General features: G+C 70.4%; 35 protein-coding genes. 14 read left to right on the forward strand and 21 right to left on the reverse strand.

What is annotated here, in order from left to right; genetic code table 11:
* Positions 1-130: 130 nt before the first annotated feature.
* Positions 131-3,058 (reverse strand): UPF0182 family protein, encoded by a 2,928-nt coding sequence (locus ACWFRB_RS19260; protein WP_452642852.1) that lies wholly within the window; start codon positions 3,056-3,058, stop codon positions 131-133.
* 82 nt (positions 3,059-3,140) lie between these two features.
* Here ACWFRB_RS19260 and ACWFRB_RS19265 point away from each other — a divergent pair, with 82 nt between their 5' ends.
* The gene (locus ACWFRB_RS19265) at positions 3,141-3,758 is read left to right on the forward strand and encodes a PPA1309 family protein (RefSeq protein WP_452642854.1); all 618 of its coding nucleotides are present in this window, start codon (positions 3,141-3,143) and stop codon (positions 3,756-3,758) included.
* Between the two features lie 21 nt (positions 3,759-3,779).
* On the opposite strand, the gene ACWFRB_RS19270 is transcribed toward ACWFRB_RS19265, so the two are convergent.
* The gene (locus tag ACWFRB_RS19270; RefSeq protein ID WP_452642856.1) at positions 3,780-4,802 is read right to left on the reverse strand and encodes a YlbL family protein; all 1,023 of its coding nucleotides are present in this window, start codon (positions 4,800-4,802) and stop codon (positions 3,780-3,782) included.
* A gap of 90 nt (positions 4,803-4,892) precedes the next feature.
* Here ACWFRB_RS19270 and ACWFRB_RS19275 point away from each other — a divergent pair, with 90 nt between their 5' ends.
* From ACWFRB_RS19275 to ACWFRB_RS19290, 4 genes are all read left to right on the forward strand, one after another.
* Positions 4,893-6,266: a zinc-dependent metalloprotease gene (locus ACWFRB_RS19275; protein ID WP_452642858.1), complete on the forward strand. Its 1,374-nt coding sequence runs from the start codon at positions 4,893-4,895 to the stop codon at positions 6,264-6,266.
* A gap of 99 nt (positions 6,267-6,365) precedes the next feature.
* Complete coding sequence (locus tag ACWFRB_RS19280; protein WP_452642860.1) at positions 6,366-7,256, forward strand: hypothetical protein; 891 nt, start codon at positions 6,366-6,368, stop codon at positions 7,254-7,256.
* The gene (locus ACWFRB_RS19285; RefSeq protein WP_452642903.1) at positions 7,253-8,593 is read left to right on the forward strand and encodes an ABC1 kinase family protein; all 1,341 of its coding nucleotides are present in this window, start codon (positions 7,253-7,255) and stop codon (positions 8,591-8,593) included. Before ACWFRB_RS19280 ends, ACWFRB_RS19285 begins: the two co-directional genes overlap by 4 nt.
* A gap of 43 nt (positions 8,594-8,636) precedes the next feature.
* On the forward strand, positions 8,637-9,551 hold the full coding sequence (locus ACWFRB_RS19290; RefSeq protein WP_452642862.1) for an exodeoxyribonuclease III: 915 nt from the start codon (positions 8,637-8,639) through the stop codon (positions 9,549-9,551).
* Positions 9,552-9,572: 21 nt separating this feature from the next.
* Here ACWFRB_RS19290 and ACWFRB_RS19295 read toward each other — a convergent pair whose 3' ends face one another.
* Positions 9,573-9,851, reverse strand: a complete 279-nt coding sequence (locus tag ACWFRB_RS19295; RefSeq protein ID WP_452642905.1) for a WhiB family transcriptional regulator — start codon at positions 9,849-9,851, stop codon at positions 9,573-9,575.
* Positions 9,852-10,340: 489 nt separating this feature from the next.
* The gene (locus ACWFRB_RS19300) at positions 10,341-12,479 is read right to left on the reverse strand and encodes an ATP-dependent DNA helicase UvrD2 (protein ID WP_452642864.1); all 2,139 of its coding nucleotides are present in this window, start codon (positions 12,477-12,479) and stop codon (positions 10,341-10,343) included.
* An 87-nt stretch (positions 12,480-12,566) separates the two neighbouring features.
* On the opposite strand from ACWFRB_RS19300, the gene ACWFRB_RS19305 reads away from it, so the two are divergent.
* Positions 12,567-12,824, forward strand: coding sequence for a mycoredoxin (locus ACWFRB_RS19305; RefSeq protein WP_077041062.1), 258 nt, complete (start codon positions 12,567-12,569; stop codon positions 12,822-12,824).
* Here the strand turns inward: ACWFRB_RS19305 and nudC are convergent, their stop codons facing one another.
* Positions 12,825-13,709 carry an NAD(+) diphosphatase gene (gene nudC, locus ACWFRB_RS19310; RefSeq protein ID WP_452642907.1) on the reverse strand — a complete coding sequence of 295 codons (885 nt, stop codon included), beginning with the start codon at positions 13,707-13,709 and terminating at the stop codon, positions 12,825-12,827. It lies immediately after the preceding gene.
* A gap of 38 nt (positions 13,710-13,747) precedes the next feature.
* Positions 13,748-14,815 (reverse strand): potassium channel family protein, encoded by a 1,068-nt coding sequence (locus ACWFRB_RS19315; RefSeq protein WP_452642866.1) that lies wholly within the window; start codon positions 14,813-14,815, stop codon positions 13,748-13,750.
* Between the two features lie 119 nt (positions 14,816-14,934).
* Between ACWFRB_RS19315 and ACWFRB_RS19320 the strand changes: the two genes are divergently transcribed.
* Positions 14,935-15,315, forward strand: a complete 381-nt coding sequence (locus ACWFRB_RS19320) for a DoxX family protein (protein WP_452642868.1) — start codon at positions 14,935-14,937, stop codon at positions 15,313-15,315.
* A 5-nt stretch (positions 15,316-15,320) separates the two neighbouring features.
* Here the strand turns inward: ACWFRB_RS19320 and ACWFRB_RS19325 are convergent, their stop codons facing one another.
* A complete protein-coding gene (locus tag ACWFRB_RS19325; protein WP_452642909.1) occupies positions 15,321-18,701 on the reverse strand; it encodes an ATP-dependent helicase in 3,381 nt (1,126 codons plus the stop codon).
* On the reverse strand, positions 18,701-22,003 hold the full coding sequence (locus tag ACWFRB_RS19330; protein WP_452642870.1) for an ATP-dependent helicase: 3,303 nt from the start codon (positions 22,001-22,003) through the stop codon (positions 18,701-18,703). Before ACWFRB_RS19330 ends, ACWFRB_RS19325 begins: the two co-directional genes overlap by 1 nt.
* Positions 22,004-22,083: 80 nt before the next feature.
* Between ACWFRB_RS19330 and ACWFRB_RS19335 the strand changes: the two genes are divergently transcribed.
* The 3 genes from ACWFRB_RS19335 to ACWFRB_RS19345 are packed head-to-tail and all read left to right on the forward strand — an operon-like array spanning position 22,084 to position 23,592.
* Entirely contained in the window at positions 22,084-22,869 is a 786-nt protein-coding gene (locus ACWFRB_RS19335) for an alpha/beta fold hydrolase (RefSeq protein WP_452642872.1), read from the forward strand.
* Positions 22,870-23,166, forward strand: coding sequence for an MGMT family protein (locus ACWFRB_RS19340; protein ID WP_452642874.1), 297 nt, complete (start codon positions 22,870-22,872; stop codon positions 23,164-23,166). It begins immediately after the preceding gene.
* 12 nt (positions 23,167-23,178) lie between these two features.
* A complete protein-coding gene (locus tag ACWFRB_RS19345; protein WP_452642876.1) occupies positions 23,179-23,592 on the forward strand; it encodes an ACT domain-containing protein in 414 nt (137 codons plus the stop codon).
* Between the two features lie 3 nt (positions 23,593-23,595).
* Here ACWFRB_RS19345 and ACWFRB_RS19350 read toward each other — a convergent pair whose 3' ends face one another.
* Genes ACWFRB_RS19350 through ACWFRB_RS19360 form a run of 3 tightly spaced genes read right to left on the reverse strand, consistent with a single transcriptional unit; the run spans position 23,596 to position 26,719 of the window.
* Positions 23,596-24,837, reverse strand: a complete 1,242-nt coding sequence (locus ACWFRB_RS19350) for a kynureninase (protein ID WP_452642878.1) — start codon at positions 24,835-24,837, stop codon at positions 23,596-23,598.
* Entirely contained in the window at positions 24,834-25,844 is a 1,011-nt protein-coding gene (locus ACWFRB_RS19355) for an amidohydrolase family protein (protein WP_452642880.1), read from the reverse strand. The genes ACWFRB_RS19350 and ACWFRB_RS19355 overlap by 4 nt, the downstream gene beginning before the upstream one ends.
* 11 nt (positions 25,845-25,855) lie before the next feature.
* Positions 25,856-26,719, reverse strand: coding sequence for a tryptophan 2,3-dioxygenase (locus ACWFRB_RS19360; RefSeq protein ID WP_452642882.1), 864 nt, complete (start codon positions 26,717-26,719; stop codon positions 25,856-25,858).
* Positions 26,720-26,793: 74 nt separating this feature from the next.
* Here ACWFRB_RS19360 and ACWFRB_RS19365 point away from each other — a divergent pair, with 74 nt between their 5' ends.
* Together ACWFRB_RS19365 and ACWFRB_RS19370 are read left to right on the forward strand one after the other, a co-directional pair.
* Positions 26,794-27,138, forward strand: a complete 345-nt coding sequence (locus ACWFRB_RS19365) for a zinc ribbon domain-containing protein YjdM (protein WP_452642884.1) — start codon at positions 26,794-26,796, stop codon at positions 27,136-27,138.
* A gap of 182 nt (positions 27,139-27,320) precedes the next feature.
* Complete coding sequence (locus ACWFRB_RS19370) at positions 27,321-29,090, forward strand: NTP transferase domain-containing protein (RefSeq protein ID WP_452642885.1); 1,770 nt, start codon at positions 27,321-27,323, stop codon at positions 29,088-29,090.
* Here the strand turns inward: ACWFRB_RS19370 and ACWFRB_RS19375 are convergent.
* The 8 genes from ACWFRB_RS19375 to ACWFRB_RS19410 all read right to left on the reverse strand — a co-directional run bounded on the left by ACWFRB_RS19375 (position 29,032) and on the right by ACWFRB_RS19410 (position 40,434).
* A complete protein-coding gene (locus ACWFRB_RS19375) occupies positions 29,032-29,775 on the reverse strand; it encodes a sirohydrochlorin chelatase (RefSeq protein WP_452642887.1) in 744 nt (247 codons plus the stop codon). The two genes, ACWFRB_RS19370 and ACWFRB_RS19375, sit on opposite strands and share 59 nt — an antisense overlap.
* Positions 29,775-30,935, reverse strand: coding sequence for a uroporphyrinogen-III synthase (locus ACWFRB_RS19380; RefSeq protein WP_452642889.1), 1,161 nt, complete (start codon positions 30,933-30,935; stop codon positions 29,775-29,777). Before ACWFRB_RS19380 ends, ACWFRB_RS19375 begins: the two co-directional genes overlap by 1 nt.
* On the reverse strand, positions 30,932-31,351 hold the full coding sequence (nirD, locus tag ACWFRB_RS19385) for a nitrite reductase small subunit NirD (protein WP_027500139.1): 420 nt from the start codon (positions 31,349-31,351) through the stop codon (positions 30,932-30,934). Before nirD ends, ACWFRB_RS19380 begins: the two co-directional genes overlap by 4 nt.
* 108 nt (positions 31,352-31,459) lie before the next feature.
* Positions 31,460-33,970 (reverse strand): nitrite reductase large subunit NirB, encoded by a 2,511-nt coding sequence (gene nirB / locus ACWFRB_RS19390; protein ID WP_452642891.1) that lies wholly within the window; start codon positions 33,968-33,970, stop codon positions 31,460-31,462.
* Positions 33,967-35,487, reverse strand: a complete 1,521-nt coding sequence (locus ACWFRB_RS19395) for an FAD-dependent oxidoreductase (protein ID WP_452642893.1) — start codon at positions 35,485-35,487, stop codon at positions 33,967-33,969. The genes nirB and ACWFRB_RS19395 overlap by 4 nt, the downstream gene beginning before the upstream one ends.
* A complete protein-coding gene (locus ACWFRB_RS19400; protein WP_452642895.1) occupies positions 35,484-37,622 on the reverse strand; it encodes a molybdopterin oxidoreductase family protein in 2,139 nt (712 codons plus the stop codon). Before ACWFRB_RS19400 ends, ACWFRB_RS19395 begins: the two co-directional genes overlap by 4 nt.
* Positions 37,619-38,998, reverse strand: coding sequence for an MFS transporter (locus tag ACWFRB_RS19405; RefSeq protein WP_452642911.1), 1,380 nt, complete (start codon positions 38,996-38,998; stop codon positions 37,619-37,621). Before ACWFRB_RS19405 ends, ACWFRB_RS19400 begins: the two co-directional genes overlap by 4 nt.
* Positions 38,999-39,261: 263 nt before the next feature.
* Positions 39,262-40,434, reverse strand: coding sequence for an MFS transporter (locus ACWFRB_RS19410; RefSeq protein ID WP_452642913.1), 1,173 nt, complete (start codon positions 40,432-40,434; stop codon positions 39,262-39,264).
* A gap of 173 nt (positions 40,435-40,607) precedes the next feature.
* Between ACWFRB_RS19410 and ACWFRB_RS19415 the strand changes: the two genes are divergently transcribed.
* Positions 40,608-41,285, forward strand: a complete 678-nt coding sequence (locus ACWFRB_RS19415) for a FadR/GntR family transcriptional regulator (protein WP_452642897.1) — start codon at positions 40,608-40,610, stop codon at positions 41,283-41,285.
* Between the two features lie 4 nt (positions 41,286-41,289).
* On the opposite strand, the gene ACWFRB_RS19420 is transcribed toward ACWFRB_RS19415, so the two are convergent.
* Positions 41,290-42,138, reverse strand: a complete 849-nt coding sequence (locus ACWFRB_RS19420) for a TIGR02569 family protein (protein WP_452642899.1) — start codon at positions 42,136-42,138, stop codon at positions 41,290-41,292.
* Positions 42,139-42,195: 57 nt separating this feature from the next.
* On the reverse strand, positions 42,196-43,380 hold the full coding sequence (gene moeZ / locus ACWFRB_RS19425; RefSeq protein WP_452642915.1) for an adenylyltransferase/sulfurtransferase MoeZ: 1,185 nt from the start codon (positions 43,378-43,380) through the stop codon (positions 42,196-42,198).
* Between the two features lie 125 nt (positions 43,381-43,505).
* Here moeZ and ACWFRB_RS19430 point away from each other — a divergent pair, with 125 nt between their 5' ends.
* A complete protein-coding gene (locus tag ACWFRB_RS19430) occupies positions 43,506-43,952 on the forward strand; it encodes an acyl-CoA thioesterase (protein ID WP_452642901.1) in 447 nt (148 codons plus the stop codon).
* Positions 43,953-44,043: the final 91 nt, after the last annotated feature.

The raw sequence follows: 44,043 nt of genomic DNA on the forward strand, positions 1-44,043 counted from the left end.
CAAAGCTCAAGGGCCTGAGCCCGGTGCAATACCGGACCCAGGCCCTTGCCGCTTAGGCTCCTACTTGGCCAGTCCAACTTTCGGGGACCAATTCAGTCGGATGGCAGGGCCCCTTTGCTGTGGATTGCTGTTACTTGGGTAGCCCCTGGTAGGCGTCGACCGCCTTCTGCAGCCGGTCGAGCGCCGCACCGTAGGCCGCGAAGTCGCCGCTCTGCTGCGCGGTCTTGACCGCCCCGAGCGCGGCGTCGACCTCGGTCAGCGCGGCGTCGACGTTACCGCTCGGCGCCGGCGGCGGGACCACGGTCGGCCCGCCGGGCGGCGGCGTCTGCTGCTGCTCCCCATTCTGCGGCGGCTGCGCTCCCCCTGGTGCAGTGGCCACGGCGGCCGCCCCGGAACCGAACACCTGGTCCAGCGCCTCCGCCAGCGTCGGCGCGTAGCCGACACGGATGCCCTTCGTGTCGGTGAAGCTCACCAGCACCGCGGTCAGCTGCGGGAAGGCATTCGCCGAATTCCGTTGGGTGTACAACGGTTCGACGTACAGGATGCCGCCCTCGGCGATCGGCAGCGTCAGCAGATTTCCGTATTGGATCTTGTTCGACTGCTTGATCAGAGACAGCGCGCTGGCCACCGTCTGATTCGACGTCATCGCGGTCTGCGCCTGCTGCGGGCCCTGCGTCTGCGTCTCCGTCGGCAACTGCAGCACGGTGAACTTGCCGTAGTCCTTCGGATCCGACGCGACCGAGATGTAGGCAGCCAGCAGCTCCCTGTTGTAGCCCTCCATCGGGCTGGTCAGCTTGAACTCCGGCTTCGCAGTCTCCTGGTCGCCGAGCAACACGTAATACGGCGGCTGATTCTTGTCCGTCTCCACCGTGGGGTCGCTGGGCACCGACCAGAAGTTGTTGTTCGTGAAGAACTCGTTCGGGTCGTCTACGTGGTACTTCGCGAGCATCTCCCGCTGCACCTTGAACAGGTCCTCGGGGTACCGGAAATGCGCCCGAAGATCGTCGGTGACCGCACTGTTGGGCTGGACGGTGCCCGGGAACACGCCCATCCAGGCCTTGAGAACCGGGTCGTTCTCGTCCACCTGGTACAGGGTCACCGTTCCGTCATAGGCGTCGACGGTGGCCTTGACCGAGTTCCGGATGTACGAGACCTCCTTTTTCGGCAGCAGCCGGCCCGTGGCCTGGTCCACACTGTCCTCGACCAATCCGTCGAGCGACGAGCGCTGCGCGTACGGGTAGTTGTCGAGCGTGGTGTACGCGTCGACGATCCACTGCATCCGGCCCTCGACCACCGCGGGATAGATGGTGCCGTCAGTGGTCAGCCACGGCGCGACCTGGTTCACCCGATCGCGGGGGTCGCGGTTGTAGATGATCTTCGAATCGTCCCCGATCGCACCGGAGAAGAGGATGTTGCGCTCGGTGTACTTGGCCGCGAACGCCAGCCGGTTCACCCAGTTGCCGATCCCGACACCACCGGCGCCGGTGTAGGTGTACTTCGAGTCGTCCGTGTCGTACTCGCGCGGCTCGCCGCCCGCGGCACCGACGATCGCGTAGTCGGCGTCCGACTTGGCGATCACCTCGCCGTAGTAGATCCGCGGGTTGTCCACTCGCAGAGCCGGATCCGACGGCTGTGTCTTGAGGTCGCTGACACTGTAGATCGGGTAGCCGCCGGTGTTGTTCTGGCTGTCCCCCGACACCTTGGTCACCTGATTGGCAGGCGCCGCGACGAATCCGTTGCCGTGCGTGTACACGGTGTGCTTGTTGATCCAGTCGGTCTGGTTGCCGCTCAGGCTCGCGGGCGAGAGCTCGCGCGCCGCAACCACGAAGTCACGCAGCTGACCGTTCATCTCGTACCGGTCGATGTTCAGTGCCTTCGGAAAGGCATAGAAGTTCTTCAACTGCTGCTGCGCGGTGAACGTCGGCGACAGAATGTTCGGGTCCAGCAACCGCGTGTTGGCGATCGTCGTCACGTCCGCGGGCACATCCTGCGGCTGCTTCGTCGCGACACCTGTGTAGTCGACGTACTCGACGGTGTCGTCGGTGATCCCGTACGCCTGCCTCGTCGCCTGGATGTTGCGCTCGATATACGGGCTCTCCTTCTGCGCGGCGTTCGGCTTCACCGAGAACTGCTCGACCACCAGCGGATACACGGCGCCGATCAGGATCGAGGAGAGCACCAGCAGCGCGGCGGCCATCGCGGGGATCCGGATGTCGCGCAGGAAGATCGCGGCGAAGAAGGCGAGCGCGCAGACGACGGCGATCGCCATCAGGATCAGCTTGGCGGGCATCACCGCGTTGGTGTCGGTGAAGCCGGCGCCGGTGAAGGTCGGCTCCTTGCGGCTGCTCGAGAGCAGCGAGTACCTGTCCAGCCAGTAGGCAACGGCCTTGAGCAGCACGAAGGTGCCTGCCAACAACGCGAGCTGGACGGTCGCCGCCTTGGTCAGCGCGCCGTCCCTGCCGCTCAGCCGCAGCCCACCGAAAACGTAGTGCGTCACGAGGTTCGCGAAGAAGGCGATGATGACCGCGACGAACAGCCAGTTCAGCACGAGCCGGTAGAACGGCAGATCAAAGGAGTAGAAGCCGATGTCGAGGCCGAACTGCGGGTCCTTGATACCGAACGATTCACCGTTGAGGAACAGCTGCACCGTCACCCAGTTCGACTGCGCGACCAGTCCGGCGAGCAGACCCATCGCGACCGGGATGCCGATTCCGAACGGCTTCAGCCGGCCCATCACCGTGGTCCGGTACCGGGCGATCGGGTCGTTTGGCCCGGCGACCGGCACGAACACCGGTCGCGAGCGGTACGCCAGCAGCAACGCCAGGAACACCGCCCCTCCGACGAGCAACGCCACCGCCAGGAACAGAATGAGCCGTGTGACGAGCACCGTGGTGAAGACGGTTCGGAATCCGACCTCGCCGAACCACAACCAGTTGGTGTAGGTGTCGATCAGCCGGGGACCGATCAGCAACAGTGCCGCGGCAACGAGCGCCAACACCAGCAGCACTCGACTTCGACGGGACAACGACGGTAAGCCGGTGGGGGGCCGCATGCCCACGTGCCACTCTCCAGTGATTCGGGCGGCGCACAGGCGCCGCGGTGGTTGTGACCACTCTACGTGTGGGTGGGAGGATGGGACCGTGAGCGATAGCAATGGCGTGTACTACGGCCACCCGGCCGACTTCTCCGTCGACGCACTCCCCCGGTGCGTACGTGAGGTCTCGGACTTCGTCGACGCCGGCGGATGGGGTCAACCGCCGGTGATGTTCGCCCTCGTCCCCACCGCGGTCCTAGCCGCCGCCGAGCCCGACCTGATCGATCAGCTCGAGGACGGCGCCGAGCTGACGCCGGTCGAGCAGGAGCCGTTCCCCGAGGACATCGGTGGCGGCACCCCCGCGCTCGACGAGTTCCTGTCCACCACCAGCTGGCCCGCGGAGGTCGTCGGCTGCGCCCTGGTGCAGGAGATCGTGGTGCTGCCGCCGACGGCCGAATCCGATCTCGACAGCGCGGTGGCGCCGGTGGTGACCGACGAGCACGCCGCCGACGAGATCGCCCGCGCCACCGCGAACGCCCACCCCGAACGCCGCGAGGCCCGGCTCATCGCCGCGGTGCTGCGAGACGGGCCGTCCGTCTGCGTACTCCAGCTCAAGCCGGAGGACGACGATCTCGACGCCGAACCCGAGCTGCTCACCTACGAGGACCTCGCGCCGAACCTGGTGAACGCGCTGTACGCGACGTTCGACGCGACCGACGACTGAGCCGCGGGGCCGAAACCGGTCCTAGCAGGCGGGCGCTTCGCCGCCGGAGTTCAGCGATTCGAGCGCGGACACCGCGCCGTCGAGGTTGTCCACCTTCACCAGCCGCAGACCCTCGGGTACCCGCTGCCGGGCCTCGTCGCAGTTCTTCGACGGCACCAGGAAGGTGGTCGCCCCGGCCTCGCGGGCGGCGAGCAGCTTGTACGGGATGCCGCCGATCGGGCCGACCTCTCCGTCGGAGTCGATGGTCCCGGTGCCCGCCACGAACCCGCCGCCGCTCAGTTCACCCGCCGACAGCTTGTCGATCACCGCGAGGGTGAACATCAATCCCGCCGACGGCCCGCCCACCTCGGCCAGGTTGAAGTCGACCGTGAACGGGACCTGGGGCTTCTCCTGCGGGGTGATCCCCAGGTAGCCGCGGTCCGTGGCGCCCGGCCGCTCGCCGAGCGTCACCGGCACCGTCGTCTCCTGGCCGTCACGACGCAGCAGCACGCTGATCTCGGTGCCGGGCTCCAGCTCGGCAACCGCCCGCTGCACCTCACCGACGGTCTGGACCTTCGTGCCGTTGATGGCGAGCAGCTGGTCGCCCGGCCGCAGCGCATCCTTGGCCGGTCCGTCCTCGGCGACATCGACCACCTCGAGCGCGACAGGCAGGTCCAGGTAGTGCAGCGCGGCCAGCTCCGCGGAATCCTCCGACTGCGCGAAGTCCGCCTCGTTCTCCTGCTTTACCTCGTCCTTGCTCTTGTCCGGCGGGTACACCTCGGCGCGCGGCACCAGGCCGTAGCGCCCACTGATCCAGTTCCCGAAGGCCTCGAAGATGTTGAGTCCGTCACGGACCGAGACGGTGGTCATGTTGAGGTTGCCCGACGTCGGATCGGTCTCGATCCCCTCGATCTCGACCACGGGCTTGCCGTCGGCTTCGCCCAAGGTGTTGAAGGTGGGTCCCGGTCCGAGTGCCACGAACGGCACGGTCACCGCGGTCCCGAGAGTGAAGAGCGCCGCCACCGGCACCAGCGCAGCGGCCAGGGTCACCATCCGTCGATTCACCCGGCCCAGCGTAGAGGGCGGCCCGGCATGTTCGCGCTGAGCGTCATCTCCGCCGCCACCAACCCCCACGATGCCTTGTACCGTTGAGCCATGAGCAATCCGCCGTTTGGTTTCTCGAATTCCGACGACGATCCCGACCGTGACAAGAGTCGGGACGGCGAGGGTTCGCCCGGTCCGGGCGGGATCCCGTTCGGCTTCACACCCGAGGGCTTCGACCCCACGCAGCTCGGCCAGATGCTCACGCAGTTCGGGCAGATGCTCAGCGGCATGGGTAGCGCGATGGGCACCGGCGGCAGCGGCCCGGTCAACTACGACCTCGCCAAGAAGCTCGCCCTCCAGCAGCTCGGCACCGTGGCTCCGATCTCGAGCGGCACCGGCACCGCGATCGCCGACGCCGCCCATCTCGCGGAGGTATGGCTGGACGGTGCCACCACCCTGCCCGCCGGGGCGTCCAAGGCGGTCGCCTGGACGGCAGCAGATTGGCTCGAGAACACCCTCGACACCTGGAAGCGCCTGTGCGACCCGGTGGCGGAACAGATCTCGGGCATGTGGGTCACCGGTCTCCCCGAGGAGGCCAAGCAGATGGCGGGCCCGATGATGGGCATGCTCGGACAGATGGGCGGGTTGGCCTTCGGCTCCCAGCTGGGCCAGGCGCTCGGCCAGCTCTCCTCCGAGGTGCTGACCTCCACCGACGTCGGACTCCCGCTCGGCCCCAGTGGGGTCGCGGCACTGCTGCCGACGGCGATCGAGAAGTTCAGCGAGGGGCTCGAGCAGCCCGATCGCGAGATCCTGGTGTTCCTCGCCGCACGCGAGGCCGCTCATCACCGTCTGTACGTCCACGTGCCGTGGCTCCGGCAGCGACTGCTGGCCACCGTCGAGGAGTACGCACGCGGCATCCGGATGGACTTCTCCGCGATCGAGGAGGCCGCCCAGGGCATCGACCCGAGCGCGCTGACCGATCCGTCGAAGATCGAGGAGATCCTGCAGCAGGGCGCCTTCGAACCGCAGACGACGCCCGAACAGAAGCAGGCCCTCGAACGCCTCGAGACCATGCTCGCGCTCATCGAGGGCTGGGTGGAGACCGTGGTGTCCGAGGCGCTCGGCGACCGGCTGCCCGGGGTCGCCGCGCTGTCCGAGACGCTCCGCCGTCGCCGCGCCACCGGCGGACCCGCGGAGCAGACGTTCGCCACGCTCGTCGGCCTGGAACTACGACCGCGCAAGGTCCGCGAGGCGTCACGCCTGTGGGACCTGCTCACCGAGAGCGCCGGGATCGAGGGCCGGGACGGGGTGTGGGCGCACCCCGATCTGCTGCCGGACTCCTCCGATCTGGACAGCCCCGCCGGATTCGTCGACCGCGTGGTCGGCGGCGGCACCAGCGCCTTCGACGACCCGATCGCGCAGCTCGAGGCGACCGAGGCCCGCGAGCGTGAGCAGGGCGGGGACACCGGGCGACCGACGCAGTAGCCGGCGGGACCGAAAACCCAGGCCATCGGCGCCGCGGCCCCTGTGGATAACCGGGTGCGCGGCGCTCGTCCGTTCCGCCGCACCTGCAAGGGTCGGGACATGACCCCGGCCTCGGCACTGAGTGCGGGCCCGCGGCTCGATCCGCGGATCCCGATCCTGGTTCGACCCAGCGGCACCGTCCAACTGGGCTGGGACCCCGAGCGCGCCCTGCTGCTCACGGTGCCGACCGCGGTCGCCCCATCCGCGGTGGCCGCGCTGCTACGACTGCTCGACGGTCAGCACAGTCGCGACGAGATCCTCAGGCGGGCAAGCGAGATCGGGCTGGCGGCCGCCGACATCGAGGCGCTGCTGGCCGAGTTGGCGGGAGCCGCGCTGTTGATGCCCGCGACGCCCGCACCCCGCTGCGTGACGGCCGTGCACGTGCACGGCCGCGGGCCGCTCTCCGACGGCATCGCGGGCTCTCTCGCCGACGGCAGGGTGCGGCTGACCAGATCGGTACCGTTCGGCGGCACCGGGGCGCCGCGGATCGACCGGTCGGCCCTCGTGGTCCTGGCCGACGAGCTGGTTCCCGATCCGGGATTCGTGGCCGAGCTCGTCGAGGCGCGGACGCCACACCTGCAGGTCCGGCTCCGCGACGGGGCAGGCGTCGTCGGACCGCTTGTGCTGCCCGGCCGCACCAGCTGCCTGCGCTGCGCCGACCTCACCAGGACCTCGCGCGACCACGAGTGGCCGCACCTGGCCGCGCAGTTGCTCGGCGCGGTCGGGCACGCGGACCCTGCGACGATCCTGGCCACCACCGCGCTCGCGCTGGCGGAGCTGAACGTGCTGATCGCCGCGCAGCCCGCGCGCTCACCCGCCTGCCTCGACACCACCCTTGAACTGAACCTGACGACGTATCGACTGGTCAGGAGGACGTGGCCGCGACATCCGCGCTGCGGATGCCGCCGCCGCGCCGGACATGTGGGCGAACCGGCGAATCGTCAGCCATGATGGTGGACGTGTCAGACATCCCCCGTAGCAGTTCCGCCCGCACCGCCAAACTGGCGAGCATTCCGCTCGGGATCGCGGGACGCGCTGCGGTCGGGTTCGGCCGCAAGCTGGTCGGCGGCGACCGCGAGGAGATCGACGCCAAGCTGACCCAGCAGGCGGCCGAACAGTTGTTCACCGTGCTCGGCGAGCTCAAGGGCGGCGCGATGAAGCTCGGGCAGGCGCTGAGTGTGATGGAGGCCGCGGTCCCGGAGGAGTTCGCGGAGCCGTACCGGGAGGCGCTGACGAAGTTGCAGGCGGAGGCGCCGCCGTTGCCCGCCAAGAAGGTACATCGGGTGCTCGGCGAGCAGCTCGGCAGCAAGTGGCGTGACCGGTTCGCGTCCTTCGACGACGTTCCGACGGCTTCGGCGAGCATCGGGCAGGTGCACCGCGCCGTATGGTCCGACGGCCGCGACGTCGCGGTGAAGGTGCAGTACCCCGGTGCGGACGAGGCCCTGCGCGCCGACCTGCGCACGCTGTCCCGCTTCGCCGGGATGTTCAGCTCGGTGATCCCGGGTGCGGACGTCAAGCCGGTCCTCGAGGAGCTCACCGCCCGCACCGAGGACGAGCTGGACTACCGCATCGAGGCGAACAACCAACGAGCCTTCGCCGCCGAGTTCGCGGGCGACCCCGAATTCGCGATCCCGAAGGTGGTCGCGAGTTCGCCGAAGGTGGTGATCACCGAATGGATGTCGGCGACACCACTGTCCACGATCATCGCCGGCGGCACCGCCGAGCAGCGCAACAGGGCCGGCGCCCTGCTCGCCGAGTTCCACTTCGCCTCGCCCGCCCGGGTCGGACTGCTGCACAGCGATCCTCACCCCGGCAACTTCATGATGCTCGAGGACGGCAGGCTCGGCGTCATCGACTACGGCGCCTGCGCGCCGATGCCAGGCGGACTGCCCCCTGTGCTGGGCAGGATGGTGCGGCTCGCGCTCGAGGAACGGTTCGACGAACTGACGGAACTGCTGCGCGCCAACGGATTCGTGCTGCCCGGCCGCAAGGTCACCGATCAGGAGATCGCCGACTACCTCCGTCCCTTCACCGACCCCATCCACACCGAGTCCTTCCACTTCACCAGGGCCTGGCTGCAGAAGGCGGCCGGGACCGCGACGGACTTCTCGTCCGCGCAGTTCCGGACCGCACGGGCCCTGAACATGCCTGCCGAGTACGTGATGATCTTCCGGGTGCTGCTCGGCTCGGTCGGCATCTGCGCCCAGCTCGACGCCTACGCGCCGTACATGGAGATCCTCACGAAGTGGCTGCCCGGCTTCACCGAGGACGTGCCGGTGGCCGAGTAGCCACCCGGGTACGGCGTAGTCGCGCTGCCTAGACTGGGGCCTCGTGCGGATCGCGACCTTCAATGTCAACGGTATCCGGGCCGCGCAGCGGCGGGGTTTCGAGCAGTGGCTGCGCGAGCGCGACCCCGATGTGGTGGCCGTGCAGGAGATGCGGTCCCGCGCGGCCACGATCCCGTCCGGGGTGTTCGGCCCCTATCACCTCGCCTACGACGAGGGCGTGCTGGCCGGCCGCAACGGAGTCGCGATCCTGACCCGGCACGCGCCCGCAGCCGTGCGGACGTGGAGCGGTACCGCAGTACTGCGCGCGCCCGGCGAAACCCATACCCACACAGTCGAACTCGACCCGTCCCCGCTGGCGCGTGGGCTACGCGAGTTCGCCGACCAGGGGCGGTACATCGAGGTCGACCTCGCTGACACTCCGATCACCGTCGCCTCGCTTTACCTGCCGAAGGGCGGTCTCCCCGCCCATCTCCAGAAGCCCGGGCGGATGCGGGAGGCCCCGGACGGCGGCGCCCGCTACGAGCGCAAGATGCGCTTCCTCGACGGGTTCGCGCGACAGTTGACGCGCTCGCGGCGCGACGCAAGGGCACGCGGACGCGAACTGCTGCTCATGGGCGATCTCAACATCGCGCACACCCGACACGATGTGCGGAACTGGCGGCGCAGCAACCAGGTCGAGGGCTACCTCCCCGAGGAACGCGAGTGGTTCGGCTCGATCCTGTCCCCCCGCACCCTCGTCGACGTCGTCCGAGACCGGTGCCCGGACACCGACGGGCCCTACTCGTGGTGGTCGTGGCTGGGGCAGTCGTTCGCCGACGACACCGGTTGGCGCATCGACTACCACCTCGCGACCCCCCGGCTCGCCCGGGCGGCCGTCGCGGCGGGTACCGACCGTGAACCCGCCGCGGACCTCCGGATGAGCGATCACGCCCCGGTCGTCGTCGACTACGAACTCTGAGTCCGGCGCCGTGCCGTCCGGTCACGCGCAGACGGCCACCTTCCTCGGGCGACCACGGGGACGCTTGCGCGCGATGACGACACCCTGATCGAGGATCTCGCCACCCCACACGCCCCACGGTTCGGCGCGGTCGAGAGCCGCGCTGAGGCAGCGCGCACGGATCGGGCACTGTGCGCACAGTGTCTTCGCCTGTTCGAGCTCGGCGGGGGTCTCACCGAACCAGAGATCGGGATTGTCGGCTCGGCAAGGCAGTGCGCGTCGCGCGGGTGCGATCACGGTCGGCTCGCTGATGGCGGTCACGGTCCGGAAATCGTCTCGGCATGTCGCGGTAGACACGTCGTTCTCCTTAAAGCTCTGCGATGGATTCAGGTCGTGGTGCGAACCGAAAGCCGGGCTTTGGAGCAACGAGCTCAAAAACAAAGGCCACGGTCCGCTGGTGCGTCCGTGGCCAAGAGGAAGGAGTTCCTACCGAATGGTGATTCGGCTTCTACTCCGGGGCACGGACGAAAGCGCTGCTGCGTGTGCGCGATGGCGGACGACGCGCTTCGGCGCCACCGCCCACGTAGCTGCGAGCAGGTGAACGGCGCCTGCGACACGAGCGGTCGCCGCGTACGCGTTCGCGCTGCGGTTCCAATCGATCATCTGACGTTCACCTCCCTTTTCGTTCGTGCCGTCCCGCCGGTACCGGGGCACCTGCGGGCTTGTCGCGACGGCAAGCCGGAGCTCACTGCGTCGGAGACCAGGGTATGCGGTCACCTCGGAACCACACAACCTATTTTTGACCTGGGGTTATCCCGATTCGTCCGCGCTCACGGGCACTTCACCCCGAACCACCGCGAGCACGTCGGCACCGAAGCGCTCGAGCTTCTTCGCGCCGATGCCAGGGATCGACACCAGTCCGCGGTCGTCCTGCGGCTGCTGTTCCGCGATCGCGGTCAGCGTGTTGTCGCTGAACACCACGTATGCGGGCACCTTGAGCTCCTTCGACTTCGCGGACCGCCACGCCTTGAGCGCGTCGAACAACGCGAGGTCCAGATTCGACGGGCAGGCCTCGCAGCGACCGAGCATCGTCGCGTTGGTCCCGAGGAGTTGCTTGCCACACACCCGGCATCGCGGGCGCTTCTTCTGCGGCGCAGGCGCCGCGATCCGCGACGCGGGCGAGTCCTCGGGGATGAGACCGTGCAGGAACCGAGACCGACGCCTGGACTTTCGGCCGCCCTCGTTGCGGGCCAGCGCCCAGGACAGCTGAAGGTGCTCGCGCGCCCGCGTGACCCCGACATAGAGCAGCCGGCGTTCCTCCTCCACGGCCGCCTCGTCGTCGGGCGACTTGCTGTCACCGAGCGCGTGAGCGATCGGCAGGGTGCCGTCCGCGAGCCCGACCAGGAACACCGCATCCCATTCGAGCCCCTTCGCCGCGTGCAGCGAGGCGAGCGTGACACCCTGCACCGTCGGTGGGTGCCTGGCCTCGGCACGGGCGGCCAGATCCTTGAGCAGTCCGTCGAGGTCGAGTTCCGGCTCGTGCGCCAGCAGGTCCTCGGTGAGCGCGACGAGCGCACCGAGCGAGGCCCAGCGCTCCCGGGCCTGGGCACCGACGGGTTCGGAGTCCGTCAGCCCCAGCGGTACCAGGATCGCGCGGACCAGCGTGATCAGCTCCTTGCCGCGCCCCGCCTCTTGCGGCAGGTCGTCGCGTCCTGCGGCCTGCCGCAGCGCGGACACGGCCTGGCGCACCTCCGGCCTGGTGAAGAAGCCCTCGCCCCCGCGCACCTGGAACGGTATGTCCAGCTCGGTCAGCGCCTGCTCGTGCGCCTCGGACTGCGCGTTGATGCGGTAGAGCACCGCGATCTCCGCGGCCGGGGTGCCACCCGCGATGAGCTTCTGGATCGCCTTCGCGACCCCCGCGGCCTCGGCGGGCTCGTCGTCGAACTCGACGAATTCCGGCGCCGGACCCGGGGGGCGCTGCCCGATCAGCTTGAGCCGGGTGCCCGCGATCCGGCCGCGCGCGGCGCCGATGACCTGATTCGCCAGCGACACGACCTCCGGCGTCGAGCGGTAGTCGCGCTCGAGGCGGACCACCGCGGCGTCGGGGAAGCGCCGGGAGAAGTCCAGCAGGTACCGCGGCGTGGCACCGGTGAACGAGTAGATGGTCTGGTTCGCGTCGCCGACGACGGTGAGATCGTCCCGCTCGCCCAGCCAGGCGTCGAGCACCCGCTGCTGCAGCGGCGTCACGTCCTGGTACTCGTCCACCACGAAGCAGCGGTACCGGTCGCGGAACTCCTCGGCGACCGTGGAGTGCTCCTCCAGCGCAGCGGCGGTGTGCAGGAGCAGATCGTCGAAGTCGAGGAGCATCGCGCCGTCGCGGACCTTGAGCGCCTCGTAGGCGGCGTAGACGTCGGAGACCTTGGTCGCGTCCGCGGGCGGTTCCCGTCGCGACCGCGCGGCCGCAGCCGGATAGTCCTCGGGCGCGATCAGCGACGCCTTCGACCACTCGATCTCGCCTGCCAGGTCGCGGACGGACTCGGTGCTGGTGGACAGGCCGACCCGGTTGGCCGCCTGCGCGACGATCGCGAACTTGCGGTCGAGCAGGTCCCACTGGGTGTCGCCGATGACCTGAGGCCAGAAGTAGCGGAGCTGACGCAGCGCCGCGGCGTGGAAGGTGCGGGCCTGCACCTGGTTGGCGCCGTCACCGATGCCAAGGGTGCGCAGCCGCCCGCGCATCTCCCCCGCGGCCCGCGCCGTGAACGTCACCGCGAGCACCTGTCCTGCGGAGACGTGCCCGCCCGCGACGAGGTGCGCGATCCGGCGGGTGATCGTCCTTGTCTTGCCCGTACCCGCGCCTGCCAGCACGCACACCGGCCCTCGTGGCGCGAGCACCGCGGCCGACTGCTGGGGGTCCAGGCCCGTATCGTCCGCTGACATGGCGTCCATCATGGCAGGGCGCACCGACAGGGCCGCATCGAGTCGCCGGGATCACAACCGGCGTGGAACAGAGCTGCCGGCCGTGGTGTTATATCCGCCGTGACCGCTACAGAGACCGCCACCGACCTGACCATCTACTCCACCACCTGGTGCGGGTACTGCCGACGCCTCAAGAAGCAGCTCGACGAGTCCGGCATCAGCTACGTCGAGATCGACATCGAGGACGATCCGGCATCCGCCGACTTCGTCGGCAGCGTCAACGGCGGCAACCACGTGGTCCCGACCGTGAAGTACGCCGACGGCAGCACGGCGACCAATCCGACGCTGGTCCAGGTCAAGCAGGCGTTGGGCCGCTAGCTAGGCCTTCGCCCACGCCTCGAGCATCCCACGGGCGATCGACACGGACCCCGGCACCAGCAGCCGGGCGTCCGTGTCCGCGCTCCAGTCCCCGACCTCGAGTGCCGCCTTGACCTCGTCCCGGTCGAACCAGTGTGCCTCGACGATCTCGCCGTCGGCGAAGGTGATCGGGGCGTCGGGATCGCCAACTGCGGAGAACGCGATCATCACCGACCTGGGGAACGGCCACGGCTGACTGCCCAGGTACCGGACGTCGCTGACCACCAGCCCGACCTCTTCGGAGATCTCCCTGACCACGCAGGCCTCCAGCGATTCGCCCGCCTCGACGAACCCGGCGAGCACGGAGAAGCGTCGCTCGGGCCAGTTCCCGTTCCGCGCCAGCAGCACGCGGTCGGCGCCGTCGTGGACCAGGCAGATCACCGCGGGATCGGTGCGCGGGAACTCCTCGTGACCGGTGCTGGTGCTGTGCCGCGACCAGCCGGAGATCGTCGGCGTCGTCGCGGCCCCGTCGATGGAGCTGAATCCGGCGCTGTCGTGCCAGTTCAGGATGGCGATGGCCGTCGTGAGCAGACCGGCGCTGGTGTCGGCCAACCGGTCCCCGACGAACCTGAGGTCACCCAGCTCACCGGTCAGCGCGGCCACCCGGATCGCCCACAGGTGTCTGCCGTCGCGGCGGCCGAGAAAGACTGCACCGGAGACCGGTTCGGGCCCGAGTTCGGTCGCGGGGTCGAGTACCAACTCGGAGCCGTCGAGCCGGACCTGACCGCGGTGGTTGACCCGGAGCACCAACGCGTCGGCCCAACCGGCGCGCAAAGCCTCACTGTCCGAGCGCAATTCCTCGGCTCGGTCCAGCGCCGACCGCGACAGCATCGGCACGTCGGTCATTTCGAAGTTGGCCACGACCCCAACCCTAGGTGTCGCGCCTAATTGCTGACGCGGCGGATGTAGAGCAGGCGATCGTTCTCCTCGACGGCGTCGACCTCGGGGCTGCCGACCCGAACCAGGCGGCCCTCGCGCACCACCCCGAGCACGATGTCGGACAGGTGCCGCGGCGAGCCACCGATCTCGTCGCGTTCGACCTCACGCTCGGCGATGGCGAATCCGGCCTCGGGAGTGAGCAGGTCCTCGATCATCTCGACGACCGTCGGGGTGGTCCTGGCGATGCCGAGCAGGCGTCCGGCGGTCTCGGAGGAGACGACCACCGAGTCGGCGCCCGACTGGCGCAGCAGATGCGCGTTGTCGGTCTCGCGGATGGCCGCGACGATCTTGGCCTTCGGACCGACCTCGCGGGCGGTGAGCGTCACCAGCACCGCGGTGTCGTCGCGGTTCGTGGCCACGATGATCGACGCCGCGTTCTGCACTCCCGCCAATCGCAGGACGTCGGACTTGGTCGCGGAACCGTGGACGGTCACCAGGCCGAGGCTCGCGGCGGACTCCAGCACGGCCTGGTCGGTGTCGACGACCACGATCTCGGACGGGGCGATGCCGTCGCCGAGCATCGCGTCGACCGCGGTCCGGCCCTTGGTGCCGTATCCGACGACGACGGTGTGATTGCGCATGGTGTGCCTCCAACGCTGGATCTTGTATGCCTGACGCGATCGTTCGGTGAGCGCGGCCATGGTCGTGCTGATGAGGATGATGAGGAACAACACCCGCAACGGCGTGATCACGATGACGTTGACGAGCCGGGCGCTCGGGGTCAGCGGCGTGATGTCGCCGTATCCGGTCGTGGAGAGCGACACGGTGGCGTAGTACAGGCAGTCCAGGAGGGACATTCGGCCCTCCTGCACGTCCCGATAGCCGTCCCGGTCGATGTAGACCACCAGGACCGCGAGCATCAGGACCGCGACGGCCATCATCACGCGACGGAAGATCAACTGGTACGGGCTCCGGACCACCTCCGGGATACGCAGCACCCCGACCAACGCGTAGTCCGGCCGATCGGTCAGTACCTCGTGATTGCGCAGCCTCGCGCGCAATTTACCGGCCATGGCGTGTTCTCCAGTTCGCTGACATCGGCTGGCAGCCTAACCCCCTGCCCGGCGACTGAGCCGGACTACCGCGCGCGGCGCGTCTGGCGCGCCCGGTTCCGGTGGGGCAGGCTGGCGGGATGAAGATCTCTCCGGCCACCGGACTCGCCGCCCTCCTGTTGGGCATGGGGACGCTGCATTTCGTCAGCCCCAAGCCGTTCGACAGCATCGTCCCGCGCGCGTTGCCGGGCAACCCCCGCACCTACACCCACCTCTCCGGTGCGGCCGAACTCGCGATCGGGGCGGCCATCGCGGCGCCAAGGACGAGGCGGCTCGGCGGCGGGCTGGCGGCGGCGCTGTTCGTCGCGGTCCTGCCCGCGAACGTGCAGATGGCCGCGGACTGGCTCGGCCGCAGCTCGACGCCGCTGCCGCTCAAGGCGATTGCGGTCGCTCGCCTGCCGCTGCAGATTCCGCTGATCCTCGCGGCACTGAAGGTCCGCAAGGGCGATACCGACGCCTGACCTGTTCACCCCCCACCGCTCGCCCCCGCCGAGTCGATCAGACGGGCCAGCGCGTCGCCGTCGGGTAGCTCGGTCGGCGCGATGGTCCGTCCGCTGCGGACATAGTGGAACGCCGCGCGGACCTTGCCCAGCGGCACCGGCGGACCGCCCCTCGCGGCGGACCGCGCCGACATCAGCTCCGACCACGCCAGCCGGTAGGCCGCGAGCTGCATCACCACCGCACGCTCGTTGGCGGCCGACGGCTCGGCACCGGTCTTCCAGTCGATCACGGTCCAACCGCCGTCCGGGTCGGCGAAGACCGCGTCGATGCGACCCCTGATCACCGTGCCCGCGATCGACGTCTCGAACGGGACCTCCACCTCGACCGGGCTGCGGTTCGCCCATTCCGAGCGCAGGAAGGCGTCCTGCAGCCCTTCGAGGTCGGTGTCACCGACGGCGCCGGTGTCCGCGGCGCCCGGCAGCTCGTCCAGATCCAGCAGCCGGGTGGCACCGAACCTGCGCTCGATCCAGGCGTGGAACGCGGTTCCCCTGCGCGCCAGCGGATTCGGCGGATACGGCAGCGGGCGACGCAGCCGGGCCGCGAGCGCATCGGGCGCGGCGGCCAGTTCCACCAACTGACTAACCGACAGCTGCGCGGGCAGCGCGACCTCGGCGCGGGTCAGCGCCCGCTGCCTGCGCTCGGCGAGCAGCACGCCCACGTCGGCCGCCCAGCCCTCCGGGTCCGCCTCGTCGTCTTCCTCGTCTTCCTCGTCGTCCTCGTCGTCGGGGCCGAGCGCGATGAGCTCGGCCAGCACCAACTCCGCGCCGCGTTCCACCGGATCACGCCTGTTCCCCAGCGGATCGCTCGGCCACTGCGCGGTCACCGGCTCGGCGGTGAGCGGGTTCTCCGCGTCCTCGTCCGGTGCCTGCGCCCACAATTCCACCGTCCCCAGCTCGTCCGCTGCGTCGACGAGTTCGCGCATCTCCAGCAGGAACTCCGACGGCCCCCTCGGCGCGCTGCCCGACTCCGACCAGTGGTGGCCGGACAGATACAGCGCCCGCTCGGTACGGGTGAGCGCCACGTAGAACAGCCTCCTGTCCTCGTCGAGCCTGCGCCGACCCAGCGCGGCCTTGTGGTCGGCGAGGGCGTCCTCGAGGTCCTTGCGGTTGAACAGTTCCTCGAGATCGAGCACCGGCACACCGTCCGCGCCATCGCCGTCTCGGGCCCGGTCGCCGCGCAGTGCGGGCGGCAGTTCACCGACGGCCCCCAGCCAACTGCCGGAGGCGGTCTTCGACGGGAAGATCCCCTCCACCAGGTGGGGCACCGCGACGACCTGCCACTCGAGCCCCTTCGCCGAGTGCACCGTCAGGACCTGCACCCGATCCGGCGCGACCTCGACCTCGCCGGGGGCCAGGCCCTTCTCGATGGTTTCGGCGGCCGACAGGAAGGCCAGCAGCCCGGTCAGCGTCGCCGTGGAATTGCGGGAGTACCCGGCGACCGCATCCGCGAAGGCGTCGAGATGCTCGCGGCCCGCACCACCGTCCCCGGTGAAGCGCAGCCGGGCCTGGGCCTCGATGCCGATCCCCAGCACCCGCTCCACCTCGGCCACCAGCTCCGTGAGCGGCTGACCGATGCGTTCGCGCAGCGAGACCAGCTCGGCGGCCAACGCCCCGATCCTGGCGTAGCCGAGGGGCGAATAACGCTGCGGCCCACCGGGGTCCGAGATCGCGTCGGCCAGACCGGCGAGCTCGGCGTGCTCGCCGGGGAGGGCGGCCTCGAGCGCCTGGTCGAGGCTGGCCGCATCGGTGACCGCTCCCCCGGTGCCGTGTGTCGACCCGATCGCCAGCTCGCGCGCCCGGCGCCACAGCGCGGCCAGGTCCGCCGCCCCGATCTGCCACCTCGCCCCGGTCAGGATCCGCATCGCCGCGCTGCCCGCGAGCGGGTCGGCGACCATCCGCAGCATGGCGATGACGTCCGCCACCTCGGGTGTGTGCAGCAATCCGCCGAGCCCGACCACTTCCACCGGCAGGCCGTGGCGGCGCAGCGCGGCCGCGATCGGCGCGGCGTCGGCGTTGCGGCGGATCAGTACGGCCGCGGTGGGCGGGGCCTGGCCGGAGGCGGCCGCGGCGGCGTACTCCTCGGCGATCCGGGCCGCGAGCCAGTCCCGCTCGCGCTCGACGTCCTCGGTGAGCGCGAGCCGGATGTCGCCCGCGACGGCACCGGGCCGCGGTCGCAGCTGCTGCACGGGAACCCCGCGCTCGCGCAGCGACTCCGAGGCCGCGTTCGCGAGGGTCAGCGCCTCGGGCGGGTTCCGCCAGCTGGTGAGGAGCTCGAGGCGCGGCGCGGGATTGCCGCCCGGCAAAGGGAAGTCGGTGGCGAACCGGGGCAGGTTGGCCGCCGACGCGCCCCGCCAGCCGTAGATGGACTGCATCGGGTCGCCGACGGCGGTCAGCGCGAGGTCGCCGTCCTCGCCCCCGCCGAACAGCGAGGACAGCAACACCCGCTGGGCATGCCCGGTGTCCTGGTACTCGTCGAGCAGCACCACCCGGAACCGCCGCCGCTCCGAGCGCCCCACCTCGGGATGCTCCGAGGCAACCCGGGCGGCCAGCGACATCTGGCTGCCGAAGTCGAGCGCGCCCTCCCGCCTGAGCGTCTCGGAGACCCGCTCCACCAGCGGCAGCAGGGCGACCCGCTCGTGCTGGGTCTCGAGGATGTCGAGCAGTTCCTTCTTCGGCCCGCCGCGCTGCTTGGGGCCGGCGGGCAGGGTGTGGATCAGCTTGTCCAGCTCGGTGTGCGCCTCGCGCAGGTCCGCAGGCTCCACGAGATGCTCGGCCAGCTGCCCGGACAGCGCGAGCACCGCCTCGGTGAGCGAGGTGGGGGTGCGATCCGTCTCCAGATCGCCGTCCCATGAGCTGACCACCCGGTGCGCGAGCTGCCACAGCTCGGTCTCCGACAGCAGCTCGGCGGACGGCTCGATGGGCAGCAGCAGCCCGTGCTCGGACAGCAACCGGCCGGCGTAGGAGTGGTAGGTGCTCACCTCCGGCTCGCCGCCGAGGATCCGTCCGCGCAGATCCCCGCTCGGGTCGAGCTTGCGCAACAAGGCCGAACCGGCAAGGCGCGCAAGGCGTTGCCGGATCCGGGTGGTGAGCTGCTGGGCGGCCTTGCGGGTGAAGGTGAGTCCGAGGACCTGCTCGGGGTCGACAAGGCCGTTGGCCACCAGCCAGACCACCCGGGCCGCCATCGTCTCGGTCTTGCCCGCACCGGCGCCCGCGACCACGAGGGTCGGCCCGAGCGGCGCCGCGATCACGGCCGCCTGCTCGGCGGTCGGCGGATGCTGGCCGAGCGCGACCGCCAGATCGGCCGGGCTCACCAGGGCCCCACTCTTCCGTGTCTCGGTGTCCGGCATCATCCCTCGGTCACCTGCCGTCCGGTCTCCTGTGCCGGGCAGCTCGACCGGGCGGGGCAGTGCCTGCACCCGTCGTTCGGCTGCGCCCGGAACCCGGGGCCCTTGGTGGCCGCGGCCGCGTCGTGCACCACGGTGAGCCACTCCTGTTCGCCGTCCTCGCCGAGCGGGGACTGCAATCGCTGGGTGGCGCCCTCCTTCTTGTTCGGCTTCGCCACGAACACCAGGCGCGCCCCGCCCGGCTCCGAGGGCGGCTCGCCCTCGATCGCGCCTGCCAGCGCCGCCATCTGATAGGTCGCCAGCTGCGCATGCTGCTGCGCAGCCTCCTTGCTGACCGGGCTGCGCGCGGTCTTCACGTCCACGATCACCGGCCTGCCCTCGGCGTCACGCTCGAGGCGGTCGATCCGGCCGCGCAGCCGGATCTCGGGTCCGCCCTCCTCGCGCGGCTCGAGGACGCCGTCGACGGCGACCTCGACGCCGACCTCCGTGAGTTCGCCGCGCGAGAGCCGCAGCCACTCGGAGAAGCTGTCGAGCATCTGTCCGGTGCGGTCCATCTCCCGTCTCGAGTACCACTGCGAGCCGAGATCGACCGCGTCCCACGCGGTGGCGAGCGCCCGGCGCACCTGGTCGGGCGGCAGCTTGCCCGCCACGGCCTGGACCAGGGTGTGCACCAGGGTTCCGGTGACCGCATGGGTGTTCTCGCCGTCGGTGCCGCCGTTGCGTTCGAGCGCCCACCGCAACGGACACGTGCTCAGCTGCTCGATCGTCGACGGTGACAGCGGGACCGGCCCGTCGTCCGGTTCCCACAGCGGGGCGTCGGTGCTCATCCCGCCCACACCCCACCAGTTCTCCGGATGCGCACCGCGCACCCCGTCCCGTGCCAGCCGGGCGAGTTGCCGAGCCGCCCTGGCCTGCCGCTGCGGATCGTTCTCGGCGAGGTCCGGATCGCACACGGCCCGACGGAGTTCCGCCACCAGCGACGGCAGCGACAGCACCCGCCCCGCGGGCACCGGCTGATCCACCACAGACTCTCCCGGCCCGTCGTCGCCGTCGACCTTGCCGATCAGCTCGTCCACGAACCGCGACGGCACCAGGTCCGACTCCCCGGTCGCCGACTCGACGGCGGTGATCAACAGGGACCGCCGGGCCCGACTGCAGGCGAGCAGGAACAGTCGCCGCTCCTCGGCCAGCAGCGGGGCGGTCCGCGAGAGCTGCGACTCGCTCGTCGGGGAGGCGTCGCCGACGCCGGCAGTGAGATCGACCAGCACCTCGGTCCCCAGCAGGGTGCCGCGGGCACGCAGGCCCGGCCACAGCCCCTCCTGGACCCCGGCGACGGCCACCACGTCCCATTCCCTGCCCGCCGCGGAATGCGCGCTGAGCACCGTCACGGCTTCTCCTGGGATCGCCGCGCCGGACCTCGAGTCGCTCGAGATCTGTTGTTCGGAAAGGTATTCAACGAAACCGGCGAGGGTTGCCCTTGGCAACCGGTCGACATAGCTCGCGGCGGCGTCGAAGAGCGCGACCACCGCGTCGAGGTCCCGGTCCGCCTGTGCGCCGATCGGCCCGCCGCGCAGCGAGGCCGCGGCCCACCGCTTCTCCAGCCCGGTCGCCTGCCAGCTCGCCCAGAGCACGCCCTCGACGCCGCGCCCCTTCCGGTGGGCGGCCCTGGCCTGACCGAGGATCGACAGGACCCGGCGCAGCGCGGCCGACTCGCCGTCGCTGAGCTTGGCGATCAGCCCCCGGTGCTCGTCCTCGCCGTCCACGATCAACGACCGCAACAGGTCCGCGGAGTCACGCTGACCACCGGACGCGAGCTCCACCCTGCGCAGGCCGCGGCGCAGCCGCCGCAGCGTCACCGGGTCGGATCCGCCGACCGGTCCGGACACCAGCGCCAGCGCGTCCTCGCCGGTGAACTCGACCCCCGCGACCGCGCGCAGCACCAGCAACAGGCCGCCGACCGAATGCTGTCGGGCGAGTGGGAGTTCCGAGGCCGACGTGGTGACGGGGACACCCGCGGCCAGCAGGGCGCGGCGCAGCGGGGCCAGCACCCGCGGCACCGACCGGACCACGACCGCCATCCGCGACCAGGGCACACCGTCGTGCAGGTGTGCCCGGCGCAGGGTGTCCGCGATCAGAGCGGCCTCCTTGCCCTGGGTGCCGAGCACCTGCACCTGGGCCCGGCCAGGTTCCTCGGTCGCGGCCGCCGCGCCCCGATGCGGCGGGAGGCCCGGCAGGCGGCCTGCGATCGCGGCCGTGACCGCCGAGATCCGTTCCGCACAGCGATGATCGGTGTCGAGGATCAGCCGGTTCTCCGAGCCGGTGTCGGCGAGGTCCATCAGGAACCGCGGGTCGGCCCCGCGGAATCCGAAGACGGCCTGGTCCGGATCGCCCGCCACGACGGACAGATCGGTGCCCGCACCGATCAACCGGACCAGCTCGGCCGCCTGCGGGTCCAGGTGCTGGGCGTCGTCGACGAGCAGGTATCGGATCCGGGAGCGCTCCTGCTGCAGCAGCTCCGGGTCGGTGGCGAACGCGGTCAGCGCCGCGCCGACGAGTTCGGCCGCGTCGAGAGCGGGTGCCGTGGCCTCGGGGGCCTCCACCCCGACGGCACCGCGCAACAGCATCACGTGCTCGTAGTGTGCGGCGAAGCGTCCGGCCGCCACCCACTCCGGCCGCGAATGCGTCCGGCCGAGGGCGATCAGGTCCTCGGGACCGAGGCCGCGCTCACCCGCCCGCAGCATCAGATCACGCAGTTCGACCGCGAAGCCGGTCAACGACAGCGCCGGCCGCAGCCGTTCCGGCCAGTGCTGGGCACCATCCGCGACGTCACCGCGCAGCATCTCACGCAGCACCGCGTCCTGCTCGGCCCCGGTGATCAGCCGCGGCGGCGGGTTGGAATGCACGGCGGCCTGCAGGCGAAGCACCGCGAAGGCGTACGAGTGCACGGTCCTGACCAGCGGCTCACGGGTGGCCCGCAGCGAGTCGGGACCGGCGGACCCGAGCAGGCCCGCGGTGATCGTCTCCCGGACCACGGTGGCGGCGCGGCGTGAATGGGTCAGCACGAGAATCGATTCCGGGTCGCAACCACCGTCGGCTATCCGCGAGACCGCGAGGTCGACCAGCAGCGAGGTCTTGCCCGTGCCCGGTCCGCCGAGCACCTGCCATGGCCGTCGACCCCGGCCTCCGCGCGGCACATCGATCAGCCGCCGTGCCTCGGGGCCCCACGACCGGCGAGGCCCGGCCTCCATCGACCGACGGACCAACGTGGCGGTGGCCCGCCGCGCCTGTTCCCGATCGACCGACATGGGTGGCATTCCATCACGGGAGGCCGACAACCACCGCCGCGCGTCCGCCGCGTCCTCCGTGATCCGTGGGATCCGGCAAGATGTCCGGCATGGGCGAGATCCACATCCACCGCTTCGGGCCCCCTGCAGGCCGGCCGGTCTTGGCGCTGCACGGCCTCACCGGCCACGGTCAGCGCTGGCAGCACCTCGCCGAGGCGCACCTGCCCGAGGCCAGGGTGATCGCGCCCGACCTGCGGGGCCACGGCCGCTCGACGTGGGCGCCGCCTTGGGGCATCGCCGACCATGTCGACGACCTCGTCGGGGTCCTGGAGTCCGAGACCACCGAGCCGGTCGTGCTGGTCGGCCACTCGTACGGCGGCGCCATCGCCGTGCACCTGGCCAGACGGGTGCAGGAAAGGGTGCGTGGCCTGGTGCTCCTCGACCCCGCGCTCGGGCTCGATCCGGCGTTCATGGCGGAGATCGCCGACCTGACCGTCCGGTTCCCGGACTACACCGACGCCGCCGAGGCGCGCTCCGAGAAGGTGCACGGGGCGTGGGCGGACGTGGCGGACGACGTGCTCGACGCCGAGCTCGCCGAGCACCTGATCGAGCGCGAGGGCGGCCGGGTCGGCTGGCGGATGTCGATCCCCGCGATCGTGGCGTCCTGGGGCGAGCTGGCCAGGCCGTTCGTGCTGCCGCCTGCGGGCCTGCCCACGATCCTGGTGCAGGCGATGCGGGTGCAGCCGCCGTACGTCACCGCGGCGTTCCTGACCGCGCTCGCGGCGCACCTCGGCGATCGCCTCACCGTGGTCGAGATGGATGTCGACCACATGGTCGGGCAGGCCAGGCCGGGAGATGTCGCGGAACTGATCGGGAAGCTGCTGTAGGTGGCCGCCACCACGGAGGCGCAGATCGAGCGGGTCCGCGAGCTGGTCGCGGCGATCCCGCCCGGCAGGGTGGCGACCTACGGCGACATCGCGTCGGCCGCGGGGCTGTCGAGCCCCAGGACCGTCGGCTGGATCATGCGCACCGACTCGGCCGACCTGCCGTGGCACCGGGTGCTCGGCGCGAGCGGCAAGCCTGCCGCCCATCTCGCGCACCGGCAGATCTCGAAGCTGGCGCTCGAGGGCGTGCCGATCCGCGACGGACGGGTCGACCTCGCCGCGGCGCGGCACGAATTCTGAGATCGTCGAGCGATGAGCGGCGAACGCGACCTCTTGGTCCTGATCTCCTCGATGAACCCGGTCCGCCGACCGGGAACCTTCGTGTTCGTCTCGGTGCCTGCGGCGGCGGCCACCGGGATCACGGCGGCGGCGACGATCACCGAGCGCGAGGGCGTCACCCTGGTGATCACCAAGGCGGAGGCCGACGCCCGCGGCTGGGGCTATGACTTCGAGGCGGCCTGGCTCACACTGCGGGTGCACTCCGCGCTGGACGCCGTCGGCCTCACCGCGGCCGTGAGCTCGCGGCTGGCCGAGGTCGGCATCAGCTGCAACGTCATCGCGGGATACCACCACGACCACCTGCTGGTGCCCGTCGATGATGCCTCGCGCGCCGTCGCCGAGTTGAAGGCGCTCGCCGCCGACGCAGGGGCCGAGGGTCGGGGCTGAGAATCAGCTCCCGGCCGCCAGCTCCGCGCGTATCGCCTCGACTCCGGCGACCACCTCGGCGAAGCTGGTGCTCAGCGGGCTCAGCCCCAGCCGAAGTCCCTCGGGCGCCCGGAAGTCGGGGATCACCCCGCGCCCCCACAGCGCCGGGGTAGCGGCCCGGAAGTGCGGGTGGTCGATGGTGACGTGGCCGCCGCGCATACTCGGGTCGACCGGCGACGCGATCGTCACCCCGAGCGGAACCAACGACTCGGCTACGAGCTCGAGCGCGAACTCGGTGAGCCGCACCGACTTCTCCCTGATCGCCGCGATCCCCGCCCGGTCGATGAGCTCGACGGTGTCGCGCATCGCGATCATGCCCAGCACCGCGGGCGTGCCGCTGAGGATCCGACGGATGCCGCGCGCGGGCCGATAGCCCGCCGCCATCTCGAAACAGTCCTCGCGGCCCATCCACCCCCAGATCGGCTGCACGAACTCCTCCAGCAGCCCGGCACGGACGTAGGCGAACGCCGGGGAACCGGGTCCACCGTTCAGATATTTGTAGGTGCACCCGACGGCGAGATCGACGCCCCACTCGTCCAGTTCGATCGGGACCGACCCGACCGAGTGACACAGGTCCCACAACATGAGCGCGCCCGCGGCGTGCGCGACCCGGGTGATCGAGGCGGCATCGGCCAGGTAACCCGACCGATACGCGACGTGACTGAGCACCACCAGCGCGGTCCGGTCCCCGACCACCGCGGCGACCTCGTCCGCGTGCACCCCGCTCCGCGGATCCGATTCGATCCATCGCAGCGTCATCCCGAGCTCGGACCCGACCGCCTCGAGGACGTAGCGGTCGGTGGGGAAATTGTCTGTGTCCAGAACGATCTCGTCGCGTCCTGGGCGCAGCGCGACGGCGCCCCTCGCCAGCTTGTAGAGCAGCACGCTGGTGGAATCGCCCACCGCCGTCTGGCCGGCAGCTGCCCCGATCGCCACCCGCCCGAGATCATCGCCGATCGTCAGGGGCAGGTCGAACCACTCCTCGTCCCAGCCACGAATCAGCCTGCCTCCCCACGACTCGGTGACGAATCGGGCCACCCGCTCGGCACCCGCCCTGGTCGGCCGCCCGAGCGAGTTCCCGTCCAGGTAGGAGACGACGGACGGGGCATCGACGAACAGGTCCCGGTACGAGCCCAGCGGATCCGCGTCGTCGAGTTCGACGGCGCGTATCGAGAATCGTTGTGGGACAGGACTGGGCACACTCATCCGAACTGCTCCTTGATCTGCGCCGGGTCGAGGTTGCGGGTCGAGGCGAGCCAGGATGCCCAGTGCCCCTCATCGGTGGGCGGCGCGCCCGGCGCCCACGCGAGCCGGGTCGAGGCGCCCGACGGCCACGGGATGGTGATCGACTCCAGCACCGCCACCCGATCGAGGCCTGCGCCGAGCAGGGCATCGAATTCACCTGGGTTGAGTCCGACCGGCTGCGGACCGTTCCCCTGGTCGGTTCCGTACTTCACGACCCCGCCACACGCACGGAACCGGCGAAGGTTGTCGGCAGCGACATCGAATTCGCTTCCGCGGCCGTGGATGTCGAGCGTGCTGATCCACCGCATCGACGATGCCATCGCCGCGAGCAGCTCGTCGGGCAGGCGCTCGGTCCACGGGGTGTGCGCGAGTCGTTCCACTCCGGCCTCGAAGGCACGCGCGGCCTGGCCCTTTCCCTCCGCGTGCGCGACGACGGGAACTCCGTCCGCGTGCGCCGCGCCGACCAGGGCGTCGAGCGTCGGGTCGTCGAACACCGGCCCCGCCGCGCTGTTCAGCATGATCTTCACGAAGGTCGCTCCCGCTCTGACCTGCGTGTCGACGGCGCTCGCCGCCGCATGGGGTCCGTCGACCACACACACCGACTCGGCCGCCGCCCATGACCGGTCGGTGGGGTACCCGCCGGGGGCGGTGAGGAACTGACCCGCAAAGCTCACCTCGGGGAGTCCGGCGCGCACCGCCGGGTCCGCGAACGGCGCGAGAACCGGCGGCGGCGACCCGAGGTCGTGCACCACCGCCAGCCCACCCGCGAACAGCGCGCCCGCGTCGACCAGCCCGAGGTGCACGTGGGCGTCGCGCAGGCCCGCGAACACCACGCCGGGAATCTCGAGGTCGGCGCTCCCGTCCATGGCGTTTCGCCGCCGGGCCGAGACCAGCAGATCCCCGCCCACCGTCAGTCGGCAGCGCCCCAACCACGCCCCGCTCCACAGGTTCGCGACGTCGATGTTCATGTCGCGGCCCGTCAGTTCCCCAGCTCGGTGCGCACCGCGAACAGCTCGGGAAAGAAACTGAGTTCGAGCGCGCGCTGCAGGTACCCCGCGCCGCCGGAGGAGCCACCGGTGCCGGTCTTCATCCCGATCACCCGCAGGACGGTCCGTAGGTGCCGAAACCGCCAGAGCTGGAAGCTCTCCTCCAGGTCGACGAGCTCCTCGAAGGACTCGTACGCGGGCCAGCAGTCCGCCGGATGCTCGTAGACGTACTTGACCAGCGGCATCAGCTCGGGATTGAGCACATAGGCCCCGGCGGCCTCGCGGTCCAGCGCTGAACCGGGCACGTCATAACCTGTGCGGGCGAGGCAGCGCCAGAACTCGTCGTACAGGGTCGGCTCGCCCAGGAGATCGTCGAGGACAGCATGGGACGGCGGATCCGCCTCGAACACCCTGAGCAGGTCCGCGTTCTTGTTGCCGAGGATGAACTCGACGGCCCGGTACTGGTACGACTGGAATCCCGATGCACTGCCGAGGAAGCCACGGAACTCGGCGTACTCGGTCGGCGTCAGCGTCGCCAGTATCGACCACTGCTCGGTCATCGACTTCTGGATGTGCTTGACGCGGGCGATGCACTTGAGCGCCACCCCGATGGAGTCCTCGGCGAACGCGGCGCGGGCCGCGCGGATCTCGTGCAGGACGAGTTTGAGCCAGAGCTCGGTGGTCTGGTGCGCGATGATGAAGAGCATCTCGTCGTGGTGCCGCGGCTCGCTGACCGGGTTCTGCGCGCTGAGCAGCGTGCCGAGGTCGAGGTAGGAGCCGTAGCTCATCCTGGCGCTGAAATCCGTGACGATACCGGGCTCGAGCTCCCGGAAGTTCGGTGCACCGCCCAGGGTCATCGTGTGATTGTCCGCCGACCTGCAGATATCGTCCGCCGCCGTGGCCGAATCGTTGTGTTGAATAGGATGACCAGGTGGATCAGACCCTGCCCCCGTGCCCCCAGTGCTCCTGCGAGTTCACCTACGAGATGGGCTCGCTCCTGGTCTGCCCGGAGTGCGCACACGAGTGGGCGGCGGGCGCGGTCGAGGACGAGGACACCGACGTGATCCGTGACGCCGTCGGCAATGTGCTCGCCGACGGCGACACCGTCACGGTGATCAAGACGCTCAAGGTCAAGGGCAGCCCGACCGGCATCAAGTCGGGCACCAAGGTGCGCAACATCCGCCTGGTCAAGGGCGTCGGCGACCACGACATCGACTGCAAGGTCGACGGCATCGGTCCGATGCAGCTCAAGTCGAGCGTGGTCAAGAAGGCCTGATTCGGGGCTACGGCGACGCCTCCACGAGCGGGGCGCCCGCGACGTACTCCATCGCGGCCACGAATTCCGGCTGCTGCGGGGTCGATTTCGTCGTCTTTGCCATGCCGCCGACGCTACGGAGAATCGAGGACAACGAGCGTCCTCGATTCGAAACACCTGCAGATCAATGGGAGAATCCACCGATGACCATCGGCGCTCCCCCGGCATACGACGCAGTGATTCTCGCCGGCGGATCCGCCACCCGGATGGGTGGCGTCGACAAGCCCGCGATCGTCATCGCCGGCCGTTCGATGTTGCGTGCCGCGCTCGACTCCGTCGCCGGGGCGGAGCGGGTGGTCGTGGTCGGACCGCACCGCGACGACCTCGCCGCCCCGATCGCGCAGACCCAGGAATCGCCTGTCGGCGGCGGCCCGGTCCTCGCGATGGACGCGGGCCTGCTCGAGTTGGGCGCAGGCACCGCCCCCGTGGTGGTGCTCGCCGCCGACCTGCCGTTCCTGTCCGCGGCATCGATCGAGAGCCTGGTCGCGGCACTCGATCGCGAGCCGAGTGCACCCGCGGCCTTTGCGCTCGACGAATCCGGCCGGGTGCAGTTCCTCCTCGGCGTGTGGCGCAGGGATGCCCTGTCCGCAGGGCTCGACGAGCTCGGGCGCACCGACCTGGCCAACAGGCCGATGAAGACGCTGATCCCGGCCGGGTACGTCACCGTCCCCATGACCGGGATCTCCGACTGCGACACCGAGGCCGACGTCGCAGCGGCCCGCGCGCGCAGCGTCTCCCCCGCAGTCTCCCTCGAGGAGGCCAGGCGTGCCGTCCGCGACGCCGTCGCGACGCTGCCCTCTCGCTCGGTTTCCCCACTCGACGCGCTCGGCGGGGTGCTGGCGCGACCGATTCTCGCCGCCGACGCGCTGCCCCGGATCGACATCTCCGCGATGGACGGCTACGCCGTGTCCGGCGACGGCCCATGGCAACTCGACACGGCCATCCGCTACGCCGGCTCCGAGGACGAGGTCGAACTCGAACCCGGGCACGCGGTGCGCATCGCCACCGGTGCCCACGTGCCGTCAGGGGCCACCTCCGTGGTGCGCGACGAGCACGTCGAACTCGCGGGCACCGCGCTGAGCAGGCACCCGGACGCGCCGGTCCGCGACGACACCCGCAGGCGCGGTGAGAACTGGCAGCCGGGCGCACCGCTCGCGGCGGCGGGCACACCGGTCACCCCCGCCGTCGTCTCGGTGGCACTCAGCGGCGAGGTCCCCGACCTGCTGGTCCGCGGGCCCGTCACGGCCCACATCGTCGTGACCGGGGACGAGATCCGCCGCGACGGCCCGCTGCGCGACGGGCAGACCCGCGACAGCCTCGGGCCCGTGATGCCGCACTTCCTGTCCTGGTGCGGCATCCGCACGGCCGCCGAATCGCACCTGCGCGACACCCCCGGGGGCTTCGATGAGCTACTGGCGCAGCCGGTTTCCGAAGCGGAAGCGCGGCCCGACCTCATCGTCATCGTCGGCGCCACCGGGGGCGGCGCCGCCGATCACCTGCGGATGGCGCTCACCCGCTGCGGCGCCCGCCTGGTGGTCGGGCGGGTGCGGTGCCGGCCGGGCGGATCGCAGGTGGTCGCGGTGCTGCCGGACGGCCGCATCGTGCTGGGATTGCCCGGCAACCCCTTTGCGGCGGTCGCGACGCTGCTCATGACGGCGCCCGCGGTGGTCGCCGCGCTCACCGGTGCCCCGGCCCCGACCCCACCGCGCGCGCCGATCGAGAACGCCGCGGAACTCGCCTCGGACGCCCCTCGGGTCGTCACGGCCACCCGACGGTCAGACGGTCGCTGGTACGCGGCGGCGCCGGTGGGGACGGCTCACCTCGCCGCGCTGATCGGGGCCGACGCCCTCGCGATCATCGAACCGGCAACGCCTGACGGTGGCTCCGCGGAACTGCTGCCGTTGCCTCGCTGACGGATGCGATGTCCGCGCAGCCGGCCCGATAGCGGTCGGCCAGCAGTTGGACCAGGGCCGGGTGCACGCCGAGCGGCTCGGCCACCCCGTCCGCACCGGCCTCGATCAGCCGCCGATGGAACAGTCCGTGCGCCAACAGATACGAGGCGACGAACACCCGACGGTGACCCGCCGACCGCAGTCCCTCGACCACCTCGGGCACCCGCGGGTCCGCGGTCGCGACGTAGCCGATGTGCACCGTGCTCCTGACCAGTTCCGCGAGCATCATGGCGCCGCGACGCACATCGGCCAGTGCGCGCGGGTCCGAGGATCCGGCCGCCGCGAGCACCACCGCGTCGCCCGGCCGCCAGCCCGCCTCGCGCAGGCGCTCGAACAGCACCCTGGCCAGCACCGGGTCCGGCCCGAGGGCCCTCGTCACGGTCACATCGGGGTGCCCGGAATCCGCGACCTCGCGCGGGACGTCGGTGTGCACGTGATACCCCGAGGCCAGAAAGGCGGGCACCACGACGGCCGGGCCGTCGAGGTCGCGGAGCACCTCCGAGGGCGACGGCCCGAGCACGTCGACGAAGGCGACGCGGGTCGTGCCCACCTCGTCCGCGACCGCGTCGGCGAGCGCCGCGACCATGTCGACGCCGCGCGGGCTCCTGGTGCCGTGCGCGACGAGCACCAGCGCGGGCCCGCTCACTAGTCGTCCCCGCAATCGACCGGGTCGAGCGCCAGACGGTAGCCACGCTTGACCACGGTCTGCACGATCTTGGGGGCGCCGAGACAGGTCCGCAGCCGCGCGATGGCGGTCTCCACGGCATGGGTGTCCTCGCCGCCGCCGGGGAGCACGGAGAGCAGCTCCTCCCGCGAGACGACGCGTCCGGGTCGATGCGCCAGTGTCCGCATCAAAGCCATTGCGGCAGGAGCCAGTTGACGAACCTCACCGTCCACGACGACACATCCGCCACGCACGCTCACGTCGTGACCCGCCGCGCGCAGGCGCATCGACCGGCGCGGCAGCTCCTCGGCGATGTGCCGGGCGAGCGACCCGAGCCTGGCCCGCCCCGGCATGGTGCTCGGGACGCCGAGCGCCTCGAGCGGCGCCGCGGTGACCGGGCCGACGCACACCGCGAGCACCCGGGTGCGCAACGAGTTCAGCAAGGGGTCCACGAGGCCGATCTCCTTGGCGCGGATCAGCATCGACGCCACCGCAGGTGCGCTGGTGAAACTCAGCGCGTCCAGGCCCCCGCTGACGGTCAGCTCGATGAGGCGGTCCATCGCGGCCGGATCGTCGGGCTGGGTCCAGCGGTACACCGGCACCGGGACCACCTCGGCCCCGGCCACCCGGAGCACCTCGCAGAAGTCGGGCAGCGGCTCCCATTCGGTGGTGGCGCCGTGCAGCTGCACGGCGATCCGCTTGCCCTCGACGCCCTCGGCGAGCAGGTGATCGATCACCTCGGCCGACGACTCGGAGACCGGCGACCACTCCTCACGCAGGTCCGCGGCGCGGATCGCTCCCTTCGCCTTCGGACCGCGGGCCAGCAGCCGTGCCGTCGACAGCGCCTCGCCCAACTGCTCGGCGAGCCCCCACCCGTCGGCGGCCTCCATCCAGCCGCGAAAACCGATTCCGGTGGTCGCGACCGCGATCTCGGGTGGGTTGTCGATCAGTTCCCTTGTCACCCGTTCCAGCTCGGCATCGTCGACGAGCGGGATGATCCTGATCGCTGCCGCGTGCACGACGGCGGCGCCGCGCCGGGTCAGCAGAGTGGTGAACTCCTCCGACCGCCTGGCCGCGGTGACCCCAACGGTGAAACCGGACAGCGGCTCACCGACCTGCGGCACCGCCCTCCCCTCGCTCACGCGCTGTCCGCCGCGGCAGCCGAGGTGCTGTGGACCTGGACCATGCCGGCCCAGACCCGCACGTCGTACACCGGCAGCCGGACGGACTCGTCGTCGAGGCAGCGCCCGTCGACGAGTGAGAACACCTGCTTGAGCAGGGGCGAGACCACGATCGGCTCGCCTGCCCTGTCCCCGACCAGGCCGCGCGACATCACCGCCGCGCGCCCGAACGGGTCGATGTTCCCCACTGCGTAGAGCGAGCCGTCCTCCATGAGGAACAGGGCTGCCTGCTCGCCCCCCCGAATCAGCACCGCGACACCGAGCCCCGGGATGAGGTGGCTGAGCGGGCAGGCCGAGGTCCATTCGAGTCGTCCGTCGTTGACGCTCTCGCGTCCGGGTCCGGTCACGTTGTGCGCCTTCATCTCGATAACGGTCATCATCGCGGTCCTCCTGTATTGCAGGCTTACTTTCTACTTATCCGGTGTTTCCTGGGCGTTAAGCCGCGATTCCCTCGGGGTAAGCAGATTCTGAGCGGTCCCCACCCGCTACTGGGAGGTCGTGGCGGGCATCGGCGGCATCCCCATCAGGACCGGGATCTTGCGATCGCCGGACTCGTCGAACACCACGGTCGGGTCGGCCTCCTCCGGTGCGTTGACGAAGGACACGAAGCGCGAGAGCTTCTCGGGGTCGTCGAGCACGCCCGCCCACTCGTCCTGGTAGCCCTCGACGTGCTTGGCCATGGCGGCCTCGAGCTCCTCGGCGATGCCCAGGCTGTCCTCGCAGACCACGGCCTTGAGGTGATCGAGACCGCCCTCCATCGTCTCCACCCACGGCGCGGTGCGCTGCAACCGGTCGGCGGTGCGGACGTAGAACATCAGGTACCGGTCGATGTAGCGGATCAGCGTCTCGTCGTCGAGACCGCCTGCCAGCAGCTGCGCGTGCTTGGGCGACTGACCGCCGTTGCCGCCGACGTAGAGGTTCCAGCCGTTCTCGGTGGCGATGACGCCGACGTCCTTGCCGCGGGCCTCCGCGCATTCACGCGCGCACCCGGAGACACCGAACTTGATCTTGTGAGGGGAACGCAAACCGCGGTAACGGTTCTCGAGTCCGACGGCCATGCCAACGGAGTCCTGGACGCCGTACCGGCACCAGGTGGATCCGACACAGCTCTTCACCGTGCGCAGCGACTTGCCGTAGGCCTGACCGGACTCCATGCCCGCGTCGACCAGTCGCTTCCAGATCGCGGGCAGCTGCTCGACACGGGCGCCGAACAGATCGATGCGCTGGCCACCGGTGACCTTGGTGTAGAGACCGAAATCCCTTGCCACCTCACCGATCACGATCAGCTGCTCGGGCGTGCACTCGCCACCGGGCATCCGCGGCACCACCGAGTAGGTGCCGTTCTTCTGGATGTTGGCCAGGAAGTGGTCGTTGGTGTCCTGCAGCGAGGCCTGGTGCCGGTGCAGGATGTGATCCGAATCGGTCGAGGCCAGGATCGAGGCCACCACCGGCTTGCAGATGTCGCATCCGCTTCCGGTGCCGAACTTGGTGATCAGCGCGGAGAACGTCCGGGTTCCCGTCGCCATCACGATCTCGAACAGTTCCGCGCGCGACTGCTCGAAGTGCTCGCAGAGCGCCTTCGACATCACCACGCCGGACGAGGCCAGCAGTTGCTTGATCGTGGGCAGGCAACCGCCGCAGGTGGTTCCAGCGTTGGTGCAGCTCTTCACGGACGCGATGTCGCAGGCGCCCTCGGCGATCGCGCCGCAGATGGCGCCCTTCGTGACGCCGTTGCAGGAGCACACCTCGGCGTCGTCGGGCAGCGATCCGGCGCCGGGCTTCTCGCCCGCGGGCGAGATCAGCGACGCCGGGTCACCCGGGAGCTCGCGGCCGACCAGGGGCCGCAGCGACGCGTACGCCGACGCGTCGCCGACCAAGATGCCGCCGAGGAGGATCTTGGCATCGTCGGACACCACGAGCTTGGCGTAGGTGCCCTTGGCCGCGTCGCTGAGGACCACCTCGAGGGCACCGGACGTCTGCGCGTGCGCGTCACCGAAACTGGCGACGTCCACCCCCATCAGCTTGAGCTTGGTGGACAGGTCAGCGCCAGGGAACTCGGCCGCGCCGCCGAGCAGCCGATCGGCCACGATCTCGGCGGTGGTGTAGCCGGGCGCCACCAGGCCGTACGCGACGCCCTCGACGGCCGCGCACTCACCGACGGCGTAGACGGCCTCGTCGGACGTCCGGCAGCCGAGGTCGGTGAGGATGCCGCCGCGTTCGCCGACCTCGAGCCCGGCCGCGCGGGCCAGCTGATCCTGCGGCCGGATGCCCGCGGAGAACACCAGCAGCGCCGCCTCGATCACCGATCCGTCCGAGAGTTCGACGCTCACGCCGTCGGGACCCTCGGTGATGGCGGCGGTGCCGACTCCCGCGTGCACGGTCACGCCGAGGTCGGTGACCAGCCGCGCCAGCAGAGCTCCGCCGCCTTCGTCGACCTGCAGCGGCATCAGCCGCGGGGCGAACTCGACCACGTGCGGGGTCATGCCCATCAGGCGGAGCGCGTTGGCCGCCTCCAGGCCCAGCAGGCCGCCACCGACGACCACGCCGACCGCTCCCTTGCCCGCCTTGTCCGCGGTCGCGCGGATCCCGTCGAGGTCGTCGATGGTGCGGTACACGAAGCACTCGGGGCGGTCGTGTCCCGGGATCGGCGGCACGAACGGGTAGGAGCCGGTGGCCATGACGAGGGCGTCGTAGCCGAGGGTCTCGCCTGCACCGGTGGTGACGGTGCGCGCGGCGCGGTCGATCGCGACAGCCCGCTCCCCGGTCCGCAGGTCGACCAGCGCGTCGCCGGCGTAGTCGTTGCCCGCGAGCGCCAGTTCCTTTGCGTCCCAGGACCCGACGTATGAGGACAGGCCGACCCGGTCGTAGGCGGGCAGCGTCTCCTCACACAGGACGGTCACTCGCCACTGGGCGTCCTCGTCCCGCGCGCGCAGCGCCTCGACGAATCGATGGCCGACCATTCCGTGCCCGATCACCACTACCGACTTGTTGTTCATGCTGCGCCCTCTTCTTCGATCGATGGTGTTTCGTGTGCTGGTTGGTCTCTTGGTTCCGGATCCGAGTTACGTAGCCATTCGCAGATGCCCTGTACGACGGAGCTGCAGCCGCCGCAGCCGGTGGTCGCCCTTGTCTCGGTGGCCATGGCAGCCACGCTGCGCGAGCCCGCCTTCCACGCCGTGGTCAGCTGCGACTTGGTCACCGAGTTGCAGCGGCAGACCACCGCCGACCCCGGCATGGTCGCCGGGCTCGCCACCTCGACGCCCGCGCCCGATCCGCGGCCGATGAGCAGCGACATCCGATCCACCGGGACCGGCAGCTGCGCGTCGAAGAGCTGGGTCAGGGTGCCGACCACGTCGGGGTTTCCCAGCAGGACCGCGCCGACCACCCTGTCCTCGCGCACCACGACCTTTGCGTAGCGCCCCCGGGTCGGGTCGGCCAGGGTCAGCACCTCGCTGTGGCTGCAGTGCATCTCGGCGCTGATGTCGCCCATCGAGGCGAGGTCGATGTCGTGGGCCTTGAGGCGGGTCACGTTCGCGGTCCCGTGGTAGGTGGCGAATCGGTTCTCGCCCGCGAGCCGCTCGGCCACCACCGCGGCCTGCTCCCACCCCGGCTGCACCAGTCCGTAGACCTCGCCGCGGTGCTGGGCGCACTCCCCGATGGCCGAGACGCGCGGGGCGCTGGTGCGCAGCAGGTCGTCGACCACGATGGCCTGATCGATCGCGATGCCCGCGGACTCGGCCAGCGACACCTCCGGCCGGATCCCCGCGGACAGCACCAGCAGATCGGCGGGCAACTCGGTCCCGTCGTCGAGCACCACGGTCCGGTTCTCGGCGTCGCGGGCGACCGCCCTGCGACCGAGCACCATCCGCATGCCGAGCTCGGTGAGCACCCGGGTCAGCACCGCGCCGCCCGCCGGATCGAGCTGGCGCTCCATCGGAAAGTCCTTGGGGTGCACCACCGTGACGTCCATGCCGCGCATCAGCAGTCCGCGGGCCGCCTCCAGTCCGAGCAGGCCGCCGCCGAGCACGACGGCACTGGAACCGCCGGTGGCCGCGGCGATGATCTGGTCGCAGTCGCCGATCGTGCGGAACGCGGCAACGCCGTCGACCAGCGTGCCCGACTCGTCCACCGCGCCCGCGATCGGCGGGATGAACGAACGGCTACCGGTCGCCAGCACCAGCTCGTCGTAGCCGATCTCGTCGTGACCCGCCCCGGTGCCGTCTTCGCAGCGCACGGTCCGTGCGGCCGTGTCGATGGCGGTCACCCGGACCCCGGACCGGACGTCGATGCCCTGGCGCTCCCACCAGCCGTCCGGCTTGAGCCGGGTGTCGCGGCCGGTGATGCTGCCCGCCAACACGTTCGAGAGCAGGATGCGGTTGTACGCGGGATGCTCCTCGGCACCGATCACCACGATGTCGAGCCGCGCTCCGTCCGGGTCGCGTCGCCGCAATTCCTCTGCCAGTCGCGAGCCGGCCATGCCGTTGCCCACCACCACGATTCGGGTCCTGTTCATGCCACCTCCAACTTCACCGCACACACCTTGAACTCCGGCATCCGGCTCGTCGGGTCGAGAGCCGGGTTGGTCAACAGGTTCGCCCTGCCGGAACCGGCGAAGTGGAACGGCAGGAACACGGTGTCGAGCCGCATGCTGTCGTCGCAGCGCACGGTCGCCTCGGTCCGGCCCCGCCTGCTCACCACGGCGGCCTGCGCGCCCTCGACGAGTCCCATCCGGCGGGCGGTGTCGGGGTGCACCTGCACGAACATCCCGCCCGCGGCGCGGACCAGTTCGTCGATCCGACGGGTCTGCGACCCGGACTGGTAGTGCGCGAGGACCCGTCCCGTCGTGGCCACCAGCGGGAACTCGGCGTCCGTCCCCTCGCTCGGCCCACGGTGCTCGACCGCGACGAAACGCGCCCGGCCGCTCGGGGTCTCGAATCGATCAAGAAACAACCGCGGGGTCCCTGGGTGCTCGGGCTCGCCCGCGGGGGTGGCCGGGCACGGCCAGTGCAGCGCGGCGCCCTCGTCCAGCCGGGCGTAGCTGATCCCCGAGTAGTCCGCGACCCCACCCGCAGAGGCCAACCGGAGCTCCTCGAAGACTGCCTCGGGATCGGTTCCGAACCGACCCGCGGGCTGGCCGAGTCGGCGCGCGAGGCCGGCGAGCACCTCGAGCTCGGAACGCGGTCCCTCGGGGGCGGGCACGGCCGCCTTGCGGCGCAGCACCCTGCCCTCCAGGCTGGTCATCGTGCCCTCCTCCTCGGCCCACTGCAGGACCGGTAGCACGACGTCCGCCATGGCGGCGGTCTCCGAGAGCAGGAAGTCGTTGACGACCAACAGGTCCAGCGCGGACAGCCGGTCCACCACATGGCCCGCGCGGGGCGCGGACACCGCGAGGTTCGCCCCGTGCACCATCAGCGCGGTCGGCCCGCCGGGCGTGCCGATCGACTCGAGCAGCTCGTACGCGCTCTTCCCCGGGCCGGGCAGCTCGGCGGGGTCGATGCCCCACACCTGCGCGACGTGCACCCGCGCGGCGGGATCGGTGATCTTGCGGTAGCCGGGCAGCTGATCCGCCTTCTGCCCGTGCTCGCGACCGCCCTGCCCGTTGCCCTGCCCCGTGATGGCGCCGTAACCGCTACCCCGGCGGCCGGGCAGCCCGAGGGCAAGGGCCAGGTTGATCACGGCCGAGACGGTGTCGGTCCCGGTCGCGTGCTGCTCGGCCCCCCTGGCCGTCAGGATGTAGGCACCCGCGTCGGACTGCTGTGCGCGCCACAGGATCTCCACCGTGCGGCGCAGCGCGCTCACCGGCACCCCGGTGACCCGCTCGGTGCGCTCGGGCCACCACTGCGCGGCGGCCAGCCAGGCATCGTCGAATCCCTCGGTGCGGGCGCCGACGAAGTTGTGGTCGATCCGGCCGTCGAGCACGGCCAGGTGCAGCAGGCCGAGGGCCAACGGCAGGTCGGTGCCCGGGCTCAGCTGCAGGTGCACCCCGCCGCCGGCGAGCGCGCGTTCCACGGTGGCCGTGCGCCGGGGGTCCGCGACGATGAGCCCGCCCGCGTCCGCCGCGGTCGCGAGGTGACCGACGAACGGCGGCATGGTCTCGGCCACGTTGCCGCCGAGGATCAGGATCGCCCGCGCAGCCCCGAGATCGGCCACCGGGAAGGGCAGACCGCGGTCGAGCCCGAAGGCCTTGCCACCCGCCGCCGCCGCCGAGGACATGCAGAACCGTCCGTTGTAATCGATGTTCGAGGTGCGCAGCGCCACCCGGGCGAACTTGCCGAGCTGGTACGCCTTCTCGTTGGTGAGCCCGCCGCCGCCGAAGATGGCGACGGCGTCGCGCCCGCCCCTTGCCTGCGCCGCCGCGAACCCGTCGGCCACGATGTCGAGCGCGGTGTCCCAGCTCGCGGGGCGCAGTTCCCCGTCCCGGCGCACCAGCGGCGCGGTGAGCCGGTTCGGGTTCCGCAGCAGTTCCGCACTGGTCCAGCCCTTCTGGCACAGCCCGCCCCGGTTGGTGGGGAAGCTCCGGCCCGTGACCGTCGCGGTCAGGGCCTGATCCGCGGCCGAGGAGTCCCGCGCGATGTTCATCGCGCACTGGAGACCGCAGTACGGGCAGTGGGTTGGGGTGGAGACCAGGGACGGAACTGCGATGGTCATACCAGCACCGACTCCTCGGTCTCGGTGACGTCCCTGGCCGCCGGACGGCGCAGGAACACCACATAGGTGACGACGATGCAGGCCAGGTAGAAGCCGAAGAAGACCCAGAACGCCATGGTCGCGGACTTCGCCGGGCTCAGGTACGAAGCCCGGAGCACCAGGTTGATGCCGACGCCGCCGAGCCCGCCGATCGCGCCTGCGAAGCCGATCAGGGCGCCGGACATGCTGCGCGACCAGGAGGCCTTCTCGTCCTTGCTGAGCTCGTCCAGGCCCTGTGCCTTGGCTTCGAAGATCGACGGGATGATCTTGTACACCGAGCCGTTGCCGAGGCCGGACAGCAGGAACAGCGCGATGAAGCCGAGGACCAGCACGGTCAGCGTGCCGGTGGTCGCCGGGCCCGCCGCCCGGTCGTCGAGGGTGCTCGCGCCGACCACGACCGCCGAGGCCAGCGCCATCGCCGAGAAGGTGTACAGGGTGATCTTGCCGCCGCCGACGCGGTCCGCGAGCTTGCCACCGATCGGGCGGGCGATCGAGCCGAGCAGCGGGCCGATGAAGGCGATCTGTGCGGCGTGCAGCGCGGCCTGGGCGGGGGTGTCGCCGCCGGCCAGGAAGTTGATCTGCATGACCTGACCGAAGGCGAAGCTGTAACCGATGAAGGAACCGAAGGTGCCGATGTACAGGAAGCTGATGACCCAGGAGTCACGGAACTTGAGCACCTTGCCCATCGCCCGCAGGTCGGCCTTCTGGTTGCCGAGGTTGTCCATGTACAGGGCCGCGCCGATCGCGGCGATGCCGACGAAGACCAGGTAGATCGAGCAGACGATCCAGGGCTCGGTGTTACCGACGGTCGCGATCACGAGCAGGCCGATGAGCTGGATCAGCGGCACGCCGATGTTGCCGCCGCCTGCGTTCAGGCCGAGGGCCCAGCCCTTCAGGCGCTGCGGGTAGAAGGCGTTGATGTTCGTCATCGAGGAGGCGAAGTTGCCGCCACCGACACCTGCGAGGGCAGCCACCAGCAGGAACGTCGTGTAGGACGCGCCGGGGTTCAGCATCAGCACCAGGGTCAGCACCAGCGGGATGAACAGGACCAGTGCGCTGAACACGGTCCAGTTGCGCCCGCCGAACCGCGCGGTGGCGACGGTGTAGGGGATGCGGAGGACGGCGCCGACCAGGGTCGGGACCGCCACGAGGAAGAACTTGCCCGCCGGGTCGATGCCGTAGACATCGGTCGGCATGAACAGGATCATCACCGACCAGATGGACCACACCGAGAAGCCGACATGCTCCGCGATGACCGACCAGACGAGGTTGCGCTTGGCGATGTCCTTGCCGCCGGCCTCCCAGGCGTCGACGTCCTCGGCATCCCATTCCGCGATGTAGTGCTTGCGATTCGAGGACTTGTCCTCGAGCGCGCCGGCTGCTGCCGTGGCTTCGTCCGAACGTGTGGTCACCGGGCCTCCTCTATGCGTGGGAGACCTAAAGGTACGAGTCGGATGTTGCCGAGGTGCTGCCGGTAATGACTCGGGAATGAACTTGCGCTCACTGGCGCGTTAACCCGACGGTGAGGATGTTTCCGCAGGTAAACGGGGTGTTACGGCGTGTGACGGCAGGTCACAGTCGGGTCAAGACGTGACCGGTGTCACAGCCAGCTGTCCTCGAGGAACCTCGGCTTGCACGCCACGTAGCCCGCGACCAGGATGACCGCGACCGCACCGAGCAACAGGGCGAACGGCCACGTCCAGCCGCCGGTCAGGTCGTGCAGGATGCCGAACAGCAGGGGCCCGATGCAGGCCACCGCGTACCCGAGACCCTGGGTGAAGCCGGACAGCGCGGCCGAGCCTGCCGCGGTCCTCGTGCGCAGGTTGATCAGCGTCAGCGACATGGGGAAGGTGCTCGGGCCGAGGCCGACCAGCAGGATCCACAGCACAGGCGCGGCCATGGGCGCGAACAGCAGGCCGGCGAATCCGGCCAGGTAGAACACCGCACAGGCGACCACGACGGGGTATGGGTTGGCGATCCGTGCACACAGGGTCGGCGCCCCGATGGCCGCGATGAACCCGACCGCGGAGAACAGCGCGACCATCGCGCCGCCGAAGGCCGCGCTCGCACCCGCCTCGGTCAGGATCTTCGGCACCCAGGTGAACATCGAGTACGTGATCAGCGAGGTCATGCCGAACATCCCGGCCATCCCCCAGGCAACAGGCGACCGCCACGCCCGACCGCGCTCGCCGTGCTCCGCATGCGGTTCCGCGGAGGTGTCGACGCGGTCTCGGCCGCGCCTGCTGATCACGATGCCGACCCACGGCAGCGCCGCCGCGAAGGCCAGCAAGGACCACAGCCCGAGCGAGACACGCCATCCGTAGGCGTCCGCGACCGGCACCGCGACGAGCGCAGGCAGGAAGGTGCCGACCTGCACACAGGTGATGTAGATCGTGCTCATCATCGCGACCCGGTCCGAGAAATAGCGCTTGACCAGCGGCGGAATCACCACGTTGCCGATCCCCATGCCGCCGAGCGCCAACGCGGAGAGGGCGAGAAGGGCCGCGGTGTCGGACACCATCGAGCGGGTCGCGATGCCGATACCCGTCATCAGCATCGCCCCGAGCGCCACCCGCTCGAGACCGAAGGCCAGGGCCAGCCGCGGCGTGAGCAGCCCGAAGACGGCGAACATCGCGGTGGGCAGCATCCCGAAGACACCGACGATGGTGGAACCGAACCCGACGTCCCGGCTGATCTCGTCGAGCAGCGGAGTCAGGGAGGTGACGGCGGTGCGGAGCGTGAGGGCGGAGAGCACGATCGCGACGAGCACCATCAGCCGGCCGGTGACGAGTGCGCGCCGGTCGATCGGGTGTCGATGCCGTTCGGTCGCTTGCACGGACACCGCACACCTCGTTCCCTCAGCGAATGATCGCAAAATCATAGGATGAATGGATGATCCGATGCAACTGAGTATGATGCGCACACGTCCTACTAGAGAGGGATCGCGTGCAACCCGTACGACGGACAAGCCTCATCGCGCAGGTCACCGACCAGCTCCGTGCCGAGATCGCGGCCGGCCGTTGGCCGACCGGCACGCGGATTCCGACCGAGCCGGAACTCGCCGAGCTGACAGGGACCGGGCGCAACACGGTCCGCGAGGCCGTCCAGGCCCTCGTGCACGCGGGCATGCTCGAACGACGTCAGGGTTCGGGCACCTACGTGATCACCACCAGCGACCTGGGCGGGACGCTCGGCAAGTACTTCGCGGCCGCGCACGAGCGGGACATCCTCGAGCTACGTCAGGCCCTCGACGTCACCGCGGCCGCCCTCGCCGCGCGGCGCCGCGACGACACCGACATCGCCACCCTGCGCGATCTGCTCGCGCGCAGGAACCTGCTCTGGTCGCCCGTCGAGGGTGCGGCCGACACGACAGCGGCCGTCGCCGCCGATCTGGCCCTGCATCGCGCGATCGTCGCGGCCAGCCACAACGAGGTGTACCTCGAGTTCTACGACTCGCTACTGCCCGCCATCGAGCAGACCGTCCTCCGCCACCCCGTCGCGGCCGAGAACTCCTACGAACCCGAGCACGACGAGCTCGTGCAGGCCGTCATCGACGGCGACAGCGAGCGAGCCGCGACCGCGGCACGGCGGTTCCTCACCGAACTACTGGCCCAGCGAACCTGAGCCGCTAAAGCATCAACCGGATCAGGTCCGCGGTGCGGACCAGGCCGGGCAGCGCCTCGGCCGTCGAGCGCGGATGCAGCGCGTGCACGGCCAGACGGAACATCAGGGCGCGCAACAGCATCTGCGGCCATTCCGGCAGATCCTCCCATCGGGCGATCAGCTCCGTGTCGGCTCCACCCCAGGACAGCGCATCCACCACGACGACCCCGGCCGCCCAGGCCACGGGCCGCCAGTACGGGGTGATGTCGGTGATGCCCGGCGCCTCCGAGCCGGAGAACAGGACGGTGCCGAAGAGGTCGCCGTGCACCAGCTGGTCGGGGCTGCGCACCGGTTTGCGCAGCGTCGCGAGTTGCCCGATCAGCTCGACGCTGGTCCGGCCGTCGTCGGTGACCGCCTCAAACTGGCCCTTGACCGCCCGGAGCGGAACCTGCTCCCACGCGGCCCGATCGGCCGCGACGAACACGTCGACGTCCGCCCATGGCGCCACCGGAGGCTGTACCAGGAACCGCGGCCGCTCGAGGGTCGCGGTCGCCGCGTGCAGCCGCATCGACAGCGAGACCACCTCGTCGTGCCGCGACTCAGGCGAACCGCCGATGAATGTGTCTGCCCGCCATCCCGATACGACATAGCGTCCGTCGGTTGCCCGGACGGGCCTCGCGATCCGCACCCCGTCCGCGGTCAGCGTCTCGCGCACCTTCGCCGACCATGCGGCGCGGGCGTGGTCGGCCACCGGTGAGAGAACGACATCACCGCAACGCCAACCGCCGTCCCAGTCGGCTCCGAGCGGAATCGGAACCGTCTCGCGCAGACCGAAGGTGGAGCGCACGTGCTCGGGAGGTTCGACAGAGCTCACGCCACCAACGCTACCGCCGTCGGGCCCGTCGCCGTCCCCTGACGCGCCGGGTCCGCCTCAGTACACCGGCAGCGACTTGTCCACCTGGTTGGCCCATGCGATCACGCCGCCCTGCAGATGGGTCGCGTCGGCGAAGCCCGCCTTCTTCAGTGCGACCAGCGCCTCGGCAGACCGGATACCTGTCTTGCAGTGCAACACGATCGGCCGGTCCTGGGGCAGCTCCGCGAGCGCCTCGCCGGACAGGATGCGGTCCTTCGGGATCAGCGTCGCTCCCGGCAGGTGGACGATGTCCCACTCCACGGGCTCGCGGACGTCGACGATCTCGATCTCCTTTCCAGCGGCCAGCATCGCGGCCAGCTCGGGCGCCGTGATCGTCGAGTCCGCGGCCGCCGCCACACCCTCGTCGGACACCACGCCGCAGAACGCGTCGTAGTCGATGAGTTCGGTGATCGGCTCTCTGGCCGGGTCACGGCGCAGCTTGATGGTGCGGTAGCTCATCTCGAGGGCGTCGTACACCATCAGCCTGCCGAGCAGCGACTCCCCGATTCCGGTGATGAGCTTGATCGCCTCGGTGGCCATGATCGACCCGATCGAGGCGCAGAGCACGCCGAGCACGCCGCCCTCGGCGCACGACGGCACCATCCCCGGCGGCGGCGCCTCCGGGTACAGATCCCGATAGTTCAGCCCGCGTCCGTCCGGGGCGTCCTCCCAGAACACCGACGCCTGCCCCTCGAACCGATAGATCGAGCCCCAGACATACGGCTTGCCCGCGAGCACCGCGGCATCGTTGACCAGGTAGCGGGTGGCGAAATTGTCGGTGCCGTCGAGGATCAGGTCGTACTGCGCGAACAGCTCCACCGCGTTGTCGGGCTCGAGCCGGAACTGGTGCAGCCGGACCGCCACGTTGGAGTTGATCTCGTGGATGGAGTCACGAGCGCTCTCGGCCTTTGGCCTGCCGACGTCGGCCTGCCCGTGGATGACCTGGCGCTGCAGGTTGGACTCGTCGACCTCGTCGAACTCGACGATGCCGATGGTCCCGACGCCCGCGGCGGCCAGGTAGAGCAGCGCAGGCGACCCGAGCCCGCCCGCACCGATCACCAGTACCCGGGCGTTCTTGATCCGCTTCTGCCCCACCATGCCGACGTCGGGGATGATCAGGTGCCTGCTGTAGCGCGCCACCTCGGCGCGACTCAGCTCGGCCGCGGGCTCGACCAGCGGCGGCAATGAGTTCTTGGACTTCAGATCAGACACGACGGCTCCTACGGTCTACGCGCTCACGCAGCTACAACGCTCCGCACGAGTCCATTCTTCCCCCGGTCGGATACGGTCGGTCGCCCTGGTACGCACGACGTTCGCGAGGAGTCCCGATGAGCACCGCCCCGACCCCGACCCCCGATCCGGTCTCCTACCGTGCCGAGGTGCCGGTCCGGTGGTCGGACATGGACGTCTTCCAGCACGTCAACCACGCCAGGATGGTGACCCTGCTCGAGGAGGCCCGGATCGACTGGCTGCGCAGCGTCGGGCCTGAGGCGTCCGAGCTGCTCGGGACCTCGGTGGTGGCGCACATCGATGTGCGGTATCGGTCCCCGCTCACCCATGCGGACAGCCCGCTGTCGGTCACGATGTGGATCGAGCGACTGCGCACCGTCGATGTGACCGTGCGCTACGAGGTACGCGCTGCCACGGCGCCCGCGGATTCCCGGCCCGCCGTCGAGGCCGTCACCCAGCTGGCCCTCGGCGATCCGCACACCCAGCGGCTGCGCCGCCTGACCGCGGACGAACGCGCGCTCCTCGCGACCTGGGTGCGGGGCTAGCTGTACTGCCCAGGCAGGTTGGTTGAGGGATTGCGACGACACGCTGTGACTGGTCGTTGAACAGCGAAGGTCTCCTGTCGTGAAGTGGAGC

This window comes from Rhodococcus sp. NPDC055112, assembly GCF_053607505.1.

Excerpts from the sequence above, each read along its gene's own strand:
- ACWFRB_RS19275 (WP_452642858.1), top strand. The coding sequence starts at position 4,893 with ATGAGCAATCCGCCGTTTGGTTTCTCGAATTCCGACGACGATCCCGAC.
- ACWFRB_RS19280 (WP_452642860.1), top strand. The coding sequence starts at position 6,366 with ATGACCCCGGCCTCGGCACTGAGTGCGGGCCCGCGGCTCGATCCGCGG.
- ACWFRB_RS19285 (WP_452642903.1), top strand. The coding sequence starts at position 7,253 with ATGATGGTGGACGTGTCAGACATCCCCCGTAGCAGTTCCGCCCGCACC.
- ACWFRB_RS19300 (WP_452642864.1), bottom strand. The coding sequence starts at position 12,479 with ATGATGGACGCCATGTCAGCGGACGATACGGGCCTGGACCCCCAGCAG.
- nudC (WP_452642907.1), bottom strand. The coding sequence starts at position 13,709 with ATGACCGACGTGCCGATGCTGTCGCGGTCGGCGCTGGACCGAGCCGAG.
- ACWFRB_RS19315 (WP_452642866.1), bottom strand. The coding sequence starts at position 14,815 with ATGGCCGGTAAATTGCGCGCGAGGCTGCGCAATCACGAGGTACTGACC.
- ACWFRB_RS19320 (WP_452642868.1), top strand. The coding sequence starts at position 14,935 with ATGAAGATCTCTCCGGCCACCGGACTCGCCGCCCTCCTGTTGGGCATG.
- ACWFRB_RS19325 (WP_452642909.1), bottom strand. The coding sequence starts at position 18,701 with ATGCCGGACACCGAGACACGGAAGAGTGGGGCCCTGGTGAGCCCGGCC.
- ACWFRB_RS19330 (WP_452642870.1), bottom strand. The coding sequence starts at position 22,003 with ATGTCGGTCGATCGGGAACAGGCGCGGCGGGCCACCGCCACGTTGGTC.
- ACWFRB_RS19335 (WP_452642872.1), top strand. The coding sequence starts at position 22,084 with ATGTCCGGCATGGGCGAGATCCACATCCACCGCTTCGGGCCCCCTGCA.
- ACWFRB_RS19345 (WP_452642876.1), top strand. The coding sequence starts at position 23,179 with ATGAGCGGCGAACGCGACCTCTTGGTCCTGATCTCCTCGATGAACCCG.
- ACWFRB_RS19350 (WP_452642878.1), bottom strand. The coding sequence starts at position 24,837 with ATGAGTGTGCCCAGTCCTGTCCCACAACGATTCTCGATACGCGCCGTC.
- ACWFRB_RS19355 (WP_452642880.1), bottom strand. The coding sequence starts at position 25,844 with ATGAACATCGACGTCGCGAACCTGTGGAGCGGGGCGTGGTTGGGGCGC.
- ACWFRB_RS19360 (WP_452642882.1), bottom strand. The coding sequence starts at position 26,719 with ATGACCCTGGGCGGTGCACCGAACTTCCGGGAGCTCGAGCCCGGTATC.
- ACWFRB_RS19370 (WP_452642885.1), top strand. The coding sequence starts at position 27,321 with ATGACCATCGGCGCTCCCCCGGCATACGACGCAGTGATTCTCGCCGGC.
- nirD (WP_027500139.1), bottom strand. The coding sequence starts at position 31,351 with ATGACCGTTATCGAGATGAAGGCGCACAACGTGACCGGACCCGGACGC.
- nirB (WP_452642891.1), bottom strand. The coding sequence starts at position 33,970 with ATGAACAACAAGTCGGTAGTGGTGATCGGGCACGGAATGGTCGGCCAT.
- ACWFRB_RS19395 (WP_452642893.1), bottom strand. The coding sequence starts at position 35,487 with ATGAACAGGACCCGAATCGTGGTGGTGGGCAACGGCATGGCCGGCTCG.
- ACWFRB_RS19400 (WP_452642895.1), bottom strand. The coding sequence starts at position 37,622 with ATGACCATCGCAGTTCCGTCCCTGGTCTCCACCCCAACCCACTGCCCG.
- ACWFRB_RS19410 (WP_452642913.1), bottom strand. The coding sequence starts at position 40,434 with ATGGTGCTCGTCGCGATCGTGCTCTCCGCCCTCACGCTCCGCACCGCC.
- ACWFRB_RS19430 (WP_452642901.1), top strand. The coding sequence starts at position 43,506 with ATGAGCACCGCCCCGACCCCGACCCCCGATCCGGTCTCCTACCGTGCC.